Here is a 55,628-nt window from a genome sequence, read left to right on the forward strand (position 1 = left end):
GCCGGCGATGAGCGCCCAGGCGCCGGCCCCCGACACGGCGAGCCCCAGCCGCGTCGCGGCGGCGGCGAAGGTCGCGCACACGTTGACCATGGCGATGCGCTCGTACTGCAGATCGCGGTTCAGGATCGCCAGCGGGATCAACGCCGCGCCGACCAGGGGCTGCTTGATCGCGGCTGCAATGAAATAGGTCGACATGCCGGCGACGCCGTAGACTGCTTCGATCCAGGGGGCGGCCAGCAGGGTCAGGGCCGCGACCAGCGCCGCGGCGCCGACCACGAACCAGAACAGGGTGTCGAGCTGCAGCCGCGACACCGACTTGGCCTGCACCAGCGCCTCGCTGGTACCCAGGCCGTCGAACGCCTCGATGATCATGCCGATCGAGACGACGAGCGAGGCGATGCCGACCTGCTGTTTGGTCAGATACAGCAGGACGGCCAGCATCGTCGAGAAATCGATGATTTTGGCGATGATCGTGGCACCGCCCAGCCAGTTGAACCCGCGGCCCAGGTGGCGCTGATGACTATCCACGCGGCCGGGCTCGCGCTATTCGCATTCCACGGGCGGCAGGCGGATGGTGGATAGGGCGATATCGGGCGGCAGGATCCAGGACCGGTTGCGTGCCAGATGGACCAGCCAGCGTCGCGACTGGTCGATCCAGGCGCGGAACTGCGGGCGGCTCCAGGTGCCGCGCTCGTCCGGCGCCGAGTGCAGCCGGTGGGCGAGGACGGTGGCGATCTTGCGGGCGCGGGCCTCCCAGGTCAGGCCGCGGCTGTCCGCCAGCGCGGTCGCGGCGAGGCGGGCGGCGAGTTCGGCGTCGCTGGTCAACCGGCCGATGCCGGCGACCAGCGCGTCCAGACTGTCGGCCTGGCAAAGATAGGCGTTTTCGCCGTGGTTCAGGACTTCCTTCACGTCGGGCGTGTCGCCGGCCAGGATCGGGCGGCCAGACGCCATGTAGAAGAACAGCTTCAGCGGCAGTACGGTCGAACCGAACTCGGCCAGCGGCTGCCAGGATGGCGGGATCAGCAGCACATCCGCAGCGAAGACGTATTGGCCGAGCGTCTCTGGCGGCTGAAACGGCACGATCCGGACGTTCGGCACGTCCCGGGCCAGGGCCTCGATCGGGCCTTGGCCGTACGACCCGACCAGGATGAACAGGTGGTCCGGCAGCTGCTTTGCCGCCTCGATCACCAGATGCAGGCCCTTCTTGTGATTGACGCGCCCGGTGTAGACGATGGTCTTGCGACCTGGGGCGACGCCGATCGCCGCCTTGGCGACCTCGATCGGCATCGGCGTCTGCAGCCGCTCCGGCTCGAAGCCGTTGCGGATGCAGTGCAGCTTGTCCGCCGGAATGCCCAGGTCCAGGTACTTTTGCCGCGTGTAGTCGGAATGGCAGATGTTGACCAGGAAGCGCCGGTGACAGAACAGGCGGTAGATCCAGCGCTGCAACGGCGGAATCTGGTCGGGCCACGGACGGTAGTGGTCGAACGCGACCTGTTGCCCGAACATGAGCGCCAGCCAGGCGACCCACAGGTTTCGCGTATAGACCAGGTCGGCCTGGCGGAATTCGCGCTGGAACAGCATGGACAGCCCGCAGCGGAAATGCCGCAGCGCGGCCGGCTGCAGCGGCGCGCGGGCCGGCACGACGGGCATTCCGGCCAGCCGGGCGATCGCCGCGCGGTCGGCATCCTCCGACAGCGGCACGTGCAGCCACGACTGCGTCGCCAGTGGCGCCAGATGTTTTGCGGTCGTCACGAAGACTTCGGCGTCCGCCTCGGTACTCGGCAGAGGATTCTCGAAGGTGAACAGAATTCTCATCGATGACCGCAGGAAAGATGGAAGTCCCCTCGGCCCCGGGAGTGCCGGGCCGACGGTGGCGTGACCATAGGCGGATCCGGGGATCGATAGAACCGAAAAACCAGGATGGCCGTCATCTTGGCCTGGGTCTGGTATGGGCGGGACGCTTGGGTGGGGGTGCTGCAGGTCTGTTAGGGTTTTCCAGCGGGACGCTCCTCTGGAACAGCGAGACAGGTGGCGGGCATATGGCATTTCTCTCCGAACCGGTACCCGAACGCGGCGTGCCGTTGCCGGTGGCGCCCGGCATCACGCGGATCGTCGCGAACAATCCCAGCGTCATGACCTATCACGGGACCAATACCTACCTGATCGAGGCGGAAGATGGTTTCGTCGTGCTCGACCCGGGGCCCGACGACAAGGGACATCTGGACGACGTGCTGCGCGCGACCGGCGGGCGCGTGTCCGCCATCCTGCTCAGCCATACCCATGCCGACCATCTGGGCGCCACCGCCGCATTGAAGGAACGGACCGGTGCTGCCACCCACGGCTTTCGCGTGAGCGCCGATCCGGAATTCGGCGCCGACCTGCTGGTGGATGATGGCGATACGGTCGCCGGCATGACCGCGATCCACACGCCGGGTCATGCCAGCGACCATCTGTGCTTCGCGGCCTCGGACGGCATCATCTTCACCGCCGACCACGTCATGTCCTGGTCCAGCAGCATCGTGTCGCCGCCGGGCGGCAACATGATCGACTATTTCAGCAGCCTGAACCTCATGCTGGCGCGCGACGACAGGCTGCTGCTGCCGGGCCATGGCCCGCCACTGCCGGAGCCGCGGGCGCATATCCAGGCGCTGCTCGACCACCGGCTGAAGCGCGAACATGCCATCCTGGCCGCGCTCGATGCCGGTCCGCTCGGCACCTGGGACCTGGTGGACCGGCTCTATTCGAAGACGGACCCCTGGCTGCGCCGGGCGGCGGAACGGAACGTCATCGCCCATCTGCTGAAGCTGCAGACCGAGATGCGGGCCGAGCAGCACGGCGAGGCCTGGGCGGCACGCCGGTAGCGGTCAGCCTCCGGTGGGGAAGAACTGGTTCGCCGGCCGCTCAAGGCCCAGGTGGTCGCGCAGGGTCGTGCCCTCGTACTCCCGGCGATAGAGGCCGCGCCGCTGCAGCTCCGGCACGACCAGCTCGACGAAATCGTCGAGGCCGGCCGGCACGGTCGGGAACATGATGTTGAAGCCGTCGGACGCTTCGCTCTCCAGCCATTCCTGCATGGTGTCGGCGATTTCGCCCGGCGTGCCGACCATCTGCAGCCCGCCATAGCCGCCGACCAGCTGCGCCAGCTGGCGGACGGTCAGATTGTCCCGGCGGGCGAGCGCCACGAGGGTGGCGCGCCCGCTCTGGCTCTGGTTGGTCTCCGGAATGTCCGGCAGGGGCGCGTCCAGCTCGAAGCCGGACGCATCGACGCCGAGGCGGATCGACAGGTTGGGGATCCCGCTCTCGGCATGGACCAGGCTGTCGAGCAGCGCCTTTTTCTCCTGTGCCTCCTTCGTCGTCCGTCCGGCGATGACCAGCGCGCCCGGCAGGATCTTCAGTTGGCCCGGCGCGCGGCCGAGCGCCGCCATCCGCGCCTTCACGTCCTTGTGGAAGCTGCGCCCATCCTCGATCGTGCGGCTGCTGCCGAACACCACCTCGGCGGTCTCGGCGGCCAGTTGCCGTCCCGCGTCGGACGCGCCGGCCTGGACGATGACCGGCCAGCCCTGGATCGGCCGCGCGATATTGAGCGGGCCGCGCACCGACAGATGCTCGCCCTTGTGGTCGAGCACATGCATGCGGGCCGGATCGAAGAAGATGCCGCTCGCCTGGTCCTTCAGCCACGCGTCGTCGGCCCAGCTGTCCCACAGGCCGGTGACGACGCTGTGAAACTCGCGGGCGCGCCGATAGCGCTCATCATGCTCGACATGGTCGGTGAGGCCGAAATTGAGCGCCGCGTCGGGATTGGAGGTGGTGACGACGTTCCAGCCCGCCCGGCCGCCGCTGATGTGGTCGAGCGAGGCGAAGCGGCGGGCGATGTGATAGGGCTCGTCGAAGGTGGTCGAGGCAGTAGCGACGAGGCCGATGCGCTCGGTCACCATGGCCAGTGCCGACAGCAGGGTCAGCGGCTCGAACGAGGTCGCGGTGGCGCTGCGCCGCAGGGCCTCGACCGGCATGTTCAGCACCGCCAGGTGGTCCGCCATGAAGAAGGCATCGAACCGCGCGGCTTCCAGCTTCTTGATGAAGCCGACCAGGTGCTGGAGGTTGAAGTTGGCGTCCGGGTAGGCGCCCGGATAGCGCCACCAGGCGGTATGGATGCCCACCGGCCGCATGAACGCGCCCAGGTGAAGTTGCTTTGGCATGATGGATCTCCGGCGCGGGGGTCGACTGCTGGTGATATGGCGGCGACCATCCCGCGGCGCCAGGGGCGGCGCGGCCTTTCGATCGGTCAGCCGACGATCGCGCAGCCGAATTCGGCGGCGCTCATGACCAGCGCGCGCGAAAAGCTGGGTGCGAAGCTGCGTCCGACCGCCAGATGGAAGACCGGCGCAGGGCTTTCCTGCCAGAGAGTGACGCCGATCGTCGCGGCCGAGGTCGTCGCCGCATCATCGGGCCGGAAAGCGCTCGGATCCAGATCGATCGGGATGAGCTTTGCCAGCGCGGCGCGCGCGTTTTCGCCGGATACGGCGAACAGCACATAGGCGTCGCTCTGGTCGCAGACGGCGGCATCGACCTGGAACGCATCGCGCAGCCGGCCTTCCAGGTCGCCGATCGTGAAGCCCGCCGCGAGCCAGCGGCCGGGGCCCATGCCGATGAACGCCAGGCCCGAGGCAGCGACCCGTTTGGGGCCGGTCGGCAGGGCGGTGCCGAATGCCGCCGCGCAGCGGGCGTTCAGGCCTTCCGTTCGATTCCAGGCGGTCGCGATCGAGGCGAAACATACGCCTTCGACCAGCGTAACGGTCACGCCCTGGTCGTTGGCGCCGTAACGGCCGGCCGGTACGATCCGGGTCTGGGCGATGTGGCCGAGCAAGTCAGGCACGAAGGCGCACTCCTTCCGGATCGACGAAGGCGGGGGCACAGATCTCGACCTCGATATCGCCGCCGCGGATCGGGTCGTAGACGCGGACCCGTTCGCCGATCCGGGCCGGTCCCCGCGCCAGCAGCCCGAGCCCGATCCAATGGCCGAGCGCGGGCGAGAAGGCGACCGACGTCATGTAGCCCTCGTCATGGGCCAGGTCGGCCGGTTGCCCGATGCCGAGGAAATGCGCGCCGGCCCGCAGGCGCGCCGTGCCATCGACCGGCTTGAACCCGACCAGGGTCGGCCGGTCGGGATCGCGGAAGGCCGGCCGGCCGGCCATGGTGCGGCCGACATAATCCTTCTTGGTCGACGCCATGCGGCCCAGACCCAGGTCGGCCGCCGCGGTCTGGCCGTTCAGCTCGGCGCCGGAGACATGGCCCTTTTCGATCCGCATGACGCCCAGCGCCTCGATGCCGTAGGGGGTGATGGCGAAATCCTGGCCGGCCGCCATCACGGCCCGCGCCAGCGCCTCGCCCTGGCGGGCCGGCACGGCGACTTCGTAGCCCAGCTCGCCGGAGAACGAGACACGGAAGATGCGCGCCCTGACGCCGCCCATCACTGTGGCCTCGATCACGCCCATGTACGGCAGCGTCGCGTTTTCGACGTCCACGCCCGCGTCGACCACCTTCCTCAACACCTCGCGGGCGCGCGGCCCGGCGATCGCGATCTGCGCCCATTGCTCGCTGACCGAGGCAAGCTGGACGTCGAGGTCGGGCCACAGCACCTGCAGGCAGAATTCCAGGTGCTGATAGACCTTCGCGGCATTGGCCGTCGTGGTGGTCATGAGATAGCGGCGCTCGCCGAGGCGCGCGGTCGTGCCGTCGTCCATGACGATGCCGTCCTCGCGCAGCATGGCGCCATAGCGCACCTTGCCGACGGCGAGGCTCGAGAAATTGTTGATGTAGACGCGGTCGAGCAGGGCTCCGACGTCCGGACCCTGCAGGTCGATCTTGCCGAAGGTCGACACGTCGATCATGCCGACACCCGATCGCACCGCCGTCACTTCGCGCGTCACCGTTTCCAGCCAGTCGCGTTCGCCCGGCCGCGGGAAATATTGCGCACGCAGCCAGGGGCCGGTCTCGATGAAGACGGCGCCGGCCGCCTCGGCCCAGGCATGGGTCGGCGTCGGCCGGGTCGGGCGGAAGTCCTTGCCCCGGTGATGACCGGCCAGCGCGCCGATCGCGACCGGCGTGTAGGGTGGGCGAAAGATCGTCGTGCCGGTCTGGGCGATGCTCCGGCCGGTCAGCGACGCCATGATCGCCATGCCGGTGACGTTGGAGGTCTTGCCCTGGTCGGTCGCCATGCCGAGCGTGGTGTAGCGCTTCAGATGCTCGACCGAGCGGAAACCCTCGCCATGGGCGATCTTGACGTCCTTGGCTGTGACGTCGTTCTGCTGATCGACGAAGGCCGGGCCGCGCGAGGCGGCGACATACCAGAACGGCTCGACGGCGGTGTCGCCGTCGTCCGCGCGCGGGGCGGCACCGGCAGAGCCCTCGAAACCGAGATCCCGCGCCGCTTCAGTGCCTTTTGCCATGCCGTCGGCGAGGCAGGCGGCCAGGCCGTAGCGGCCGGCGGCGGCACCGGCCACGGTCAGCCCGGGCGGTACCGCACCCGGCACGAAAGCCGCGATCGCCTCGTCCCAGACCGGGCGGCCGCCATGGTGGCAGGTCAGGTGGACGTTGGGCGAGAAGCCACCGGAGATCGCGAGCCCGTCGACCGCCAGGGTTTCGATGCCGGTCGCGGTCGCCACCTCGATCCCGCTGAGCCGCTTGCCCTCGGTGGCGACGACCTGTCCGCCCAGGATGATGCGAATGCCCCAGCGCCGGGCCTCGTCGGCGAGCGCGGATGCCACTGCCGATCGAACGTCGACGATCGCCTGGACCTGGGCACCCGCCGCCGCCGCGTCGAACGCCGCGCGCCAGGACGCGTCGTTGTTGGCGAAGAAGGCGGTCCGGTCGGCCGGCACGGCGGCATAGCGGTTGACGTAGGTGCGGAATGCCTGGGCCAGCATGACCCCCGGCCGGTCGTTGCCGCCGAACACGATCGGCCGTTCCGCGGCGCCCGCCGCCAGGATCGCGCGCCGGGCGACGATCTTCCACATTCGCTGGCGCGGGCGATGGGGGGCCGGCTCGGCCAGATGGTCGCCGACACGCTCGATGAGGCCGTAGGTGCCGGTGTCGTAGACGCCGAACACCGTCGTCCGCAGCAGGATCCGGACGTTGGACAGGCTCGACAGTTCCGCCATGGTGGCATCGACGAACATCCGCGCAGGCGCGCCGTCGATCTCGGACCGTTCGGCGTTGAGCCGGCCGCCCGGCCGGAAATCCTCGTCCGCCACGATCACCCGCGCGCCGGCCCGGGCCGCGGTCAGCGCCGCCATCAGCCCGGCGGGGCCGGCGCCGACGACCAGCACGTCGCAGAAGCCATGCGCCTTTTCGTAGTGGTCGGGATCGGGCAGCGCTGCAGCCGTGCCCAGGCCGGCCGCGCGACGGATGATCGGCTCGTACAGCTTTTCCCACGCCGCCGCCGGCCACATGAAGGTCTTGTAATAGAAGCCGGCGCCCAGGATCGGCGCCAGCAGGCCATTGACCGCGAGCAGGTCGAAACCCAGCGACGGCCAGCGGTTCTGGCTGTGCGCGACCAATCCGTCATAGAGCTCGGTGACGGTCGCTCGGGTATTGGGTTCGCGCCGGGCGCCGGTCCGCAGTTCGACCAGCGCGTTGGGTTCGTCCGAGCCGGCGGCGAAGATGCCGCGAGGGCGATGATATTTGAACGAGCGCCCGACCAGCGTCTCGCCCTGGGCGAGCAGCGCCGACGCGAGCGTATCGCCGGCGAAGCCGCTCAGCGCCCGGCCATCGAAGGAAAAAGCGAGCGGCCGGCTGCGGTCGATCAGGCCGCCCTGGTCGAGCCGGCTCATCGGGCCGCCTCGCTCTTACGGACCAGGGTGGCCTCGGCGATCTGGTGGGTCCGCGTGTCGCGCGTCACCGCCAGCCATTGGCGGCAGCCGGCGGCGTGGTACCACAGCTCGCGCAGGCTGCCGGCCGGATTGTCGCGCAGATAGACGTAGTCGTGGAACAGCGCGTCCGCATCGGGCGCCGCCGGATCGGGGCGCGCGAGCGACGCATCGCCCAGATAGGCGAATTCATGGGCGTCACGCGGACCGCAGAAGGGACAGGGAATGCGCATGGTTCAGTGCAGGTTCGGCTGGGCGCCGACCCCCTTCTCGTCGATGAGGGCGCCAGTCGCGAACCGGTCGAGGCGATAGGCGGCGTTGAGCCGGTGCGGTTCGTCCTTGGCCAGGGTCCAGGCGAAGCACCAGCCGGAGGCTGGTGTCGCCTTGAAGCCGCCATAGCACCAGCCGGCATTGAGGTAGAGGCCGTCGAGCGGCGTCCGGTCGATGATCGGCGAGCCATCCATCGACATGTCGACGAGGCCGCCCCAATGGCGCAGCAGCCGCAGGCGGCCGATCGCCGGCATCAGCGCCATGCCGCCCTCGCAGACATCCTCGATGGTCGGCAGGTTGCCGCGCTGGGCGTAGGAATTGTAGCCGTCGATATCGCCGCCGAACACCAGCCCGCCCTTGTCGGACTGGCTGATGTAGAAATGGCCGGCGCCGAAGGTGATGACGCCGGGAATGAGCGGCTTCAGCCCTTCGGATACGAAGGCCTGCAGCACGTGGCTCTCGATCGGCAGGCGCAGCCCGGCGAGGCCTGCCACCCGCGAACTGCTGCCGGCGACGGCGAGGCCGACTTTGCCGGCGCGGATCGGCCCGCGGCTGGTCTCGACGCCGACGACGGCGCCGTTCTCGCGCAGGAAGCCGATGACCTCGCAATTCTGCACGATGTCGACGCCCAGCCGGTCGGCAGCGCGGGCATAGCCCCAGACGACGGCGTCATGGCGCGCGGTGCCGCCGCGCCGCTGCAGCAGGCCGCCCTGGATCGGGAAGCGGCCATTGTCGAAATCGAGGAAGGGGTAGAGCGCGCGGACCTGCCCGACATCGAGCAGTTCGGCGTCGGCACCGCTCAGGATCATCGCATTGCCGCGCCGGGCATAGGCGTCGCGCTGCGCATCGGAATGGAACAGGTTGAGCACGCCACGCTGGCTGACCATGGCGTTGTAGTTCAGGTCCTGCTCCAGCCCTTCCCACAGCTTCATCGACCATTCGTAGAACGGCTCGTTGCCGGGCAGCAGGTAGTTGGACCGGATGATCGTGGTGTTGCGCCCGGCGTTGCCGGAGCCGATCCAGCCTTTTTCCAGGACGGCCACGTTGCGGATGCCATGTTCCTTGGCGAGGTAATAGGCCGTGGCCAGGCCATGGCCGCCGCCGCCGACCACGATGACGTCGTAGGCCGGCTTGGGTGCGGCATCCCGCCAGGCCGGCGTCCAGACGCTGTGCCGGCGGCAGGCGTCGGCGAGGATCGAGAAGACGGAATAGCCCATGGCGCGGCAGCGATCCTTGCGGGAGAAGTTCTTCGCTGGCGCCATGATCGATCGGTTCGGGGCGACTATCTTGCCTGAAGGCGACGAAAGATTGACTTGAGGCGACATTCCATCGTTTCTGCCCCTTCCGATCCTTGGAGCAGGGCCGATGGCGAATCCGATCGAGCAGCAGCCCCGGCACTACGGGTTCCTGCTGACGCCGAATTTTCCGCTGATGTCCTACGCATCCGCCGTCGAGCCGCTGCGCGCCGCGAACCTGCTCACGGGCCGGACCCTCTACACGTGGCGGCACGTTGCCGCGACCGGCCGGACGATCCGGGCGTCGAACGGCGTCGATATCGTCGCGGACAGTCGGATCGGCGATGCGATCGAGCTGGATGCGCTGTTCGTCTGCGCCGGTGGCAATCCCGCCCTGTTCCGCGAGCCGCCGACGCTCGCCTGGCTGCGCTCGCTCGCCCGCGACGGCGTCATGGTCGCCGGCATGTCGGGCGGCAGCTACATCCTGGCGCGGGCCGGCCTGCTCGATGGCCATCGCTGCACCATCCATTGGGAACATATCCCGGCGCTGGAGGAGGAGTTCCCGCGCCTCGAAATCCGCCGCACCTTGTTCGAGATCGATCGCGGTCGGGTGACCTGTGCCGGCGGCATCGCCTCGCTCGACATGATGCTGGCGCTGATCGAGCGCGACCACGGTCCAGACTTGGCGGCCGAAATCAGCGAATGGTTCCTGCGCACCCAGCCGCGCCTGGGCAGCGGCTCGCAGCGCATGACCTTGCGCGAGCGCCACGGCGTCAGCAACGGGAAGCTCTTGAAGGCGTTGGCGCTGATGGAGCGGCGGCTGGAAGAGCCGATGCCCTGCGCTGCGATCGCCACCGACGCGGGCGTATCGCCCCGTCAGTTGGAGCGGCTGTTCGCGGACCATCTCCACACCACGCCCCAGGCGCACTACCTCGCCATCCGGCTGGATCGTGCGCAGAGCCTGCTGCGCCAGACCCCGATGGCCGTGGCTGAAATCGCCGTCGCCTGCGGCTTCGTCTCGACCAGCCATTTCTCCCGGGCCTATCGCCGGCGCTTCGCCCGGTCGCCGCGCGAGGACCGCCACGGCGCGCAATCCGCTGGATGAAGAGGCCGTCTAGGAAATGCCGGTCTCGATCGACAGGCGGATCAGATCGGCGGTCCGGGCGACGCCCAGCTTGGACTTGATGTGGCCGCAGGTGTTGGCGACGGTCTTGTAAGCGACGCCCAGGGTGTCGGCGATGTCGGCCAGGCTATGGCCCTCGCCCAGCAACCGCAGGATCTCCAGTTCCCGCTCGCTCAGGTCGCCCAGTGCGGATCGGCCCGGGGATGATTGCAGGGCGAGTTCCTGGGCGATTTCATTCTCGACGTAGCGTGCGCCGTCGAGCACCCGCCGGACTGCGACCAGCAGCTCGTCGGGCGAGGCACCCTTGCTGACATAGCCGAGCGCGCCGGCCTGCAGGGCGCGGGCGGCATAGAGCGGTTCGGCGTGCATGCTGAACACCAGGATGCGCGCCCGCTCGTCCGCGAGCAGCAGCCGCTTGACCAGTTCGAGGCCGCCCAGCCCGGGCAGATTGAGATCGAGCAGCGTCAGGTCGGGTCGCTCCTCGCGGTAGCGCAGCAGCGCGTCGCGGCCGGACGCCGCCTCGAGCACCGTCGCATCCGGCAGGGTCGCGAGCAGCCGCCGCAACCCGCCGCGTACGATCGCATGGTCGTCGACGATCAGGATCTTCATGACGCGATGGCCGACGGCACGGGCGTGCAGCAGGGCAGCACGGCCGTCAGGGTCACGCCTCGCCCGTCGCGCCGGTTGGCAACCTCCAGAGATCCGCCGAGCGCCGCCAGCCGTTCGGCCATGCCGATCAGGCCGAAGCCGGTTCCCTCGGCGGCATCGGCCAGGCCGTCGCCGTCGTCGACGATGGACATGCGGACGCCATCGTCGTCGCCGACCGCGATCGTGACCAGGATGCGGGTCGGGTGGCCGTGGCGGACGGCGTTGCTCAAGCCCTCCTGCACGACGCGATAGATCGTCCCGTCGATCCGATCGTCCCGGCTCACCTCGCCCATCGCCAGGTCGATGCGGATTTCGACCTCCGGGTAGCGTCGGCGCCAGAACTGGGCGAGCGTCTCGACCGCGTCCGCCAGCCCCAGTCCGAGGGGGCCGGCCGGCCGCAGCCGACCCAGGATCGCCTTGACCTGGCGCTGCATGTGGGCGACCGCCTCGCGGATCGTCGCCACCCGCTGGGCCAGTTCGATCCGGCTGCCGGTCGTCGCCAGTTGCGGAATGGCGGCGGCATCGACGCTGACCGCGAACAGGAACGGACCGATTTCATCGTGAAGGTCGCGCGCCAGATCCGCCCGTTCCTCGTCCTGCAGGGTGCGCAACCGTTCGTGCAGGCGACGGTTGTTGGCTTCGAGCCCCGCCAGGCGCTCGGCCATCTGGTTGAATCCCTCGGCTAGCCGGACCAGTTCCGGCGCGCCCCGCGGGGCAAGGCGCGCGCCATAATCGCCGGCGCCGATGCGGCGGAACGATCCGATCGCGGTTTCCAGCGGCATCAGGCCGCGCCGGACCGTCCAGGAGACCAGCAGCAGCACGAGCAGGCTGAACAACCCAAGCACGACCAGGCTGTCGCCCAACTGGCCCCAGACTTCGCCGACCTCGTTGCGCAGGTCGGCCTGCAGCATGATCGCCCCGCGCCCGCCGACGGCCGCCGGCAGCGGAAAGCGCAGGACCTTCGGCGTCACGCCCAGCAGCTGGACGAACCAGTCCGGCACGGCACGCTGCGGGGTGGCGAGCTGCGAGACCAGCGCCGGCTCGTCCTGACCGTTCAGCAGCACCGCCAGCACATGGCGGTCGCCATCGAAGGTGCCGATCAGCCGGCTCAGCTCCTGGCCCGGATTCTGCGCCCGCGGCAGCTGGGCCAGGGCGTTCTCGATGCTGTGCGCGCCGACTTCGACGGCCGCGGTCATCTCGTCGTCGACCGAGCGGGCGGCATGCCAGCAGACGAGAGCGCCGCCCAGAATCAGGCTGACGAGCAACACGAGCATGATCGAGACGACCAGGCGAAGCTGTAGTGACATGCGGTTGAGCCCCATCGGTGCCGCGCCTCCCGCATCATCCTAGCGCCGCCGATCGGCTCTTCCGCAAGATCGGGAATTTTTCCTGGCGAGATCGGGAAAACCGCCTATCGCGGGGATGGGCGCTTTCACCCGTAATGGGAGCCGTGTCGGGTGGGCGAATCCGTCCGCCAGGGGAGGGCGCGGCATGCGGCGATCGGGGATTCTTGCGGCGGCCGTCCTGGCGTCGACCACCGCTTCCGCCATCGCTTCCGCCCAGGTCGCGCCGACGCCGCCCCCGGTCGAAACCATCACGGTCGTCGGCACGACGCCGCTGCCCGGCGCCGGCATCGATCGCGACAAGGTGCCGAGCAACGTGCAGGTCCTGTCGGACCAGGATCTGCACCGCGACGGAACGATCGATCTGGCCGGGACGCTCGGCAATAGGCTCTCCAGCGTCAACCTGACGCCGGAGCAGGGCAATCCGCTTCAGCCGGACTTCCAATATCGCGGCTTCGACGCGTCGCCGATCCTGGGCGCCGAGGACGGCCAGGGGCTGGCGGTCTATCAGAACGGCGTGCGCATCAACGAGGCGTTCGGCGACCTGATGAACTGGGACCTGGTGCCGCAATTCGCGGTCAACCGCACGACGCTGTTCAGCGCCGACCCGGTCTTCGGCCTGAACGCGATCGGCGGCGCGCTGGTGCTGGAGATGAAGAACGGCTTCAACGCGCCGGGCGGCTCGCTGGAACTGTCCGGCGGCTCGTTCGGCCGCATCGTCGGCACGGCCCAATGGGGCATTCAGTCCGGCGATTTCGCCAGCTATGTCGGCGTGCGCGGCTATGCCGACAATGGGTTCCGCGACCATTCCCTGTCGGCGATCAATCAGGTCTATGCCGACGTCGGCGCGGAGACCGGGCAGGGCACCTTGCACCTGTCCTACGCCGGTTCCTCCAACAATCTCCAGGGGGTCGGGCCGACGCCGGTCGAGCTGCTGGACCAGGACCGCAGCGCCGTCTTCACCTATCCCCAGTCGATTCGCAACGACGCGAGCCTGCTGACCCTGAGCGGTTCCTACAAACCGCTCGACCAGCTGACGCTCAACGGCACGCTCTATTATCGCCGCTTCAGCCAACGCCTGGTCGATGGCAACACGACCGATGCCAGCGACGACGGCTGTGCCAATCCCACCGACAATCCGGACGGCGCATTCCTATGCCTCGGCACCGCCGGCAACACGCTCTACGACCGCACCGGCCATCCTGTGCCGGATTTCCTCGCCGCCGCGATCGCGTCCGGCGGCAATGTCACCTATGGCGAGATCGACCGGACCGAAACCGATACGGACGGGCTGGGCGGGACCTTGCAGGCGACCCTGACCCGGCCGTTCCTTGGCCATGGCAATCACCTGGCGATCGGCGGCTCGCTCGATCACGGCGACACCAGCTACCGGGCGACCAGCGAACTGGGCTCGCTCGGCGCCAACCTGCTGGTCAATGGCAGCGGCTTCATCATCGACCAGCTGGCGAATCCGGAATCGGCGGCCCAGGCGCTCGATGCCGGGCTGCTGATCGGCCCGACCTCGCTCCAGGCGACCAACGATTATTACGGCCTGTATCTGACCGACACGTTCGACGTCACGGACACGCTGTCGATCACCGTCAATGGCCGGTACAATCTGGCCCGGATCGACCTGTCCGACCGGCTCGGCACCGGCCTCAACGGCCATCACCGCTACGACCGGTTCAACCCGGGCGGCGGCATCACCTACAAGGTCGCGTCCTGGATGACGGTCTACGCCAGCTATTCCGAGGCGAACCGGGTGCCGACGCCGGGCGAGCTCGCCTGCGCCGACCCGACCCGGCCGTGCATCCTCGACGGGTTCCTGGTGGCAGACCCGGACCTGAAGCAGGTCGTCGCCCGGACCTACGAGGCCGGCGTGCGCGGCAAGTTCGGGCTGCCGGCGCTCGACGGCCGCGTCACCTGGAATCTCGGATTGTTCAGGACCAGCAGCGAGAACGACATCCTCGACGTCGCGACCGCGTCGTTCAGCACGGGCCAGGGCTATTTCACCAACGCCGGCAGCACGCGCCGCCAGGGCATCGAGGCCGGGTTCGGCTTCAAATCGGCGGATTGGAGCTTCGATGCCGACTACAGCCTGATCGATGCGACCTTCCGCACCCGGATCTCGCTGCCGTCCAACAGCCCGTTCGCCGATCCGGATACCGGCGACATCACGGTTCTGCCCGGCAATCGTCTGCCGCTCATTCCGCGCCATCGCCTGAGCCTGAGCGCCGAATATCAGGCGACCTCGAACTGGCAGGTCGGCGCCGATCTCAAGGTCCAGAGCAGCGAGTATCTGCAGGGCGACGACAGCAACCAGGGGCCCCGGATCGACGGCTCCCATGTCGTGAACCTGCATTCCTCCTGGGCGATCACCGAGAATGTCACGCTGTTCGGCGAGATCGACAATCTGTTCGGCGAGAAATATTACAGCTTCGGTGGCTTCACTCAGCTGGACGGGCTGCCGCCCAGCTTTCAGCTGAGCGACACCCGGACCTTCAATCCGGCCGCCCCGCGCGCTTTCTTCGCCGGGCTCCGGGCGACGTTCTAGGCGCGATCAGGCCGAGCGCAGGTTCAGCAGGATCTTTTCGACTTCCATTCCCAGGTCCGCGGCGCTGCGCTCCACGCCGTCGGCCGCCGTGGAAACCTGCGACGCCCGGGCACCGTTGGCGCCGATCTCCTCGGAGATGTCGGCGACGAACGACGTCACTTCGGCAGTTCCCCTGGCCGTCTCCTGGATGTTCCGAGTGATTTCCTGGGTGGCGGCACCCTGCTGCTCGATGGCGGCGGCAATGGACGAGCCGATCTGGTTCATCTCGGCGATGGTGCTGCCGATCTGTTTGATCGCGTCGACCGCGGTCTGGGTGACCATCTGGATCTCGGTGATCTGGTCCGAGATCTCGCCCGTCGCCCGGCCGGTCTGCGTGGCCAGCGCCTTCACTTCGCTCGCGACGACCGCGAAGCCCTTGCCCGCCTCGCCGGCGCGTGCCGCCTCGATCGTCGCGTTGAGCGCCAGCAGGTTGGTCTGGCTCGCGATATTGTCGATCAGCGACACGACCTCGCCGATCTTCAGCGCCGCACCGGACAGCCGCTCCATGGTCTCGTTGGTCCGTCGCGTATCCTCGTTCGCCTTTTCGGCGATCGTCAGCGAGCGGGTCATCTGCCGGCTGATCTCCACGACCGAGGTCGCGAGTTCCTCGGTTGCGGCGGCGACCGTCTGGACGTTGGCCGAGGCCTGGTTCGCCGCAGCCGCCACGCCGGTCGAGCGCCGGCTGGTCCGGGCGGCATTGGTTGACATCTCCTCCGCAGACGAGCGCATCGCGACCGCTGCATCGGTCACCGTGCCCACCACCCTGCCGACGTTGGCTTCCAACTCGTCGGCCAGCGCATGGACGACCCGCCGACTGGTCTCCTGCGCCTCGCGCCGCGTTTCGTCCTGGGCCACGCGAAGCTGGTTGCCCTCGATCATGCTGGCCCGGAAAACCTCGAGCGCCCGGGCGATGCGGCCGGTTTCGTTGGTCAGGTCGGCGTGGGGTACCACGACCTGCGCGTCGCCGGCGGCCAGCCGGTCCATGGCATTGCACAGGCGGGCGAGCGGGCCGGTGATGCCCCGGCCCAGCAATATTGCGATGCCGACCGCGACCAGCAGGACGATGGCGGCGATGCCGCCGGTCCAGGCGGCCTGACGATACATGACGGCGTCGATGTCGTCGGTATAGACGCCGGCCTGGATGGCCCATTGCCAGGGTTCGTAGGGGGCCGAGAACTCGTCCTTCGGTGCTTCCGTGCTGCCGGCGGCGCGCGGGATCATGAATTCGAGGAAGCCGCCGCCCTTCTTGGCGGAATTGATCAGATCCTCGACGGTCCGGCGGCCGTGCGAATCCGTCACGTTCATCCGGTTGACGCCTTCGTTCTTGGGGTTGGCATGGACCAGCGTCACACCGTCGAAGCGATAGACGCCATAATAGTCGCCGTCGCCCCAGCGCATGCCCCGGATCGCCTTCTTGGCGGCGTCCTGTGCGGCATCGAGAGTCATATGGCCCGCCTTCACCTCGTCGTCATAGCTCTTCACCATTCGGATGACGCTCGTGACCATGTCGCGCAACTTGTCTTCGCGCTCCCGCACGATGGTCGCGCGGATCGACCAGATCTGCCCGACCGAAATCGCGCCGAACGCGACCGACAGCGTGATGAGGATGAGGATGAGTCGCTGGAAGATGCCGAGATTTTTCATGGAAAACTCCGGAGGCGGAGGCTATGGCGCATGGAAATTTGCCGATACCGCCACAAAGAACCCTTCGAATATTAAGGATCCGTTTCGATCCTAGGATGCGTATCCGATTGATGGTCCAGATCGACGATCCAGTGCCGCCGCCGCGGCCGGAATCCGGCCGTAAGACCCTGACAAATCAGCTAACGCTACCTCAAGCCGGGCGCGTGGACAAAGCAGAATTCGTTTGCATGCCAGCAAAATTCCAGCAAGTGAAACACAATCGCCGATGGTGCTGGAATGACCGGGCCGAACGGCGTCTTTTTCAGAGCAGCTGGCGGGCATGATGGGCGATATGGTCGGCCATGAAGCTCTGGATGAACCAGTAGCTGTGATCGTAGCCCTCCTGCCGGCGCAGGATGAGATCCTGTCCCGATTTGGCCGCCGCCTGCTCCAGGCGCTCCGGCCGCAGCTGGTCGTCGAGAAACTGGTCGGCCAAACCCTGATCGACCAGGATCGGGCCGGGATAGGGGCTCGCGGCCATCAGCAGGCTTGCGTCCCAGGCCGCCCAGGCCTGGCGATCCGGCCCCAGATAGGACGAGAACGCCTTCACGCCCCAGGGCGCGTCGACCGGGTTGGCGATCGGTGCGAAGGCAGAGACCGATTGCCAAAGGTCGGGCCGTCGCAAGGCCGAGACCAGCGCACCATGGCCGCCCATGGAATGGCCGAAGATGCCTTTGCGATCGGCCCGGATCGGAAAGTTCGCCTCGACCAGCGCCGGCAGTTCCTGGTTCACGTAGCTGCCCATCCGGTAGTGCCGGGCCCAGGGCTCCGCCGTCGCATCGAGATAGAAGCCGGCGCCGGTGCCGAAATCCCACCCGTCGTCCTCACCGGGCAGGTTGGCGCCGCGCGGACTGGTATCGCAGGCGACCAATGCTAGCCCATGCTCCGCCGCCAGGCGCTGGGCACCGGCTTTGATCGCGAAAGTCTCCTCGGTGCAGGTGAGCCCGGCCAGGTAATAGAGTGCCGGCACCGGCGCGTCCGCCGCCTGGGGCGGCAGATAGACCGCGAAAGCCATGTCGGTGCCGGTCATCGCCGAGCGATGGGTATGGAAGCCCATGCGACCGCCGAAGCAACGCTGTTCGCTGCGGGTCGTGAGGGTCATGGCGCGGATCCTTGGCGGTGAGGGGATGCTACCGCGATCTTAGGCGTCGCCGTCCAGCGGCGAAAGCACGCGCGGCTTGCGACTTTGGTAGGGTTTGACGGCGCGCCGGACGGGGCACCACTGTGACTGCTTGCCCGACGAGGTGCCGATGAACGAGTTCGTCGCGATCATCCTGATCTGCATGAACGCGGTGGCCGCCGACGATTGCGACGAGCAGACCGCCGCCGACATGATGTCTACCGTGGTCGACAACGAACTCGGCTGCGCCATCGGCTGGCAGGACGTCATCGCCCGCTCGCCGCTCGGCAAGGAGGTCGGTACCTCGGCCTACGTGCGGACGATCTGTCGCCGTCAGCCGCCGCCCAAAAAGTGATCCGCCAGGGCACCCCGGAGCGAATGGGCGAGTTCGACCGCGGCATCGCCGCCCCTGCGTCGCAGCGCCGCTGGCACGGCTATCGTCTGGATGATCCGGGCGGGGCTGGCGGACAGCAGCAGGATACGGTCGGCGAGCGAGGCCGCCTCGACCAGGTCGTGGGTCACGAGCAATGCCGCCATCGGCCTTCGTTGCCAGGCGTCCAGCAAGAGCTGACGTGCCTCGCCCGCCATCGCTTCGTCCAGCGAGACGAAAGGTTCGTCGAGCAGAACCAATTCCGGCTCGACAATGAAGGCCCGAGCGATTGCCAGCCGGCGGGCCATTCCGACCGACAGGGTCGAGGCGAAGGCATCCCGCGCGGGCCAGAGGTCGAGCGCCCGCAGCAGGGTGTCGCCGGCCGCGGGCTCGCTGCCGGCAGGCAGCACCAGGTCGAGGTTCTGCCGCACCGTCCGCCAGGGCAACAGCCGGGGCGCCTGGAACACCGTGCCGAGGTGCTGCCGGCCGGCCGCACCCCAGGACAGGCTGCCCTCGTAGTCGGGATCGAGGCCGCCGACGATGCGCAGGAGCGTGCTCTTGCCGCATCCGGACGGGCCGACGATCGCCAGGATCTCGCGGTCGTCGAGCGTGAAGGCGAGCGGACCCAGCACGTCGCGGCCGGCGAAGCGCTTGCGGCGAACCTCGAGCGACAGGATCATCGGCGCCACCGGTTGGCACGGCGCTCGAGCGGCTGCATGACGCTCCATTCGAAGCCCTGCATGACCAGGATGAAGGCGAGCGTATAGGCCAGCAGCCGGGTCACGTCGAACAGCTGGAAATAGACCTGGATGCGAAAGCCGACGCCATTGCTGCGGCCGAGCAGCTCGACCACCAGCACGATCTTCCAGATCAGCGAAAGCCCGTTGCGCGCGGCCGAAAAGAGATAGGGCGTCAGTTGGGGCAGCACGACATGCCGCAGCCCGCGTCCGCGCGGCACCCGGAAACTCTCGGCCATTTCCAGCAGCTCCCGGTCGACCGCGCGCCGGCCCTCCCGGATCGTGACCGCCGTCGCCGGCAGCTTGTTGAGCGCGACCGCCGCGATGGCCGCGACCTCGTTCAGCCCGAACCAGATGTACAGCAGCACGATCAGGACGACGGCCGGAACGTTGAGCAGGATGGTCAGCCAGCTTTCGAAGAATTGATCGACCCGGCGCCATCGTCCCATGGCGAGGCCGAGCGCGCTGCCCAGCACCATCGACAGCACGAAGGCGGCAGCGACCCGGCCCAAGGTGATCGCGAGATCGAGCGGCAGGGTGCCGGCCACGATCTCCTGTCCCAACGCCCGGAACACGGCGCTGGCCGGCGGCAGCATCCGGCTGTGGAGCAGCCGCGCCGTCCCTTCCCACAGGACCAGCAGCAGCAGCGGCGACAGCGCGCGCAGCCAGCCGATCGATCTCGGGCGGTCGATCGCCGGCACGCTCAGAACGCCGTGCCTGGCCAGAAGGTGCCGGGTGCGATGGATTTGGCCGATCCGACCAGGGCCGGTCCGCCGATGTCGGCCAGGACTTGGAACAGCTGCGCCGCGGCACCCTGCTCCGCTGATCCCCAATGCACGGGAATGCCGCGGCGATACCACGCCTTCAGTCGCTGCAGTTCCGCATCGTCCGCGGCGCCGGTCAGCGGAGCCAGCGTCTGCCATTCCGCATCGTCCGTCGCCAGGATGGCACGCGCCCTGGCGAGGGCTGCCAGAAATCCCCCGAGGGCCGCCCGGTTCAGTTCGGCCCATCTGTCGGAGAAGACATAGCCGACGACCGGGACCGGATTTGCGATGCCCAGCGCGTCGACCGCCGCGTCGATGGCCAGGACCGAGCGCATGCCGGCGGCTTCGGCCTTGGCCGCGAACGGCCAGAAGGTCAACATCGCATCGAGGCGCCCGGCCTTCAGCTGCTCCGCCAGCAGCGGCGGGGCGCCGAAGGTCTTCTCGACGGCCATATCGAGGTCGATCCCGTGTCGCCGTTGGGCATAGGCGCGCAGGATGAGCCAGCTCTTGTCGAGCGGGCTGCCGGCGATGCCCAGTTTGCGCCCGGGCAGATCGGCGACGCTCCGGATCGGCGACGCCGCCGGCGCGACCAGCCCACCGACGGCGTTGGAGAAGGGCACGAAGGTCCAGTCGGCACCGTCGCTGCGCTGGCGGCTGACCCATAGCCAGTCGAGCGCCACCATGTCGACCGCGCCGGCCTGCAGCGCGACCTGGGTCGCCTGGGCCGCGGCGAACTCGACAGGCTGCAGGGCGACGCCCTGGGCCCGGTCGAGCCCGTGCCGGCGGATCACCTCCAATTCCCAGGAGACGGTACCGAAGCGCAACACGCCGATCCGGACCGGTGCGCCCGCCGCCTGGGCGACGCGGAACGCCAGGGGTGCCGAAGCCAGTGCCAGCAGCAGCGCGCGACGGTCGGGCCTCATGACGGATGGTTCCCCTTGATCATTTGCGCCGTTCCGACGATTGCGACGGCCGGGCGCGCCGAAGTCAATCGGCCTTGTCGGCCAGGATCTGGTCTTCCAGCAGAAAGCGCAGGCCGCGCGTCCAGGATTCGTCGGTGTTGCCGCGGATGTCGACGCTGCCCGCCCTGACGCGGGCGCCGGTCGTCGCATCCTCGATCTTCAGGTTGATGTTCAGGATCAGGTTGCTGACCTTCTGGACCCAGGCGACCGCCGCCTGGTGCGCGCCGACCTGCCGGGCCAGCGGCAGCTCGCACCCGTTGCAATTGCGCAGTTCCGGTGCCTTGTCGAGTGCCGCCTGCACCGGCGCCAGATCGACGATCCGATAGCGTCCGGACTGCGCCAGGGCGTCGCGCAATTGCCGGCCCAGCGCGCGGATCCGCTCCAGCTCCTCCGGCGTCGAGGGCGCCAACGAGGTATTGATCAGCTCGATGTCGAAGACCGCGAGCGGGGTCGGCGGCTCGGCCCGGGCGAGGCCGGCCGGCGCGATCGTCGCAGCAAGGCAAAGAAGCACGGCCAGGCGGGTCACGGGACGCCTCCTCGGGAGCTGACGATGTATCAGGATAAGGTCCTGGAAAAATTCACCCATTGGCCAATAGTGCTATGGCTAAGCGCCCGAGGCGGGGTGCACTATCGTGCGTCAGCGACGACGGCTGCGGCCCCGACGGGGCCAGGACCGGGCAAAAGCCCGGCGGCGGCAGGGGAGGGCGATGGATGCGGCTTCGGTTCGACACCCGGATGGCGGCCTTTGCCGTTTCCGGACTGGCTTGCCTGGCCGCGGCGCAGGCCCAGACGCCCGCGCCGGCCGAGGTCGATTTCGCGTATCTCGCCCTGGCGGTGCAGCGGACCATTCCGCTCAGCTATCTCGACCAGCCGCCGGCGGACGAGGGTATCCAGGGTGCCCGGCTGGGTCTGGCCGACGACGAGACGACCGGCCGCTTCATCCATCAGACCTACCGCCTGGCCGAGGCGATCGAGCCCGACGAGGTATCGGTGCTGGCGTCCTTCAGGAAGTTCGCGGCCGCCGGGCAGCGGCTCTTCGTCACCGATCTGCCGGCAGCCCTGCTGCTCCAGATCGCCGATCTGCCCGAGGCGAAGGACGCGATCCTGCTGGACGCGACTGCCGAGGACGACATGTTGCGGGCCGACGGATGCCGCCCGAACGTGCTGCACCTGTTGCCCAGCCGCGCGATGCTGGCGGATGCGCTGATGCAGTATCTGGCCGTCAAGAAATGGCGGAACATCCTGCTGGTCAGCGGACCGGAGGCCGGCGACAAGGCCTATGCCGATGCGCTGCGCCATGCGGCCGCGAAGTTCCAGATCCACATCGTCCAGGACAAGCCTTGGACCTACGATCCGGGCGCCCGGCGCACGGATACCGGCCATTACGCGATCGAGGCCGAAGTCGCGCGCTTTACCCAGGGCATCGGTTACGACGTGCTGGTCGTGGCCGACGAAGGCGACAATTTCGGCGATGACCTCGCCTACCGCGCGACCGATCCCCGGCCGGTCGCCGGCACCCAGGGACTGGTGCCGAGCGCCTGGGCCCGGCCTTTCGAGCAATGGGGCGGGACCCAGCTGCAGAGCCGCTTTCTGAGGCAGGCCGGGCGCTGGATGACCGACCGCGACTATGGCGCGTGGATGGCGGTGCGCGCGCTGGGCGAGGCGGCCGCCCGCGGCGCCGGCCCCGATGCCAAGCAGATCGGCACGTTCCTGCGCAGTCCGGATTTCGAGCTGGCCGCGTTCAAGGGCGCCCGCCTCACCTTCCGGGCATGGGACGGGCAATTGCGCCAGCCGGTGCTGCTGGCCGATGCCCGCTCCCTGGTCTCGGTCTCGCCGCAGCCGGGCTTCCTCCATCAATTTTCCGAGCTCGATACGCTCGGCACCGACCAGCCGGAGACGTCATGTCATCTGAACTGAATGACGGAAAATCATTGCCGCTCGCCGCCCTGCTGCTGATCGCGGGGCTCGTCGCCGCCGGTCCGGCGTGGGCCGAGCGGCTGCTGGTCTCGAACGAGAAGGACAACACCATCACGGTGATCGACGGCAAGTCGCTGGCCGTGATCAAGACCGTGAAAGTCGGTGCGCGCCCGCGCGGCATCATCCTGTCGAAGGACGGCAAGAGCCTCTACATCTGCACGAGCGATGCCGATCACATCGAGGAACTGGACCTCGCGAGCCTGACCGTGTCGCGCACCTTGCCGAGCGGCCCGGACCCGGAAACCTTCACCATCAGCCCGGATGGCAAGCAGCTCTACGTGTCGAACGAGAACGACAACATGGTCTCGGTCGTCGACGTGGCCGAGGCCCGGATCACCACTGAGATCGCGGTCGGCGTGGAGCCGGAGGGCATGGGCATCAGCCCGGACGGCAAGACCCTGGTCAATACCTCCGAGACGACCAGCATGGCCCATTTCATCGATACGCAGAGTCACGAGGTGATCGCGAACGTGCTGGTCGACAGCCGGCCGCGCGTCGCGCAATGGACCGCCGACGCGGCCCAGGTCTGGGTCTCGTCCGAGGTCGGCGGCTCCGTCTCGGTGATCGATGCCGCCACGCACAAGGTCATCAAGAAGATCCGCTTCACCATACCCGGGGTCGCGACGGAATCGATCCAGCCGGTCGGCGTGGCACTGACCAAAGACCGCAAGACGGCCTTCGTGGCGCTGGGGCCGGCCAATCGGGTCGCCGTCGTCGATGCCCAGACGTTCGAGGTCAGGAAATACCTGCTGGTGGGCCAACGGGTCTGGCAACTCGCCTTCTCGCCCGACGAACAGCGGCTCTATACGACGAACGGCGTCAGCAACGACATGTCGGTCATCGACGTCCCGGCGCTCAAGGTCACGAAATCTGTGCCGGTCGGCCGGCTGCCCTGGGGCGTGGTGGTGGCGCCGTGATCGCATGACCTTCATCCCGTCCGAGCCGGCGCTGTCGGTCGCCGATGTCAGCCACGCCTTCGGCGCCCGCCGGGCGCTCGACCAGGTGGGATTCGCGCTCCGGCCCGGCGATTTCACCGTGTTGCTCGGTCTGAACGGCGCCGGAAAGACCACGCTCTTCTCGCTGATCACCGGCCTTTATCATTGTGGGCGGGGCCGGATCTCGGTCTTCGGCCACGACATCAGCCGCGAGCCGTCGCCGGCGCTCGCCCGTATCGGCGTGGTGTTCCAGCAATCGACGCTCGACCTGGATCTGACGGTCGAGCAGAACCTGTTCTACCATGCCTCGCTGCATGGCATGGCGCGGTCGGCGGCGGCGGCGCGCATCGCGGTCGAGCTCGAACGGGTCGGTCTCGGCGCGCGCCGCCGCGACCGGGCGCGGCAATTGTCCGGCGGCCAGCGGCGGCGCGTCGAACTCGCACGCGCGCTCATCCATGACCCGACCCTGCTGCTGCTCGACGAGCCGACCGTCGGGCTCGACATGGAAAGTCGCGCGTTTCTGCTGGCCCATGTGCGCCGCCTCTGCACCGAACAGCGGCTGGCGGTGCTGTGGGCGACCCACCTGATCGACGAGGCGGGGCCCGATGCCTGCGCCATCGTGCTCCACGGCGGCCGGGTGCTGGCCGACGGCCCGGTTCCGTCGATCATCCGCGACGCGGGCGGCACGACGCTGAAGGCCGCGTTCGACCAGCTGGTCGCCGGCACGGGTGTGCGGGCATGAGCGGGGCACCCCCCTCGATCGGCGAAGCGGCCGAGGGCGACCGGGTCCGCGGACTGAGGCCGATGCAGTACGCCCGATGTCTCGGCGGCATCGTCCGGCGCGAGGCGCTGCGCTGGATCCATCAGCGCAGCCGCTTCGTCTCTGCCCTGGTCCGACCGCTGGTCTGGCTGGCGATCTTCGCCGCCGGCTTCCGCTTCGTGTTGGGCGTCTCGATCATTCCGCCCTACGAGACCTACATCCCCTACGAGGTCTATATCGCGCCCGGCCTGGTCGCGATGATCCTGCTGTTCCAGGGCATGCAGAGTTCGCTCTCCATGGTCTACGACCGCGAGATGGGCAGCATGCGGCTCCTGATGGTCAGCCCGCTGCCGCGCTGGTTCCTGCTGACCGCCAAACTGATCGCCGGCGTCATCGTGTCGATCGTGCAGGCTTATATCTTCCTGGCCATCGCCTGGTTCTGGGAGATCGAGCCGCCGCTCTGGGGTTATCTCAGCGTCCTGCCGGCCTTGGCGCTGGCCGGTCTCATGCTGGGGGCGCTGGGCCTCGTGCTGTCGTCGTTCATCCGGCAGCTGGAGAATTTCGCCGGCGTCATGAATTTTGTGATCTTTCCGATGTTCTTCGCCTCCTCGGCGCTCTATCCGCTGTGGCATGTCAAGGAAGCGAGCCTGACGCTGTATTGGATATGCGAGGCCAATCCGTTCAGCCATGCGACCGAACTGATCCGCTTCGCGCTCTATGGCCAGGTCGACTGGCTGTCGGCGGGGGTGGTGACGGCGTTCCTGCTGATGTTCATGGTGCTGGCCGTCTATGGCTACGATCCGGGCCGCGGGCTGATCGCGCGGCGGGGCGGGCCGGAATGACATTCGGAGGAAAGACGATGCGGCGTTCCGTTCCGGTGATCCTGGCGCTGCTCCTGGCCGGCGTCGGGCCGGCCGGGGCGGCGGTGCCGGGCCAGAATCCCGATTGGCCATGCCAGCAGCGCTTCGTGCCGACGCTCACGGCCGGGACGTTCTGGAACGGGGCGCTGCCGAACGGCCCGGACTGGCGCGCCAATCCGCGGCTTGCCGCACTGGTCGCCGGGACGGCACCCCGAGAGATTCCCCGCGACGAGGCCCGCGCCAAGCTCGCGGCCTTCGTCAAGCGGCTGAAGCCGGCGGAACGGCGCACCCTGCCGCCGCTGCTGTTCATCGGCATCGTCGACGAGACGAACCGGCAGCGCGGCGCGATCATCGACAGCATCGAGGATCTGACCCGGCGCCAGCGCGACCTGGGCGACCTCGTGGCGAAGATCTCGGCCGAATTGCAGGCGATTGCGCCTGACGTCCAGGGCGAGGCGGCCGGACGCCGTGCCGAGATCGTCCAGCGCCGCGATTTCGTGATCCGCAGCTTCGAGGAAACCCAGCGCACCATGCGCTATGCGTGCGAGGTTCCGGTCGAACTCGAAGCGCGGCTCGGCGATGACGCCAAGGCGCTGCAGGCGCCCTGATCGCGAGCACAAAAAAAGCCTCCGGCCAGCGTCGGCCGGAGGCGAATTGGGGTCTGGCACCGGGATGCGTGCGCCCCACGCGATGCCGGGCATGGGGAAGAGGCGCCCGGCAAGGAGAAAATCAGGCCTTCAGCGCACCGGACGCTTTCGCGATGTGGGTGGCGATGTGGTCCATCAAGGGCGGCGACAGGCAGTCGTACGGCTCGAGGCCGAGCTCCTTCAGCCGGGAACGCACGGCTCCCTGGTTGGCAGGATTGGCGCCGGCCTCGATGATCGACGATACGAAGGCAGCGAACTCGGGCGCCGACCAGCCACTCTGGCGCGACAGTTCGGTGTGGATGAAATCGAGTCCATAGAACGGATGGTTCTTGTTTTCGATGCGCCCATACATATGGACCCCGCATCCCTTGCAGGCATGCCGCTGAATGGCGGCCGCGGCATCGACGATGGCGAGCTTGTCGGCGTTTTCGGTGACGGTCACGTTGTCGCGCGGCACCACCGCGATCATCGAGAACAGGGAACCGGCCGGCTTCCAGCACTTGGTGCAGCCGCAGACGTGATTGTGGGCGCTTTGTCCCTTGACTGTCACGACGACGGGATTCTGGGCACATTTGCAGACGAGAGTCCCGCCAGCGAAGCCCTCGGTGCCCGGCTTCACGCCGTGATCGACGGACGGGTGGATCGTGGTCGCGCTCATCCCAAGTCTCCTCCAGACTGAATTCTTGTTTTTCGGTCGGCCGGGCCGGACTTCTGGATCCCGGCTGCGGCCATACTTCGGAATTTCTCGGCAATCCTGGACGACCGACCGGAAGCCGGCGGTCGGTCGACGCCGTCATCGGGCCGGGGTCCGCCGTATGCCGAGGCCATCTTCAACGGGGCAGGGATCGGCGCCAATAGTACTTAGGAACGAGGCCGGACCATCGATGACACGGATCGGCCGCGTCTTCGCCGTTGGTAATCCCCTGCAATCTCGGCTAGAGTCGGGTCCTGGGAGCAAGGCCCGAGAGGCCAGTAATGAAGAAGATCGTGATTGCCGACGACCACCCCATGATCCGGGGTGCTTTGGCGCTTTCTCTCGCCGCGACGACCGCCTTCGGCAAGATCGAGGTCCTGGAGACCTCGACCCTCGCCGAGCTGTTGGCGTATCTGAACGACAGTGGCGAGGCCGACCTCGTGCTGCTGGATCTCCGCATGCCCGGGGTCAACGGCTTCGAGGGACTGCTGACCCTGCGGGCGCGGTTTCCCAGCACGCCGGTGGTCATCATTTCCGCGCTGGAAGACCCCCAGCTCGTCGCCGAAGCGCTGGCGCTCGGTGCCGCCGGTTTCATTCCGAAATCGACGCCACGCCACGAGATCGTGCGCGCCCTCAACCTGGTCGCGGCCGGCGAGGTCTATGCGCCGCCCCATCTCGACTGCCCGCTGACGTCGGAGGCAGGCCGGGTCGATGCCGAGCTGGCACAGCGCCTGACCTCGCTCACCCCCCAGCAGCGCCGGGTGCTGCAACTGCTGGGCACCGGCAAGCTCAACAAGGAAATCGCCTACGACCTCGCCATCGCGGAAACGACGGTCAAGGCCCATGTCTCCAGCATCCTGCACAAGCTGAACGTCTATAGCCGGACCCAGGCCGTGGTGATGGCCGGACGGCTGCACCTCAGCAGCTTCGCCGACATCGCCGAGGTCTAGCGCTACTGCCTAGGCCAGCAGCTGGCTCAGCAGGGCGCGGAGCTGCGCCGGGTTCAACGGCTTGCGCAGCAGCCGCAGGCCGTGCTGCTGAACCACGGCCTGGACCGCGGGCGTGTTGTTGGCCGTGATGATGATGCCCGGCACTGAGGTGCCGAGCGTTTGTCGGATGCGAATGATCTCGGCCGCGCCCGTCGCCCCGTCGCCCAGGTGATAGTCGGCGATCACGAGATCCGGCGGGCGCGTCAGCCCGGCCAATTGCGCCAGCGCCTCTTCGCCCGAGGCGGCGACCACGGCGGTACAGCCCCAGCCCTCCAGCATTGCCTGCATGCCGGCCAGGATGCTGCGTTGATCGTCGATCACCAGCAGCAACGGATCGGCAAACCGGCCCGGCGGCCGCCGGGTCGCCGAGCGGTGGACGGTCGCCGGCTGCTTGTGGCCGATCGGGACCGTCACGGAAAAGACGGAGCCTCTGCCGACCAGAGAACGCACCTCGATGGGCAGGTCGAGCGTCTTTGCCGCGCGCTTGACGATCGCCAGTCCCAGGCCGATGCCGCGATCATGCCCGCCGGCGGTGTCGAGCTGACGGAATTCCTCGAAGATCTCGTCGAACTTGTCGGCCGGGATGCCGGCGCCGGTGTCCCAGACCTCGATCCTGAGGCCCGTGCTGCACCGCCGGCAACCGAGGACGATGCGGCCCTTGCGCGTGTAGCGGATCGCGTTCGACAGGAAGTTCTGGATGATGCTGCGCAGCAGGCGGACGTCGCTGCGCACGACCGCCCGCGAGGACACGTGGCGCAGCGCCAAGCCGCGATCCTCGGCCAGCGCACGGTGCTCCGTCGCCAGGGGGCCCAGCAGGCTCGTGATCGGAAAGTCGACGAGTTCGGGCTGGACCGCGCCGGCATCGAGCTTGGAGATGTCGAGCAGTGCCGCCAGCAGGTCCTCGACCGCGCTCAGCGAGATTTCGACATTGTTGATCAGCCCGCGATTGGGCTTGGAATGGTCGAGGTCGGCCAGCGCCGACACGAACAGCCGCGCGGCGTTGAGCGGCTGCAGCAGGTCGTGGCTCGCGGCCGCGAGGAAGCGCGTCTTGCCCAGGTTGGCCTGTTCCGCCTCGCTCTTGGCGATCTGCAGCGCCTTCTCGATCTCCCGCCGGTCGGCGATCTCGTGCTTCAGCTGGGCGTTGAGGCGCGTGAGGGCCGCGGTCCGCTCGACCACGCGCCGCTCCAGCGTCTCGTTCGCTTCCTTGACCGCCGCGTCGGCTTGGCGCCGTTCCGTGATGTCCTGCATCAGGGTGAAGAAGCCCAGGCTCTGCCGCTCGTCGCCCAGGTGGGGCACGAAGCTCACGTGGCCGTAGCGCGGCTCGCGCGTGCCGGACGGCGTCAGTTCGACCTCGAAATCGACCACTTCGCCGGCAAGCGCGCGATCGACGAAATCCTTGCGCCGGTCATACAGTTCCGCCGTCACCAGATCACCCATCTTGCGGCCCAGGATCTGATCGACCGGTCGGTCGAGCCACTGCCGGTAGGGCTCGTTGACGAACTGGTAGCGCTCTTCGGCGTCGACATAGGCGATCAGCGCCGGCATCGCATCGGTGACCAGGCGAATCCGGCGCTCTCCATCCCGCAGCGCCTCCTCGGTGCGCTTGCGGCGGGTGATGTCGGTAAAGGTCAGGACGAAGCCGCCGTCGGGCATGGGGTTGCGGTCGATGTAGAGGATCCGGCCGCTGTGCCACGCCTGCTCGAAGCTGAGCGGTACGGCACCTTCCTCGGGATTGAGGAACCTCTGCTGGCCGATGCCCAGTTTGCCCAGCGACCGGTTGAAGACGCGCAGGTCGTCGAACCGTGCGCCATCGGCCACGCAGGCCGGTGTCAGATCCAGCAGGCGGACGAATTCATTGTTCCAGGCGACCAGCGCCAAATGCCGGTCATAGACCGCGACGCCCTGGAATATGTTGTCGAGCGTCGCCTGCAGCAGGTTGGTCTTCTGGGCCAGTTCGGCCTCGCGCTGCTGGGTTTCGGCGCGCTTCAGGTTCGTGATGTCGGTGTAGATGCCGACGATGCCGCCGTCCCGGGTCCGCTTCTCGTTGACCTGCATCCAGCGCCCGTCGCCGAGCGCATGGACCGATGGGCCGTGGCTGTCGGCATGCTGCTGCATCCGCCGATCGATCCAACCTTCCGGGTCGCGGTAGGCGTCGAGCACGCATTTATGATCGATTGCCAGGTGCACGATGTCGGTGAACAGCATGCCGGTATGGATGCGGTCGGCCATGCCCGGCCAGAAGGTCAGATAGCGCTGGTTGAACAGGACCAGCCGATCTGCGGCATCGAACAGGGCGAAGCCTTCGCTGATCGATTCGATCGCGGCCAGCAGGCGCAGCCGCGCGGTCTCGGCCTGCTCCTGGGCGCGAGCGGCATGATGATAGGACTGCTCCAGATCTGCCAGAGTCCGTTCCAGCGCGAGGGTGCGCGCGCGGATCTGGGCTTCGAGCACGATCGCGGTCTGGAACAGCGAGAAGGCCGAGCCCTGGCCGTCCATGCTGCGCTCGACCCGGTCGATCAGCACCTGGTTGATGCGTTCGAGCTTGGCGACCTTTCGTTCCAACTCGGCGATCTGCCGGGCCTCGTCGCTCGGCGTCATGTCCCGTTCGAGCACGCTCAAGGCGCACCGATGATGACGCCGGTGAAGGTCTGGTTCACATGCATCGACATGTATTGCTCGCCATAGGTGCAGAACCCGACCACGTGCTGCTCGACGAACAGGTCGGAGACGGCGGATTTCAGCCGGCGCTCCTCGATCTCCAGATTGCGCAGTACGCAGTCGCAACCGATGATCAGATCCGGAGGCCCGACGTCGCGCTGCAGGCGGCGGAACAGGGACTTCAGATCCTCCAGCAGATCGACGCCCTTCGCCACCGTCAGCACGATGCCCTCGTCGATCGCGCACAGGAACGTCAGGCTGTTGTCCGGATTGACTTTTTGAATGGCGCGGACGTGGTACTGGCCGCCGACGCGGACCATGACCGGGTGGGCTGCGAAGATCTTGGGCGACAGCGGCTTGCCGGCGAGGCCGACCAGCCGGGCATATTCCATGGCCGCCGGCTCGGCGTTGATTTCATAGACGCGGCGCTGCTCCAGATCGGCGCCGGTCACAACCATCTTGCAATCGGTCGGCACGAAATGCTCGGTCTTGAACACGGAAAAGCGCCGCCGCGTCGTGATCAGCAGCAGCACGGCGGCATCGTCCACGAACCGCCCGTCGCAGAACACGTAGCTGCGGCCGAAATTCATACCATCGCCGGCCGACCCCCCGACCAGGGGTGTGCCGTTCAGCGTGTTGCCGATGGCGCTGACCAGTTGCTCCTCGCGGACCGACATGCCGTCGACCAGCAGCAGGGCGAAGCCGTCGCTCGGCCCCAGCGATCCGCTTTCGGCCGATTCGGCCCGTGCCGCCATGGCGAGCCGCGTCTGCTCGATAGTGGTCGCGATCTTGAAATCCTTGAGGTCCTGGAACAGGGTCGGGGCCACGGCGAAATCGCTGGCCGGAAAACCGATGCCGCTCAGCCCGCCGCTGATGTAGCCGAACGGGGTGATCTCGCCGGCCGTGGTGCAGCCGAAGACGCGGGTGTCACCGAAATGATGCCGGATCGCGGCGGCGACTTCCGACAGGTCGTATTGCGGCGAGCAGAAGACCAGCGCGAACGCCAGGTCGGGGCCGCCGATCTGCCGGTGAAGTTCGCCCACCGCCGACCAGGGTTCGGCGGCATCGGAGCCGCCTCTGCGCAGCTGAGTTGTCGGCATCGGTCGTTCCACCTCCGCTGACCGATCAGACGTCCTTGCCGGCCGGATGGCAAGCCGCCAGACGGCGGCAACGGCAGGAGAACGTTCCGTACGACGGCCGCGTGCATCTTTCCACGATGCCCGTGATCCAGCATTCTAAGGGCAGGCTCCGGCGACAATGCTTCTTTAGTCGTATTGCGCGGGGTGGCGAACGGCAGTCTGAATATCGTGCCCTCGTGTAGAACAGAGGGGCATCGACGCGCGCACCGTTCAAAATGTGGGTCGCGCCTCGCAAAGATCCCGAGACCTGAGCGAACGGAGGAAACGAGATGACCTGGAAGACCCCGACCATCGTCGAGATCGCCCTTGGTGCCGAGATCAACTGCTACGCCTGCGCCGAGCTGAAATAGCGCACGAAGCCGGGGTACGGCGGCGCCAAGCCGCCGGCCTTCGGAACAGCGCGATGTTCGCGATCGTCCTCGGTGCGGCGGCCGGCGGCGGCTTTCCGCAATGGAACTCCCATGCCCCGGCGTGTCGGCGTGCGCGAAGCGGCGACCGGATGGCGCGACCGCGGACCCAGGCCTCGATCGCCGTGAGCCTGGACGGACGGTCGTGGCTGTTACTCAACGCCTCGCCCGACCTGCGGCAGCAGATCGAGGCGAACCCTTGCCTGCATCCGCGCGACGGCCTGCGGTCGTCCCCGATCGTGGGCGTGGCGCTGACCGGCGGCGACGTGGATGCCATCGCCGGCCTGCTGACCCTGCGCGAGCGCCAGCCTTTCACGGTCTACGGCACGCGGCGGGTCCATGACGTGCTCGACGCCAATCCGATCTTCGAGGTGCTGGCGCGCGACCTGGTCGTGCGCAGGCCCGTGGTCCTGGACGAACCTGTGGTCGTGGCCGAGGCGGCGGGACGACGCTTGACGCTCGAATTCTTCTCGGTGCCCGGCAAGGTACCGCTCTATCTGGAACAGGCCGGCAGCGTTCCGCCGATCGTCGAAGGCGAGACCGTCGGCATCGCCGTCGCCGACGGGCGGCACCGTCTGTTCTTCATCCCGGGCTGCGCCGCCATGACCGAGGCGCTCTGCCGGCGGCTGTCGGGCGCCGATCTCGTCTTCTTCGACGGCACGCTCTGGACCGACGACGAGATGATCCGCGCCGGCCTCGGCGCCAAGACGGGCGCACGGATGGGACATATGAGCATCGATGGTCCAGCCGGCACGATCGCCGCGTTCCGCTCGCTCGACATCGGGCGCAAGATCCTGATCCATATCAATAATTCCAATCCGGTTCTGCTGGATGATTCGCCCGAGCGGGCGCTCGCCGAGGCTGCGGGATGGGACGTCGCCCATGACGGAATGGAGGTGACGCTATGACCGGTCCGCTGTCGCCCGACGCGCTCGAGGACGCCCTGAAGACGATCGGGGCGGAGCGATATCACAACCTGCATCCGTTCCATCGCCGGCTGCATGGCGGCACGCTCGACCGGGGTCAGGTCCAGGCCTGGGCGCTCAACCGCTATTATTACCAGAGCCGGATCCCGATGAAGGACGCGAGCCTGCTGGCCCGCCTGCCGACCGCCGACCTGCGCCGGACCTGGCGCAGCCGGCTCGAGGATCATGACGGCACCGAGCCCGGTACCGGCGGCATCGCGCGATGGCTGAAGCTGGCCGAGGGGGTGGGGCTCGACCCGGCCTACGTGGTCTCGACCGCGGGCCTGCTGGCCGGCACGCGTTTCGCGGTCGATGCCTATGTCAGCTTCGTGCGCGACCGCAGCATTCTCGAAGCCATTGCCTCGTCGTTGACCGAGCTGTTCTCGCCGACCATCATCGCCGAACGGGTGTCCGGCATGCTGGCGCATTATTCCTTCGTCACGCGCGACACGCTCGCCTATTTCACGCCGCGACTGACCCAGGCGCCGCGCGACTCCGATTTCGCTCTCGCCTATGTGCGCGAACATGCGGTGACCGTCGAACAGCAGCAGGCGGTGCTGGCCGCGTTGCGTTTCAAGTGCGACGTGCTGTGGTCGCAGCTGGATGCGCTGCATTTCGCCTATGTCGAGCCGGGCTTCATCCCGCCGGGCGCCTTCGTGCCGGACGATCGGCGATGAGCGGGGGCGACGACGAGACCGTGCCGGCGCTGGCGCGCGGGGTGAAATTCCGCTTCGACGAAGTGCGACAGGCCTGGGTGCTGCTGGCGCCGGAACGGCTGTTCGTGCCGGACGAGCAGGCCGTCGAGATCCTGAAGCTGGTCGATGGCATCCGCAGCCTGGGTGCCATCGTCGATGAACTGACCGGCCGGTTCAAGGCGCCGCGCGACTTGATTGCGCGCGATGTCGCCACCATGCTGGGCGACCTTGCGGACAAGGGAGCGGTCAAGCTATGAGCGCGCCAGCACCTCCGATGGGCCTGCTGGCCGAACTGACCCATCGCTGCCCGCTGCAATGCCCCTATTGCTCGAACCCGCTCGAGCTGGAGCGGGCGGCGGGCGAACTCGATACGGCGACCTGGCTGCGCGTGCTGGACGAGGCCGCCGGCCTGGGCGTGCTGCAGGTGCATTTCTCCGGCGGGGAGCCGACGGCCCGGCGCGACCTGCCGGCGCTGGTGCGGCGGGCGGCCGAACGACAGCTCTACAGCAACCTCATCACCTCGGGCGTGCTGCTCGACGAGCGCCTGCTGGCCGATCTCGTCGAAGCCGGGCTCGATCATGTCCAGCTGAGCTTCCAGGACGTGGACACGGCCAATGCCGAGCGGATCGGCGGCATGGTTGGCGCCCAGGCCAAGAAGCGGGCGGCGGCGGCCCTGATCCAGCAGGCGGCCTTGCCGCTGACGCTGAATTTCGTCATCCATCGGCAGAATGCAGACCATCTGCCGGCGATGATCGCGCTCGGTGCCGAACTGGGCGCCGAACGGATCGAGGTCGCGCACGTACAGTATTACGGCTGGGGCCTGGTCAATCGCGATGTGCTGCTGCCGAGCCGCGACCAGCTCGAGGCGGCGACGGCCGAGGTCGAGGCTGCGCGCGTGCGCTTCAAGGGCCGTATGGTCATCGACTACGTCACCCCCGACTATTATGCACAGCGCCCCAAGGCCTGCATGGGCGGCTGGGGTCGGCGCTTCATCAACGTGACCCCCGCCGGCAAGGTCCTGCCCTGCCATGCGGCGGAGACGTTGCCCGGACTGACGTTTCCCTCGGTCCATGACGAGAGCCTGGCCGCGATCTGGCAGTCGTCGCCGGCGTTCGAGCACTATCGCGGCACCGATTGGATGGCCGAGCCGTGCCGTAGTTGCGATCGGCGCGAGATCGACTGGGGCGGTTGCCGTTGCCAGGCGCTGGCGTTAACCGGCGATGCCGGCAACACCGATCCGGCCTGCGCACTCTCGCCCCATCACCAGACCATGCAAGCGGCGATCGCCGCGGCCGACCACGCCACCGACGCGGGTTTCGTCTATCGTCGGATCGGCGCGTCACGGCCGGTCGAGGCATGAGCCGGCGCCGCCTGGCCGCCGCCGTCGCCGGCGTCTGGCTGGTCGCCGGCTCCGTGGCGCTCGCCGCACCGCTGCCGTTCCCGGTCACCGAAGTGGCGTCCGGCATCTTCGTGCGCCAGGGGGTGCACCAGGACGCGACGGCGGAAAACGACGACGCCATCGCGAACATCGGTTTCATCGTCGGGCTGGATGCGGTCGCGGTCGTGGATCCCGGCGGCAGCCTCGACGACGGCGAGCGGCTGCGCGCGACGGTACAGGCCAAGACCGACCGGCCGATCCGCTATGTCGTGATGACCCACGCCCATCCCGACCATATCTTCGGCGGCATCGCCTTCATGGCCGACCACCCCGTCTTCGTCGGCCATGCCCGGCTGGCCGGCGTGCTGATCGATCGGGGCGAGTATTACCGAAAGCGGCTGGTCGATCTCCTGGGGCGCGATCGGGCCGGCGACTACGAGATGCCGACCCTGCTGGTGACCGACACGGCCGCGCTCGATCTGGGCGGGCGCGTCCTCGAATTGCAGGCCCATGGGGCGGCCCATACCGACAATGATCTGACCATCCTCGATCGCCAGACCGGGACGCTGTGGGCGGCGGACCTGCTGTTCGTCGACCGTGTCCCGGCGATCGACGGCAGCCTGGCCGGATGGCTGAAGGAATTGGCTGCGCTGAAGGCGCTGCCGGCGACCCGCGCCGTGCCGGGCCATGGGCCGCCGGTCGTGCCCTGGCCCGCCGGTGCGGCGGACGAGGAGCGCTATCTCACCGTGCTCGCCACCGAAATCCGCGCGCTCCTCGCCAAGGGCGGCGACATCGAAACCGCCGTCGAGCAGGTCGGCCTCGGCGAACGGGGCAAATGGCAGCTGTTCGACGAATACAACGGGCGGAACGTGACGGCCGCGTTCAAGGAGCTCGAATGGGACTAGGCCGGGAGGGTCCTGTGATGAGACGCATCCTGTTGATCGCCGTCCTGATGCTGGGATCGGCCGGCGCCGCGCGGGCCGAAGAAAGCGACGCGGATCGCCAGGCGCGCTGGCAGGACCTACGCCATGCGGTGTTCGGCGATCGCACGGTCGAGGACGGCCGCGGCATCATCACGCTCGAGGCACCGCCGCGTGCACTCGATGCGGCGCTGGTGCCGATCACCATCGATCTGCCCGGCCCGGCCAAGGTGACGGCGGTCTATCTGATGATCGACGAGAATCCGTCGCCGCTGGCGGGCACCTTCCATTTCGGCCCGGCAGCCGACACGCGTGAACTGCGCACCCGGGTCCGGGTCGATGCCTACACGCTGATGCATGCCGTGGCCGAGACCGAGGATGGCCGGCTGTTCGGGGCCGAGAAATTCGTCAAGGCGGCGGGCGGCTGTTCGGCCCCCTCGACCAAGGACCAGAAGCTGGCGCTGGAACGGCTCGGCCAGATGCGGCTGAAGCCGGTCGGCGAGGCGTCGGCGGCCAAGGGCGACGACGCGGTGCAGCTGTTGATCAGCCACCCCAATTTCAACGGCATGCAGATGGATCAGCTGACCCGCAACTACACGCCGGCGCGCTTCATCCAGGACGTGAAGGTCACGCGCGGCGATGCGCTGGTGTTCGACCTGGAGGCGGATATCTCGCTCAGCGAGGACCCGGCGATCACCTTCGGCGTGGCGGACAAGGCGTCGGCGCCGATCACGGTGGAGGTCCACGACAGCGCCAACGCCACCTTCAAGCAGAGCTTCGATCTGCCGAAGCGGGGAACCTGATCATTTGCAGCGCAGGTTGACCTCGGCCTGGGCGCGCCGCAGCTTTTCGGTCTCGTCCTTGGCGATCGGCGTGTCGCGGAACAGGGCGCCGCGTTCGCCCAGCCCACCCTGTTGCAGGCGCAGGATCGTGTCGGCCTTTTCATAGTCGTCGTAGGGCATCAGGTCCGCGATCGTGTCGATGCCGCAAGCACATTTGTCGAGCAACTCGCGCTTGAAGCCGTTGGCGGCGAGGCAACCGATGACATAGTCGGCCCGGGCGGCGGTCGGATAGTCGTGCTTGGGATGATGCGGCGCCTGGGCTCGTGCCGGCAGGGCGAAGGCGAGGGCGGCGGCGAGGCAGAGGTACAGGGCGGCCCGGGTCATGGCTTCTCTCCGACGAAGGTGACGCGCTCGGCCCAGGCCGGGGCGCCGGCGGCCGGATCGGTCGGCACCTCGGTGGAGAGTTCGGCCAATTGCCCCGGCACCTGGTCGGACAGGATGAAATCGTAGGTCTTGCCCTGGACGGTCGGCAACTGGTCGAAACGATGGTCTTCGGCGAAGGGCTTCAAGGTCACGCGACGGGCCGAAACGCTCCTGCCGCCGAATTGGATGGAGGTGTCCGACATCTGGGCCTGGTCGATGAAGGCGGTGCGGATGCGGTTGCGGAAATAGGCGGCGGCGACGCCGACCTGGTCCTTCATTTCCTGGACGTCGTGTTCCAGGAACACCATGACGAGGGGATTGCCGGAGAAATCGTCGACCGCCGGAAAGAAGGCATGATGGGCACCGCTCAGGAACTCGAAGCTGACGTATTTCGTCCCGTTGGGATGGATCTGGTCGATATGGAGCGCGATCTGGTCGGAATAGGCCGCGGGCCCGGTCTGTTCGAAACGATAATCTAGCGTCTCGGGGTGGGCGATGTTGCTGAGGTGCGGCGTCTCGAACAAGGCGGTCTGGGCCGGGCTCAGCGGCGGTGCCGCCTCGGGGGGGGCGGCGCCGGCCTGAGACGGAGCGAGGAGCAGCGCGCCGGCCATCAGGGCGGCCAGCGCGGGCCAGGCGGATCGATGAGGGAGGACAGGGTGATCGAATTGGTGCTGGTCTATTGCATGGTCGCCGATCCCGCCAACTGCCTGGAGCAGCGGCCGACCTTCGAGGAGCCGCTGACCGCAGCCAGCTGCCTGATGAACGCCCAGCAGATGGCCGTCGAGTACGTTCGCGAGCATCCGACGTGGCAGCTGAAAGGCTGGCGCTGCGAGAAAGACAAGCCGCCGGAACTGCCGGCCTGAAACCCGAGCCCTCATGATCCGCCGGCCGCTCAATAAAGCACGACGGATCGGATCGATTCGCCGCGCGCCATCAGATCGAAGCCCTCGTTGATCCTGTCCAGGGGCATGGTGTGGGTGATCAGGTCGTCGATGTTGATCTTCCGGTCCATGTACCAGTCGACGATCTTCGGCACGTCGGTGCGGCCGCGCGCCCCGCCGAACGCCGAGCCCATCCAGACGCGGCCGGTGACGAGCTGGAATGGCCGGGTCGAGATCTCCTGGCCCGCACCCGCGACGCCGATCACGACCGAGACGCCCCAGCCCTTGTGGCAGCATTCCAACGCCTGGCGCATCAGGGTGGTGTTGCCGACGCATTCGAAACTGTAGTCGGCACCGCCCTTGGTCAGCTCGACCAGATGGCCCACCAGATCGCCCTGGACTTCCTTCGGATTGACGAAATGGGTCATGCCGAATTTCCGCGCCAGTTCCTCGCGTGCCGGGTTGATGTCGACGCCGACGATCATGTCGGCGCCGGCGAGACGCGCGCCCTGGATGACGTTGAGCCCGATACCGCCCAGGCCGAACACGACCACGTTGGCGCCGACCTCGACCTTGGCGGTGAAGATGACCGCACCGATGCCGGTGGTCACGCCGCAGCCGATGTAGCAGACCTTGTCGAACGGCGCGTCGGGCCGGATCTTGGCCAGCGAGATCTCGGGCAGCACCGTGTAGTTCGCGAAGGTCGAGCAGCCCATGTAGTGATGGATCGGCTTGCCCTGGAACGAGAAGCGGCTGGTGCCGTCGGGCATCAGGCCGCGGCCCTGCGTCGTGCGGATCTTCTGACACAGGTTGGTCTTGCGGCTGAGGCAATAGTCGCATTCGCGGCATTCGGGCGTATAGAGCGGGATGACGTGGTCGCCCTTTTTCAGCGTGGTCACGCCAGGTCCGACGTCGACCACGATGCCGGCGCCCTCGTGGCCCAGGATGGCCGGGAACAGGCCTTCGGGATCGGCGCCCGACAGCGTGAACTTGTCGGTATGGCAGAGACCGGTCGCCTTCACTTCGACCAGCACCTCGCCGGCCCGCGGCCCTTCCAACTGCACCGTCTCGATCACGAGAGGTTTGCCGGCCTCGAAGGCCACTGCCGCGCGTACATCCATCGTCCGGAATCCTTGCCGTTGCTGTCGTTCGGATATTTGGCCGTCGATTGCCGCCGCTGCGCAAGGGAGGGCGCTCCGGCCTCCGTCGTTTTGTGCTGCTACGCACAAGACTCTGCCGCAACACGGTAACCATCTGGTTCCGAAGGGAAATGCCAGGCGTAACCGGATGCGGGAGGCGCTGCGTCGAACGCCTGCCGAAGGGGTACTGGACTAAAGTCGTATCGCCGGAGAGGGGTGGCGGCATTGACCCCCGGACCCGTCCGCGCAATCGTCACATCCGGCTAGCGAGCGCAGCATCGCAAGAAATGGCCGTGCGCTTCCGAGGCTTCTTCAGAAGAGTTGCCCGGGCGACGACAAGATTGGGAGGAAACCGTGAAACTGAGAGATTTTTCAGTGTTGGCCTGCTCTGCGCTTGTCTTCGCGGGGCCGGCTCTCGCCAACGACGAGTTGGTGAAGCTGCAGCAGGACGCCAATCAATGGGTCATGCCGACCGGCGACTACAGCAACCATCGCTATAGTACGCTGAAGCAGATCAACGCCCAGAACGTCAAGGATCTGCATCCGGTCTGGAGCTTCTCGACCGGCGTGTTGCGTGGCCACGAGGGCGGCCCGCTGATCATCGGCGACACGATGTATGTGCACACGCCGTTTCCGAACAAGGTCTTCGCGCTCGACCTCAACGACAGCGGCAAGATCATCTGGCAGTACGAGCCGAAGCAGGATCCGAACGTCATTCCGGTGATGTGCTGCGACACGGTCAATCGCGGCGTCGCCTATGGTGACGGCAAGATCATCCTCGCCCAGGCGGACGCCAGCGTCGTGGCGCTCGACGCCAAGACCGGCAAGGAACTCTGGAAGATCGCGAACGGCGACGCGAAGAAGGGCGAGACCATGACGTCGGCGCCGATGATCGTGAAGGACAAGGTCCTGGTCGGCATCAGCGGCGGCGAATTCGGCGTGCAGGGGCGGCTGACCGCGCTCAATCTCAAGGACGGCTCGGTCGCCTGGAAGGCCTATTCGGTCGGTCCGGACGATCAGATCCTGTTCGACGCCAAGACCACGGAAATGGGCAAGCCGGTCGCCAAGGATTCCTCGATCAGCACCTGGCAGGGCGACCAGTGGAAGACTGGCGGAGGCGCCACCTGGGGCTGGTATTCCTACGATCCGAAGCTGAACCTGGTCTATTACGGCTCGGGCAATCCCAGCACCTGGAACCCGTCGCAGCGCCCGGGCGACAACAAATGGTCGATGACGATCTTCGCGCGCAATCCGGATACGGGCGTCGCCAAGTGGGTCTACCAGATGACTCCCCACGACGAGTGGGACTATGACGGCGTCAACGAGATGATCCTGGCCGACATCCCGGTGAAGGGAAAGCCGACCAAGGCGCTCGTGCATTTCGACCGCAACGGCTTCGCTTATACGTTGGATCGCGAGACGGGCGAATTGCTGGTTGCCGAGAAGTACGACCCGGCGGTCAATTGGGCGACCCACGTCGACATGAAGACCGGCCGGCCCGAGGTCGTGAAGGCCTACAGCACGAACGCGCAGGGCGAGGATCACAATACCAAGGGCATCTGCCCGGCGGCCCTGGGGTCGAAGGACCAGCAACCGGCGGCCTTCTCGCCGCAGACCGGCCTGTTCTACGTGCCGACCAACCATGTCTGCATGGATTACGAGCCGTTCAAGGTCGCCTATACCGCCGGCCAGCCCTACGTCGGGGCGACCCTGTCAATGTTCCCGCCCAAGGGTGAGACCAACCTCGGCAACTTCATCGCCTTCGACGCCGGCAAGGGCAAAGTGGTCTGGACCGACAAGGAGCCGTTCTCGGTCTGGTCGGGCGCGCTCGCCACGGCCGGCGACATCGCCTTCTACGGCACGCTCGAGGGCTATCTGAAGGCGGTCGACATCAAGACCGGCAAGGAGCTGTACCGCTACAAGACCCCGTCGGGCATCATCGGCAACGTCACGACCTATACCCACAAGGGCAAGCAATATATCGCCGTGCTGTCGGGTGTGGGTGGCTGGGCCGGTATCGGCATGGCGGCGGGGCTCGCCAACGATACCGACGGCCTGGGCGCCGTCGGTGCCTACAAGAGCCTGTCGAACTATACCCAGCTGGGTGGCGTCCTGACCGTGTTCGCGGTGAACTGACGTCTTCGAAGCCGAACCGGCGCGGCCGTTCCATCCCTGCACCGAGCACGGGGATCGGAACGGCCGTTTCCGCCAGCATACCTTCGTTCATCACACGTCCGAACCGATGCAGCCTGCCCCACGATGCCGTTTGCGGTGCCAGGGCCGGCGAAGGGAGTCCGATTAATGGGTAAAGGTCTGCAGTCGGCCGCCATGGCTTTTCTGATCCTCACCATTCCTTCCGCCGTCCTGTTGACGGCAGCGCGCGCCGCAGACGAACCGAAGCCCTACAAGATCGAAAATGGCCACGTCGACCAGGCGACCTACAACGGCTATCGCCGCTACGGCGAATCCTGCATGCGCTGCCACGGCCCCGACGGTGCCGGCAGTTCCTACGCGCCGGACCTGACGGATTCCCTGAAGCACCTCGATCACGACCAGTTCGCCGAGGTCGTGATCAATGGCCGCCAGAACGTCACCACCTCGAACTCCAACGTCATGCCCTCGTTCGGCACGGCGGAAGACGTGGTGAATTATCTCGACGACATCTACGGCTACCTGAAGGCGCGTTCCGACGGGGTTCTCGGCCGCGGCCGGCCGAAACGGGCCGGCGATGATTAGCCGGGCGGCGCTGCTCGCCGGCCTGATCGGGCTCAGTGGCGTCGCCGCCCCCGCTGCGGCCCAGACCGCGATCGAACTGGTGTCGCGCACCGAACTGCGGGTCTGCGCCGATCCGAGCGACCTGCCATTCTCCAACGACAAGCGGGAAGGCTTCGAGAACAAGATCGCCGAACTCATCGGCCAGGAGCTGCAACTGCCGGTCAGCTACGTCTGGTTTCCCCAGGTCGTGGGTTTCGTACGGAACACGCTCAGGGCCCGCCAATGCGACCTGGTCATGGGTACGGTCGACGGCGACGCCCTGATGGCCAACACCAACGCCTATTACCATTCGGGCTACATGATCGTCACCCGGACCGACGACGGCATCGTGGCGACCGGCCTCGGCGATCCGGCGCTGGCCGACAAGCGGATCGGCCTCGTCGCGGCCACGCCGCCGACCGACCTGCTGCTGCGCCACGGGTTGATGCCCCATGTCACGTCCTACGCGCTCGCTGTCGACACGCGCTACGATTCGCCGGCCCGGGCCATGATCCAGGACATCCTGGACCGCAAGATCGACGTCGGCCTGCTGTGGGGGCCGATCGCCGGCTACTACATCAAGCACGAGACTTTGCCGTTGAAGGCCACGTTCCTCGACGGCGAGCCGGATTCGACGCGGCTCGACTTCCGCATCGCCATGGGCGTTCGCGCCGGCGAGCCCGAATGGCGCCGCCGGATCAACGCCGCCCTGGAAAAGCATCGGCCCGAGGTTGCCCAGCTGCTCGCCGCCTACGGCGTCCCGCTACTCGACGAGCAGGGTCATCCCGTCCCGGCGCCGGCGGGACAATGAGGTGCCTGGCGCTCGGTATGACGGCGGCGATCTTGGCAGCGCCCGGTCCGGCACCTGCCGGCGTGCCGGAGCCGCAAGGCTATCGCCTCGACGGGTATCGCGCGCCGGTTCCGGGAACGCTGACGGGCGGCCATGTCGTCCATACCAGGGAACTGCAGACGCTGCTGGCCCGCGGGGGCGCCCTGGCGATCGACGTGCTGCCGGCGCCGCGGCGGCCGGACGGCATGCGGCCGGATCAGCCCTGGATGCCGGTGCCGCGGCGCGACATTCCGGACAGCCTGTGGTTGCCGGATGTGGGCCGGGGCGCGCTGGCCCCAGCGCTCGATGCCTGGTTTCGCGACGCCCTGGCCAAGGCCACGGCTGGGGACGGCAAACGCCCGCTGGTGTTTTATTGCCTCAGCCGCTGCTGGATGAGCTGGAACGCGGCGAAGCGCGCGGTGCGTTATGGCTATCGGCGGGTCTATTGGTATCCGGACGGCAGCGACGGTTGGGCCCGGGCGGGGCTGCCGCTTGCCCAGGCGACGCCCGAGCCGCGCGACCGGGCCGGCGATGGGCAATGACCCGAATTCAGGTGGAGGCGACGCGAGGAATGACGATGCGCTGGATGGGATACGGAGCCGCGACGGTGGCTCTCTTCACGATGGGTACCGCCTGGGCCGATGGCGATGCCGCGGCCGGCAAGGAAATCTTCAAGAAATGCGCGCTGTGCCATTCGCCGGACGCCGGCGTGAACAAGGTGGGCCCCAGCCTCCACGGCATCGTCGGCCGGCATTCCGCCAGCATCGAGACCTTCAACTACTCACCCGCGATGAAGTCGTTCGACAAGGTGTGGGACGCGGCGCAGCTCGACACCTATCTGACCGACCCGCGCGGCGTCGTGCCCGGAACGAAGATGATCTTTCCGGGCCTCAAGGACGACAAGGATCGGCAGAACGTCATTGCGTATCTATCGACACTGAAATGACCGTCAAGCAGGGGGTGTAGCATGGGCACGCAATATTTCATGGTCCTGACCGACCCGGTCGAGGGCCAGGATGCGGCCTACAACGACTGGTATGACAATCAACATCTGGCGGACGTGCTGGCGGTCGACGGCTTCGTGTCCGCCCAGCGCTTCAGTCTCAGCCACCAGAAAGGGCCCGAAGGCGCCCTGGTCTCGAAATTTCTCGCGATCTACGAGATGGAGACCGACGACGTCGACGCGACCTTGGCGACGCTGCTGGCACGGCTCGGCACCTCGGTCATGCCGGTCACGCCGGCGCTCGACGACCGGAACCTGGGCATGTTCGTGGCGACCGCGCTCGCCGCGCCCAGGCGTCGGGCTTAGGAAGCCAGCCGGGTATATCTGTTGATCCAGTTGGTCTCCCAGGTTTTGCCGCCGTCATCGGAAAAGGCTTGTTCGGACCGGGCCGTGTCGGCGGTGATGCCCCAGATGGAAAACCGCACCAGGATGGCCTTGCCGCCGATCGATTCCTGGTCGTAGAAGTCGCCGCGCCCGTTCTTGAACACGCCGACGTTCGGGATGCCCAGCGAGCCGACGTTCGGCGTGGCGAAGTCCAGGTTCCATTGGCGGGTGGTCGGATTGTACCAGCGCAGGCCCAGCAGTTCGATGTGGCCGGCCGGGCCATCGGCCGCGAATTCCGCCAGATTGGCGCGCCCGCCCCAGATCTTGCCGACCTTGGTGATGCCTTCCATCTCGACCCAGGTCGTCGATCCGGTCAGCGGATGCATCAGGCGCGACGAGTGGGTCTTCCACGTCCCGAAGTCGAAATCGAAATCATGCTGCCCGTCATGCTCGGCGCTCGCCGGCTTTGCGTCCGCCGGACCGGCCGCTGCGCCCGATGCCGGCGAGATGCAGGCGAGGGCGAGCATTCCCAGGCAGAGGCACGCCCTCGTGACGCGGCACCCCCTCACGACGGCTGGCGCGTCAGGTTCGCGATGAAGGCGGGTGCCCAGGTCTTGCCGCCGTCGTCCGAATAGGATTCCTCGAAATGATGGGCATCGGGCGTGATGTCCGACCAGACGCCGCGCACCAGGATGGACCGGTCGTTGAAAGTATCCTGGGAGAACAGCTCGCCGCGTCCGTCCTTGAAGGCGCCGATCAGGGGCGACACCAGGACGCCGCTCTTGCTGCTGACGAAGTTCTGGCTCCACTGGTGCGCTGCGGGATTGTAGAGAAACAGCGTCATGCCTTCCCAATGGCCGTTGGGGCCGTCGGCTTCGATCTCCTCCAGCTGGGCCCGGCCGTCCCAGACCTTGCGGACGGTGACGGTGCCATTGAGCTCCATCGACTTGGTCGCGCCGGACAGCGGATCCAGGATGCGCTTGATGTGGGTTTTCCAGACCCCGATGTTGAAATCGAAATCGTGCGCGCCATCCCGCGCCGCGGGCGCTGCCGCCTCGCCCGCGGCGCGGGCCGGTCCGTTTCCGCCGAGCGCGATCGCGCCGGCGAGGGCGCAGAGGCCGAAAAACCGTGTGAACTTCATTGCCGTCTCCGTGGGGCTGTGCCGACCGGTCGGGTCTTGACGCTATTGGCGCGTTCAGCCCCCTTTCTCTGAAGGGCCACTTGGGGGAAAAAGAACTGGGCCACTCCTCCACCATGGCGACCGGGTGCAATGGATCCGCTGTTCGAAATCACGCTCGACCTGGCCGCCAAGGGTTCGCGCGAGGCGTCGCGGACGCTTTGCGATCAACTGCGGGCGGCCATCCTGGATGGCCGGCTGCGGCCGGGCGCCAAGCTGCCCGCGACCCGGAAATCCGAGAGCTTCTTCGGCGTGTCGCGGAACACCGCACTCGAGGTTTATGACCAGCTGCTCTACGAAGGCTACGTCGTCGCCCGCCACGGCTCCGGCACCTACGTGGCCGACACGGTTCCGACGGCGGTGCGGCCATCCTCGCCGGCCGGCGACGCCGCGCCCGACCCTCGCCTGAACGCGTTCTGGCTTCGTCCCGATGTCACGGCAGCCATGGGATTCTGGCGGGATCGGCCGGAACCGCCCGTGTCACCGCGCCAACCGCAGCCCGTCGATTTCCGGCCGGCGCTGATCGATTCCCGGCTGTTCCCGTTCGATACTTTCCGCCAGGTCAGCGCCAAACAGTTGCGGGGATTGGAGAACAAGCCGGCGCGCTACAAGAGCGCGCAAGGAAACCAGGGAAACTACCGCCTGCGCGATGCGATCACGAAGCACATCGCGCTTACGCGCGCGGTCGTCTGCCGGGCCGACGACATCGTCGTCACCTCCGGCGCGCAACAGGCGTTCGATCTGCTGGCCCGCGTGCTCGTCACCTCGAACGAGACGGTCGTCGCGGTCGAGGATCCTGGCTATCCGCCGATGCGGGTGGCCTTCGCTGCGGCAGGCGCCAAACTCGTGCCCGTCGAGGTCGATGGTGAGGGTCTGGTGGTCGAGCGGTTGCCGCCCGACGTCGGCATCATCTGCCTGTGCCCGTCCCATCAATTTCCGTTGGGCGTGACCCTGTCGCCGTGCCGCCGCCAGGCACTCATCGCCTTCGCGCGGCGCCACGGCGCCGTCATCATCGAGGACGATTACGACGGCGAGTTCCGTAACGACGGCGCGGCGCTCGAGGCGCTCCGGACCGCTGATGCCGCCGACGTCGTCTTCTATGTCGGCACTTTTTCGAAGTGCATGCTGCCGGCCTTGCGGCTGGGCTTCGTCGTCGCGCCGGACTGGGCCTTGCGCACCCTGGTCGCCGCCAAGAATTGCCTGGACTGGCACTGCTCGACGCCGGTGCAGATGGGGGTGGCCGGCTTCATCGCCGAGGGCCATCTGGCCCACCACGTCCGCAAGATGCGCCGGATCTACCGGCAGCGGCGCGAACGGCTGCTGGGCTTTCTGCGCGACCACCTGGACGAATGGCTGGAGCCGATCCCCTCGCTCTACGGCATGCATGTCGCCGCGGCGGCGCGCGCGGACCTGGACCTCGATCGGGTGACCGAGACGCTGCTGAAATCCGACGTGAAGATCCACGCGTTCAGCCGCTACTACCTCGGGCCGCCGACCATGGCCGGCCTGATCTTCGGCTATGGCGCGGTCGACCTGCCCGAGATGGAGCGCGGCTTGGCCGCCCTGCGCGAGGCCTTGAGGCGATAACCGTCAGGCCGGCATCGACAGGAAACCGTGCATGATGTGCCAGTAGCGCCTGCGGGCCAGGCCCATGCTCAGCGAATGGGCGGCGCCGGGGATCACGCTGTATTGCCGATCCGGTGTCGCCAGCTTGGCCATGAAGGCCAACAGGTCCTGTTCGGTTGCGATGCCGTCGTATTCGCCGCGGGCGACCAGGGTCGGCACCGTGATCCTGGCGGGGTCGATGATTGGCAGGTTGACCGTCATGTCCAGGTAGGTGCCGGCCGGGATCGACGTGCCGTGGGGCAGCTCCGCGGCGGCCATGGCCGGGCCGACGCGCGGATCGGCCGTGCCGGGCCGGTCGCGGGTGAAGATGCTGAGGATCGCCGCCTCGTCGCGCGGACGCGTGGTGTGGGTCTTGTAATATTCCGCCTGTTCCGCCCGCTTGGCGAGGGTCGGCGATCCGGCGCCCGTCCAGGTCATCGCTTCCAGCACCAGGCGATTGACCCGGTCCGGATGGTCCATGGCAAAGCGCCCGCATTTGAGCGCGCCGCCGGACTCGCCCATCAGATGAACCTTGGATTGGCCGGTCTGTGCCTTGATCAGGTCGACCGTGGCCAGCAGGTCCTCAGATCCCATGGCGATGTCGGAATTGCCGGTCGGCATGGTCGATTTCCCATAGCCGGAAAAATCCAGGGCCCAGACGTCGTAGCCCCAATGGGCGAAGACGTTCATCATCGAATATTCGCCGGCGCCCGGCACGGTGAGGTCGAAGGTCGGCAAGGCGGAGACCGAGGAGCCATGGGCCAGCAGCAGCGCCGGCGTGCGGCCGGCGCCTTCGGGGGTCTTGCGATAGATCGTCAGCACCGCGTCGCCGCGCGGCGTCGTGTAGGTCGCGGTCCGATAGGGCGGCTCGGCCGCCCGGGCCGCTCCGGTGGCTGCCGCGGCGGCGGCCAGCGCCAGTCCCGCACCCATCAACATGTCCCGTCTGCCGATTTCCGTCATCTGCTCGTCCTTCATCTCCAGGCCGTCACTCGCGCGCCGGGGTCCCGCAGCGGCATCGTCATCATTCCGCCTTGGTTTCCCCGACCGCGGAGGGGGCCTCGACGACGAAGGGGCAATTGTTTTCCGACCGCGGCTGCAACAGCAGCGCGATCAGTGCGGTCCAGCCGGTCTGATGGGATGCACCCAGGCCCAGGCCGGTGTCACCATGGAAATATTCGTGGAACAGCACATGGTCGCGGAAAGCGGGATCGCTCTGCTGGCGCTCGCTGTCGCCATGGAGCGCCCTGCGGCCCCGATCGTCGCGCAGGAACAGGCGTGCCAGGCGGCAGGACAGCTCACCCGCGACCTCTTTCAGGCTGAGATAGGTTTCGGATCCGACCGGGCATTCGACCTTGAAATCATCGCCATAATATTCGTGATGCTCGAGCAGCGCCTCGATGATCAGGAAATTCACCGGCATCCAGACCGGCCCGCGCCAATTCGAATTGCCGCCGAACAGGTAGGACGCGGATACGCCGGGCTGATAGCCGACGCTGAATTCCTGGCCGGCATGCTCGAAGACATAGGGATGCTGCTCGTGGATTTTGGACAGCGAGCGGATGCCGTGGTCCGACAGGAACTCGGTCTCGTCCAGCATGCGCCGCAGCAACTGCTTCAGGCGATGGCCGCGCAGCAGCGACAGCAGCTGCCGCTCGCCGCGCCCCTTGTCGGTCCAGCGCGAGACCAGTTCGGCCAGTTCCGGGCGATGCTTCAGGAACCAGTCGAGTCGGGCGGCGAAATCCGGCAGCCGGTCGAGCATCTCGCCGTCGATCACCTCGACCGCGAACAGCGGGATCAGCCCGACCATCGAGCGGACCCGCAGCGGCACGCGCTGGCCGCCCGGCAGGTTCAGCACGTCGTAGAAGAACTGGTCCGCCTCGTCCCACAGGCCCAGGTCTTCGCCGCCGATCCGGGTCATCGCGTCGGCGATATAGAGGAAATGTTCGAAGAATTTGGTGGCGATATCCTGGTAGACCGGGTTTTCCTCGGCCAGTTCCAGCGCGATGCGCATCAGGTTCAGCGTGTACATCGCCATCCAGGCGGTGCCGTCGGACTGGCGGATCTCGCCGCCGGTCGGCAGCGGCTTGCTGCGATCGAAGATGCCGATGTTGTCGAGGCCCAGGAAGCCGCCCTCGAAGATGTTGCGGCCTTCGGAATCCTTGCGGTTCACCCACCAGGTGAAATTGACCATCAGCTTGTGGAAGACCCGCTCCAGGAACGGCCGGTCGCCCACGCCGCCGTTGCGCTCGCGATCCATGCGATAGACCCGCCAGGCCGCCCAGGCATGGACCGGCGGGTTCACGTCGCCGAACGCCCATTCGTAGGCCGGCAGCTGGCCGTTCGGGTGCATGTACCATTCCCGCGTCAGCAGGATCAGCTGGTCCTTGGCGAACTCCGGATCGATCAGCGCCATGGTCACGCAGTGGAAGGCCAGGTCCCAGGAGGCGTACCAGGGATATTCCCACGTGTCGGGCATCAGGATGACGTCGGCGTTGTTGAGATGCACCCAGCGGGCATCGCGGCCGTTGAGCCGGCTGGCTGGCGGCGGCGGCTGGTCCGGGTCACCGGCCAGCCATTGCGGAACGTCGAACTGGTAGAACTGCTTGGACCAGAGCAGGCCGGCGAGCGCCTGGCGCTGGACCCGCCTTGCGTCCGGATCGTCGATGCCGCGCTGGACGACCGCGTAGAACTCGTCCGCATCGGCCCGGCGGGCGGCCATCACGGTGTCGAAATCGCCCTGTGGTGCTTCGGCCGACAGGCGCAGCCGGACCTGCGCGCTGCCGCCGGCCGGGACCATCAGGCGATGGTGGACCGCGAGCTTGGTGCCTTCGCGCGCCGGGTTGATCGCCGACGCGTCGCCGCCCACGACATAGTCGTTGATGCCGTCCTTGAAATAGCCGAGCGCGTCGGTCTGGGACAGGCGGCGGGTGTTGGTGTCGTTGTCGCAGAACAGCAGCGTGCCGTCGCCCTCGGCGACGAGCTGCATCTCCGGCAGGCTGGGGTGGGTGACGCGGACGGTACCCGGGCCGATCTCGGTGAACAGCGGCCGCCGCTTGACCGGCCGCCAGGACCAGATGTTGCGCGCCCACAGCTGCGGCAGCAGGTGCAACTCCGCCGCCTCCGCTGCGCGGTTGGTCACCGTCACCTGCATCAGGATGTCGTCGCCGTTGGCCTTGGCATATTCGATCTCGACGTCGAAATACCGGTTCTCGTCGAACAGGCCGGTGTCGAGCAGCTCGTATTCCGGTTGGCCGACGCCGCGCCGCTTGTTCTCCGCGATGAGGTCATCGTAAGGAAAGGCGCCCTGTGGATATTTATACAGCATCCGCATGTAGGAATGGGTCGGGATGCCGTCGAGGTAATAGTAGAGCTCCTTCACATCCTCGCCGTGGTTGCCCTGCGGATTGGTCAGGCCGAACAGCCGCTCCTTCAGGAACGGATCCCGGCCGTTCCACAGCGCCAGGCCCAGGCACAGCTTCGTCTTGTCGTCGCCGAAGCCGCCGATGCCGTCCTCGCCCCAACGATAGGCGCGGCTGCGCGCGTGGTCGTGGGGCAGGTACGCCCAGGCGTCGCCGTCGGCGCTGTAATCCTCGCGCACCGTGCCCCATTGGCGCTCGCTGAGATACGGCCCCCAGCGCCGCCAGTCGGGGCTGCGCCGGGCCGCCTCCAGCCGGCGGCCCTCGGCGGTGTCGGCAATCGTGGCGGGGGTCGGGCGCCGGGCGCTTCGGGGCATAGGGAGTTCCTGTGGATCAGCACGGGGATCGGCGGCAAGGTCGTTCATCCGCCTTCTCCCGAACGCTCCGGGCGTGGCGTTGGGTCCGTTCCCGCAGCAGCGACCGAAGGCCGCTGCGGGCTCTATCGGCCGGTCATTCGCCGCGCGCTCATGCTAGAACGGAACCGTCCGGCAGGCCCACCCATTAGTCAGCAGCGGTGCTGTCGAACGACGAGCGGTCATGGGGGCACCTGACCGCAGGTCGCAGAGGCTCTTACCAGGGGGATTCCGATGGCCAGACCTGTCGCCGTTGGAACGGTCGTCGCGATCGCCGTAGCCTCGGCACTCGGCGGTTGTTCCGGCGTGCTCGATCCGCAGGGGCCGATCGCGTCGGCGGAAAAGACCATCCTGTTCAACTCGCTTGGCATCATGCTGGCGATCGTGGTTCCGACCATCCTTGCGACCCTTGGCGTCGCCTGGTGGTTCCGCGCCGCGAATACCCGCGCGAAATACCTGCCCGACTGGGAATATTCCGGCCGGATCGAGATGGTGGTCTGGGCCATCCCGGCGATGACGGTGCTGCTGCTGGGCGGCATCGGGTGGGTCGGCTCGCACGACCTCGACCCGCCCAAGCCCATCAGCACGACCTTGACCCCGGTCGAGGTCGAGGTGGTCTCGCTCGACTGGAAATGGCTGTTCATCTATCCCGACCTGGGCATCGCCAGCGTCAACCGGCTCGTCGTCCCGGCGGGCACGCCGATCCGTTTCGAACTGTCGTCCGACGGCGTCATGAACAGCTTCTTCGTGCCGCAACTAGGCAGCCAGATCTACACCATGGCCGGCATGACGACGCATCTGCAGCTTCAGGCGGACAAGCCCGGGACCTATCCGGGATTCTCGGCGCAATTCAGCGGCGACGGCTTCTCCGACATGCATTTCAACGTCGATGCCATGACACCGGACAAGTTCACCGCCTGGGTCAATGCCACGCGCGGCGCCGGCGCCACGCTCGATCCCGCGAGCTTCGCCGCACTGGCCAAGCCCAGCCAGGCAGTGCCGGTCTCGACCTACGGCAGCGTCGCCCAGGACATGTTCCAGGCGATCGTGCATCCGAACGTACCGCCCGTCGCCCCGGGGCAGGCGAGCCACGCCGCCATGCACATGGAGAAATAGGATGCTGGGCAAGCTCACCTGGGATGCGCTGCCGTTCAACGAGCCGATCGACATGGCGGTGTCGGGCCTGATGATCGCGGCGGTCCTCGCCATCCTGCTGTGGCTGACCGCGAAGGGCCATTGGCCCTACCTGTGGCGGGAATGGCTGACCTCGGTCGATCACAAGCGTATCGGCGTGATGTATTGCGTGCTGGCGCTGGTCATGCTGCTGCGCGGCTTCGCCGACGCACTGATGATGCGCTCCCAGCAGGCGCTCGCCGCCGGCGGCGCTCAGGGCTACCTGCCGCCCGAGCATTACGACCAGATCTTCTCGGCCCACGGCACGATCATGATCTTCTTCATGGCCATGCCCTTCATGATCGGGCTGATGAACTTCGCCGTGCCGCTGCAGCTGGGCGTGCGCGACGTGGCGTTCCCGACCTTGAATTCGGTCAGCCTGTGGCTGACGGCATCGGGCGTGCTGCTGACCAACATCTCGCTGGTGGTGGGCGAGTTCGCGCGCACCGGCTGGTTGGCCTACCCACCGCTGAGCGAGCTCAGGTTCTCGCCCGGGGTCGGCGTCGATTATTACCTCTGGTCGCTGCAGATCTCCGGCGTCGGCACCCTGCTGTCCGGTATCAACCTGGTCACGACCATCCTCAAGATGCGGGCGCCGGGCATGAGCTACATGCGCATGCCGGTGTTCTGCTGGACCTCGCTCGCGGCCAACCTGCTGATCGTCGCCGCCTTCCCGATCCTGACCGCGACCTTCGCGATGCTGCTGCTCGACCGCTATCTGGGCTTCCATTTCTTCACGATCGACGGGGGCGGCAACCCCATGATGTACATCAACCTGATCTGGGCCTGGGGCCATCCGGAAGTGTACATCCTGATCCTGCCGGCGTTCGGCGTGTTCTCCGAAGTGATCGCGACCTTCTCGGGCAAGCCGCTGTTCGGCTATCGCTCGATGGTCGCCGCCACCATGGCGATCTGCGTCCTCTCCTTCGTCGTCTGGTTGCATCACTTCTTCACCATGGGCGCCGGCGCCGACGTCAACGGTTTCTTCGGCGTGATGACCATGATCATCGCGGTGCCGACCGGCGTGAAGGTCTACAACTGGCTGTTCACCATGTATGGCGGCCGGGTGCGCTTCACCGCGCCGATCTACTGGTCGCTGGGCTTCATGGTAACCTTCGTGCTGGGCGGCATGACCGGCGTGCTGCTGGCGGTGCCGCCGGCCGACTTCGTGCTGCACAACAGCCTGTTCCTGATCGCGCATTTCCATAACGTGATCATCGGCGGCGTGCTGTTCGGCGCCATGGCGGGATATACCTACTGGTTCCCCAAGGCTTTCGGCTTCACGCTGCACGAGGGCTGGGGCAAGGCCAGCTTCTGGTGCTGGTTCATCGGGTTCTACCTGGCCTTCATGCCGCTCTACTGGCTGGGCCTGATGGGCATGACCCGCCGCATGCAGCATTACGACGATGCCAGCTGGCAGCCGTTCCTGGTGGTCGCGGCTGGCGGCGCCCTCGTCATCCTGTGCGGCATCCTGTGTACCATCGTCCAGCTTGTGGTCTCGATCCGCGACCAGGCCGGCAGCCGCGACCGCACCGGCGATCCGTGGAACGGTCGGACGCTCGAATGGTCGACCGCCTCGCCGCCGCCCTCGTGGAATTTCGCCATGCTGCCGCAGGTCGAGGGCGAGGACGCCTATTGGCACATGAAGCGTCGGGCGCGCGAGGAACGGACCGAGCATGCCGAGGCGCTGGAATACGGGGCGATCGAGATGCCGGTCAACAGCTCGACCGGATTCATCACGGCCTTCTTCGCCGTCGTCACCGGCTTCGCGCTGATCTGGCACATCTGGTGGATGGTCTGGCTGGGCCTGTTCGGCGCCTTCGCCACCACGCTGGTGCTGGCGTGGCGCGACCATGACGAGATGGAGATCCCGGCCGACGAGGTCGCCCGCATGGACCGGGCGCACCGTGCGGAGCTCGCCCGATGAGCGGCGCCGTCGCGGCCGCGCACGGCGACCATGGCGTGCCGCGCAGCGCCAGCGAGGATGGTCCTGCCCCCAAGCGCATCATCGTCGCCTACGGGTTCTGGATCTTCCTGCTCAGCGACATCGTGATGTTCTCGGCCATCTTCGCGACCTACGCGGTGCTCGCCCAGGCGACGAATGGCGGGCCGACGGGGCGCCAGCTGTTCGACTATACCAATGTCGCGATCGAGACCGGCTGCCTGCTCGCCTCGAGCTTTACCTGCGGAATGATGTCGCTCGCGATCAACGAGGAAAGCCGGCTTTGGACCTATGTCGGTGCGGCAGTGACTTTCGGGCTCGGCGCCGTCTTCCTGATGCTCGAACTGCGCGAGTTCGCGGACATGATCGCCGAGGGCGCCACGCCCCAGCGCAGCGCTTTCCTGTCGGCATTCTTCACCCTGGTCGGCTGCCACGGGCTGCATGTCGCGATCGGCCTCTTGTGGCTGGTGGTGATGATGGTGCAGGTCTGGGCCAAGGGATTCCGGGCCTCGGTCCAGCGCCGCCTGCTGTGCTTCAGTCTGTTCTGGCACGCGCTCGACATCATCTGGGTAGCGCTGTTTTCGATCGTCTATCTGATGGGAGGCCGCTGATGGACGCGAACCGGCACGATCGCGCGCCCGGCGACGACACGACGCCAGGCGACCGGCGCGAGGAAACGCTCTCGGGCCTGCGCGTCTATCTCGTCGGCCTCGCACTCGCGGTGCTGTTCACCGCGACCTCGTTCTGGGCCGCCGGCACCAATCTGCTCTGGGCGCCCGGCATCCCGATCGGCCTCGCCGTCCTGGCCGTGGCCCAGATGGGCATCCACCTGGTGTTCTTCCTGCACATCACGACCGGTCCGGACAATACCAACAACGTGCTGGCGCTGGCCTTCGGCGTCCTGATCGTGGCGCTGGTCGTCGCCGGCTCGCTGTGGATCATGGCCAATCTCAACGCGAACATGATGCCGTCGCCGGAACTGATGAACATGCAGATCCAGCACTGATCGCTCTCGGTATCAGGGTAGCGAAAACCTTGCATGCGCCGGCGATGATCGCTTAGATGGGAGAGGCCGACAAGAACATGAAATAGCCAATCGCGGCGAGCCGGACTCGGGATGGCGCGCTCTTCCGGGAGATGCGCATCATGGCCTACACCGTCGCTCAGCTGCTGCAGATGCCCCAGTCCGATCTGGACGGCTTGTTCACCGCCGGCGCGACCGGCCCGATCCCCGACGGCGAGGGCAAGGGAACGGCGATCATCGCGCCGGGAACCGTCTTCACCAGCGACATCGCCACGCTGGTCAATTTCTTCGCCTGGCAGGGCAAGGTGTTCGACGCCAAGGCCGGCCTGCTGCGCAACCGCATCCTGCCGATCGGCCTGAACGCGATCGTCGCCCGGGTCTATAGCGCACCGAGCTGGCTCGATGGCAAGGATTGCGTCGTGCTCGATTATTCCGAGACTTCCACGGTCGCGCATTGGATCCGCGATGAGATCCGCCTGATCCAGCCGGGCCTGTATCTGGGCAAGGTCTATTGGGACAAGGCCCGGCTGATCGATTTCACGCTCGAGTTCTGACCGCGGGCGCCGTCGCCAGGACTTCGATCCCGTGACCCCGCAATCGACCTTCATGGTGGTGGCGCCGATCCTGCCGGAGCGGGAAGGCGCCCTGCGCCTGCTGTTGAACGGCATGAACCGGCTGCCGGGCACCGCCGACCCGGAAAACGCGCTGCTGCCGTTCGGCCGGTTCGACCGCCTGCATTATGCCCGGTTCGTCATCCTGCGCGACGGCACGCTGGGCGATCTGGCCGCCGTTGGCATCGCCTTCCCCGATGCGCCGGTCTATCTGGCGTTCCTCGGCGATTGCGACGGCCCGGCCGAAAGCCTGCTCGACGCTTTCGCGGCCGAGGCCGGACCGGGTCTGCGCCGGATCTTCGATCATTGCGAGGGTTTCGACGAGACAATCGATCTCGGCGGCTGGCTGCGCGCGGCGAACGTGACGCCGGCCGTCCGATATGTGAATTGGGTCGGCCGCACCGCGGTGCAGATCCGGCATGACGCGGCGCTCCATGCCGTGCTGCGCGCCTACCTGG

At 67.3% G+C, this 55,628-nt stretch carries 56 protein-coding genes (1 of these 56 running past the window's edge); 31 read left to right on the forward strand and 25 right to left on the reverse strand.

The window, feature by feature from the left end:
• Positions 1-528 (reverse strand): oligosaccharide flippase family protein (locus VGV37_RS22995; RefSeq protein ID WP_326882111.1); only part of this gene is annotated, 528 nt, incomplete at its 3' end.
• A gap of 15 nt (positions 529-543) precedes the next feature.
• Entirely contained in the window at positions 544-1,815 is a 1,272-nt protein-coding gene (locus VGV37_RS23000) for a glycosyltransferase (RefSeq protein ID WP_326882112.1), read from the reverse strand.
• 224 nt (positions 1,816-2,039) lie between these two features.
• On the opposite strand from VGV37_RS23000, the gene VGV37_RS23005 reads away from it, so the two are divergent.
• Complete coding sequence (locus VGV37_RS23005) at positions 2,040-2,861, forward strand: MBL fold metallo-hydrolase (protein WP_326882113.1); 822 nt, start codon at positions 2,040-2,042, stop codon at positions 2,859-2,861.
• A 3-nt stretch (positions 2,862-2,864) separates the two neighbouring features.
• On the opposite strand, the gene VGV37_RS23010 is transcribed toward VGV37_RS23005, so the two are convergent.
• The 5 genes from VGV37_RS23010 to VGV37_RS23030 form a co-directional block, all read right to left on the reverse strand.
• The gene (locus VGV37_RS23010) at positions 2,865-4,193 is read right to left on the reverse strand and encodes an LLM class flavin-dependent oxidoreductase (protein WP_326882114.1); all 1,329 of its coding nucleotides are present in this window, start codon (positions 4,191-4,193) and stop codon (positions 2,865-2,867) included.
• Positions 4,194-4,279: 86 nt separating this feature from the next.
• Positions 4,280-4,870, reverse strand: a complete 591-nt coding sequence (locus VGV37_RS23015; protein ID WP_326882115.1) for a sarcosine oxidase subunit gamma — start codon at positions 4,868-4,870, stop codon at positions 4,280-4,282.
• Entirely contained in the window at positions 4,863-7,826 is a 2,964-nt protein-coding gene (locus VGV37_RS23020; RefSeq protein ID WP_326882116.1) for a sarcosine oxidase subunit alpha family protein, read from the reverse strand. Before VGV37_RS23020 ends, VGV37_RS23015 begins: the two co-directional genes overlap by 8 nt.
• A complete protein-coding gene (locus tag VGV37_RS23025) occupies positions 7,823-8,095 on the reverse strand; it encodes a sarcosine oxidase subunit delta (RefSeq protein WP_326882117.1) in 273 nt (90 codons plus the stop codon). The genes VGV37_RS23020 and VGV37_RS23025 overlap by 4 nt, the downstream gene beginning before the upstream one ends.
• A 3-nt stretch (positions 8,096-8,098) precedes the next feature.
• The gene (locus tag VGV37_RS23030; protein ID WP_326882223.1) at positions 8,099-9,349 is read right to left on the reverse strand and encodes a sarcosine oxidase subunit beta family protein; all 1,251 of its coding nucleotides are present in this window, start codon (positions 9,347-9,349) and stop codon (positions 8,099-8,101) included.
• A gap of 148 nt (positions 9,350-9,497) precedes the next feature.
• On the opposite strand from VGV37_RS23030, the gene VGV37_RS23035 reads away from it, so the two are divergent.
• Complete coding sequence (locus VGV37_RS23035) at positions 9,498-10,472, forward strand: GlxA family transcriptional regulator (protein WP_326882118.1); 975 nt, start codon at positions 9,498-9,500, stop codon at positions 10,470-10,472.
• Positions 10,473-10,481: 9 nt separating this feature from the next.
• Here VGV37_RS23035 and VGV37_RS23040 read toward each other — a convergent pair whose 3' ends face one another.
• Both VGV37_RS23040 and VGV37_RS23045 read right to left on the reverse strand, forming a co-directional pair.
• Positions 10,482-11,099: a response regulator transcription factor gene (locus VGV37_RS23040; RefSeq protein ID WP_326882119.1), complete on the reverse strand. Its 618-nt coding sequence runs from the start codon at positions 11,097-11,099 to the stop codon at positions 10,482-10,484.
• Positions 11,096-12,445 (reverse strand): histidine kinase, encoded by a 1,350-nt coding sequence (locus VGV37_RS23045; RefSeq protein ID WP_326882120.1) that lies wholly within the window; start codon positions 12,443-12,445, stop codon positions 11,096-11,098. The genes VGV37_RS23040 and VGV37_RS23045 overlap by 4 nt, the downstream gene beginning before the upstream one ends.
• 184 nt (positions 12,446-12,629) lie before the next feature.
• On the opposite strand from VGV37_RS23045, the gene VGV37_RS23050 reads away from it, so the two are divergent.
• Positions 12,630-15,035 (forward strand): TonB-dependent receptor, encoded by a 2,406-nt coding sequence (locus VGV37_RS23050; protein ID WP_326882121.1) that lies wholly within the window; start codon positions 12,630-12,632, stop codon positions 15,033-15,035.
• 6 nt (positions 15,036-15,041) lie between these two features.
• Here the strand turns inward: VGV37_RS23050 and VGV37_RS23055 are convergent, their stop codons facing one another.
• Both VGV37_RS23055 and fghA read right to left on the reverse strand, forming a co-directional pair.
• The gene (locus VGV37_RS23055; RefSeq protein ID WP_326882122.1) at positions 15,042-16,718 is read right to left on the reverse strand and encodes a methyl-accepting chemotaxis protein; all 1,677 of its coding nucleotides are present in this window, start codon (positions 16,716-16,718) and stop codon (positions 15,042-15,044) included.
• A gap of 301 nt (positions 16,719-17,019) precedes the next feature.
• On the reverse strand, positions 17,020-17,859 hold the full coding sequence (gene fghA / locus VGV37_RS23060) for an S-formylglutathione hydrolase (protein ID WP_326882123.1): 840 nt from the start codon (positions 17,857-17,859) through the stop codon (positions 17,020-17,022).
• Positions 17,860-18,007: 148 nt separating this feature from the next.
• On the opposite strand from fghA, the gene VGV37_RS23065 reads away from it, so the two are divergent.
• A complete protein-coding gene (locus VGV37_RS23065; RefSeq protein ID WP_326882124.1) occupies positions 18,008-18,232 on the forward strand; it encodes a hypothetical protein in 225 nt (74 codons plus the stop codon).
• Here the strand turns inward: VGV37_RS23065 and VGV37_RS23070 are convergent.
• The 4 genes from VGV37_RS23070 to VGV37_RS23085 form a co-directional block, all read right to left on the reverse strand.
• Positions 18,211-18,927 (reverse strand): ABC transporter ATP-binding protein, encoded by a 717-nt coding sequence (locus tag VGV37_RS23070; protein ID WP_326882125.1) that lies wholly within the window; start codon positions 18,925-18,927, stop codon positions 18,211-18,213. The genes VGV37_RS23065 and VGV37_RS23070 overlap by 22 nt on opposite strands.
• Positions 18,924-19,685 (reverse strand): ABC transporter permease, encoded by a 762-nt coding sequence (locus VGV37_RS23075; RefSeq protein WP_326882126.1) that lies wholly within the window; start codon positions 19,683-19,685, stop codon positions 18,924-18,926. The genes VGV37_RS23070 and VGV37_RS23075 overlap by 4 nt, the downstream gene beginning before the upstream one ends.
• A gap of 2 nt (positions 19,686-19,687) precedes the next feature.
• Entirely contained in the window at positions 19,688-20,671 is a 984-nt protein-coding gene (locus VGV37_RS23080; RefSeq protein ID WP_326882127.1) for an ABC transporter substrate-binding protein, read from the reverse strand.
• A 64-nt stretch (positions 20,672-20,735) separates the two neighbouring features.
• Complete coding sequence (locus VGV37_RS23085) at positions 20,736-21,236, reverse strand: DUF3280 domain-containing protein (RefSeq protein WP_326882128.1); 501 nt, start codon at positions 21,234-21,236, stop codon at positions 20,736-20,738.
• Positions 21,237-21,421: 185 nt separating this feature from the next.
• Between VGV37_RS23085 and VGV37_RS23090 the strand changes: the two genes are divergently transcribed.
• The 5 genes from VGV37_RS23090 to VGV37_RS23110 are packed head-to-tail and all read left to right on the forward strand — an operon-like array spanning position 21,422 to position 25,850.
• Complete coding sequence (locus tag VGV37_RS23090) at positions 21,422-22,627, forward strand: ABC transporter substrate-binding protein (RefSeq protein WP_326882129.1); 1,206 nt, start codon at positions 21,422-21,424, stop codon at positions 22,625-22,627.
• A complete protein-coding gene (locus VGV37_RS23095; RefSeq protein ID WP_326882130.1) occupies positions 22,612-23,604 on the forward strand; it encodes a PQQ-dependent catabolism-associated beta-propeller protein in 993 nt (330 codons plus the stop codon). The genes VGV37_RS23090 and VGV37_RS23095 overlap by 16 nt, the downstream gene beginning before the upstream one ends.
• A 4-nt stretch (positions 23,605-23,608) precedes the next feature.
• On the forward strand, positions 23,609-24,364 hold the full coding sequence (locus VGV37_RS23100; protein WP_326882131.1) for an ABC transporter ATP-binding protein: 756 nt from the start codon (positions 23,609-23,611) through the stop codon (positions 24,362-24,364).
• Positions 24,361-25,224, forward strand: coding sequence for an ABC transporter permease (locus tag VGV37_RS23105; RefSeq protein ID WP_414638077.1), 864 nt, complete (start codon positions 24,361-24,363; stop codon positions 25,222-25,224). The genes VGV37_RS23100 and VGV37_RS23105 overlap by 4 nt, the downstream gene beginning before the upstream one ends.
• A gap of 17 nt (positions 25,225-25,241) precedes the next feature.
• Positions 25,242-25,850 (forward strand): hypothetical protein, encoded by a 609-nt coding sequence (locus VGV37_RS23110; protein ID WP_326882132.1) that lies wholly within the window; start codon positions 25,242-25,244, stop codon positions 25,848-25,850.
• Positions 25,851-25,971: 121 nt separating this feature from the next.
• On the opposite strand, the gene gfa is transcribed toward VGV37_RS23110, so the two are convergent.
• Positions 25,972-26,547 carry an S-(hydroxymethyl)glutathione synthase gene (gfa, locus tag VGV37_RS23115; protein WP_326882133.1) on the reverse strand — a complete coding sequence of 192 codons (576 nt, stop codon included), beginning with the start codon at positions 26,545-26,547 and terminating at the stop codon, positions 25,972-25,974.
• A gap of 317 nt (positions 26,548-26,864) precedes the next feature.
• Between gfa and VGV37_RS23120 the strand changes: the two genes are divergently transcribed.
• The gene (locus VGV37_RS23120; RefSeq protein ID WP_326882134.1) at positions 26,865-27,533 is read left to right on the forward strand and encodes a response regulator transcription factor; all 669 of its coding nucleotides are present in this window, start codon (positions 26,865-26,867) and stop codon (positions 27,531-27,533) included.
• Positions 27,534-27,542: 9 nt separating this feature from the next.
• Here the strand turns inward: VGV37_RS23120 and VGV37_RS23125 are convergent, their stop codons facing one another.
• Entirely contained in the window at positions 27,543-30,170 is a 2,628-nt protein-coding gene (locus VGV37_RS23125) for a NahK/ErcS family hybrid sensor histidine kinase/response regulator (protein ID WP_326882135.1), read from the reverse strand.
• Positions 30,171-30,187: 17 nt separating this feature from the next.
• Entirely contained in the window at positions 30,188-31,330 is a 1,143-nt protein-coding gene (nosP, locus tag VGV37_RS23130; protein WP_326882136.1) for a nitric oxide-sensing protein NosP, read from the reverse strand.
• 308 nt (positions 31,331-31,638) lie between these two features.
• On the opposite strand from nosP, the gene pqqA reads away from it, so the two are divergent.
• Genes pqqA through VGV37_RS23160 form a run of 7 tightly spaced genes read left to right on the forward strand, consistent with a single transcriptional unit; the run spans position 31,639 to position 36,537 of the window.
• Positions 31,639-31,719 carry a pyrroloquinoline quinone precursor peptide PqqA gene (pqqA, locus tag VGV37_RS30370; RefSeq protein ID WP_189042485.1) on the forward strand — a complete coding sequence of 27 codons (81 nt, stop codon included), beginning with the start codon at positions 31,639-31,641 and terminating at the stop codon, positions 31,717-31,719.
• 53 nt (positions 31,720-31,772) lie between these two features.
• Positions 31,773-32,684, forward strand: a complete 912-nt coding sequence (gene pqqB, locus VGV37_RS23135; RefSeq protein WP_326882137.1) for a pyrroloquinoline quinone biosynthesis protein PqqB — start codon at positions 31,773-31,775, stop codon at positions 32,682-32,684.
• Positions 32,681-33,418 (forward strand): pyrroloquinoline-quinone synthase PqqC, encoded by a 738-nt coding sequence (gene pqqC / locus VGV37_RS23140; protein ID WP_326882138.1) that lies wholly within the window; start codon positions 32,681-32,683, stop codon positions 33,416-33,418. The genes pqqB and pqqC overlap by 4 nt, the downstream gene beginning before the upstream one ends.
• Positions 33,415-33,693: a pyrroloquinoline quinone biosynthesis peptide chaperone PqqD gene (gene pqqD / locus VGV37_RS23145; RefSeq protein WP_326882139.1), complete on the forward strand. Its 279-nt coding sequence runs from the start codon at positions 33,415-33,417 to the stop codon at positions 33,691-33,693. Before pqqC ends, pqqD begins: the two co-directional genes overlap by 4 nt.
• Positions 33,690-34,796, forward strand: coding sequence for a pyrroloquinoline quinone biosynthesis protein PqqE (pqqE, locus tag VGV37_RS23150; RefSeq protein WP_326882140.1), 1,107 nt, complete (start codon positions 33,690-33,692; stop codon positions 34,794-34,796). Before pqqD ends, pqqE begins: the two co-directional genes overlap by 4 nt.
• Positions 34,793-35,719, forward strand: coding sequence for a quinoprotein relay system zinc metallohydrolase 2 (locus VGV37_RS23155; RefSeq protein ID WP_326882141.1), 927 nt, complete (start codon positions 34,793-34,795; stop codon positions 35,717-35,719). Before pqqE ends, VGV37_RS23155 begins: the two co-directional genes overlap by 4 nt.
• Positions 35,720-35,736: 17 nt before the next feature.
• Positions 35,737-36,537 carry a quinoprotein dehydrogenase-associated SoxYZ-like carrier gene (locus VGV37_RS23160; RefSeq protein WP_326882142.1) on the forward strand — a complete coding sequence of 267 codons (801 nt, stop codon included), beginning with the start codon at positions 35,737-35,739 and terminating at the stop codon, positions 36,535-36,537.
• On the opposite strand, the gene VGV37_RS23165 is transcribed toward VGV37_RS23160, so the two are convergent.
• Positions 36,538-36,900, reverse strand: a complete 363-nt coding sequence (locus VGV37_RS23165) for a hypothetical protein (protein WP_326882143.1) — start codon at positions 36,898-36,900, stop codon at positions 36,538-36,540.
• Positions 36,897-37,550 carry a hypothetical protein gene (locus VGV37_RS23170; protein ID WP_326882144.1) on the reverse strand — a complete coding sequence of 218 codons (654 nt, stop codon included), beginning with the start codon at positions 37,548-37,550 and terminating at the stop codon, positions 36,897-36,899. Before VGV37_RS23170 ends, VGV37_RS23165 begins: the two co-directional genes overlap by 4 nt.
• A gap of 45 nt (positions 37,551-37,595) precedes the next feature.
• On the opposite strand from VGV37_RS23170, the gene VGV37_RS23175 reads away from it, so the two are divergent.
• The gene (locus VGV37_RS23175; protein WP_326882145.1) at positions 37,596-37,802 is read left to right on the forward strand and encodes a hypothetical protein; all 207 of its coding nucleotides are present in this window, start codon (positions 37,596-37,598) and stop codon (positions 37,800-37,802) included.
• 29 nt (positions 37,803-37,831) lie between these two features.
• Here VGV37_RS23175 and VGV37_RS23180 read toward each other — a convergent pair whose 3' ends face one another.
• On the reverse strand, positions 37,832-38,941 hold the full coding sequence (locus VGV37_RS23180) for an S-(hydroxymethyl)glutathione dehydrogenase/class III alcohol dehydrogenase (protein WP_326882146.1): 1,110 nt from the start codon (positions 38,939-38,941) through the stop codon (positions 37,832-37,834).
• Positions 38,942-39,313: 372 nt separating this feature from the next.
• Between VGV37_RS23180 and VGV37_RS23185 the strand changes: the two genes are divergently transcribed.
• The 6 genes from VGV37_RS23185 (at position 39,314) to VGV37_RS23210 (ending at position 43,851) form a co-directional block, all read left to right on the forward strand.
• Positions 39,314-41,095, forward strand: coding sequence for a methanol/ethanol family PQQ-dependent dehydrogenase (locus VGV37_RS23185; RefSeq protein ID WP_326882147.1), 1,782 nt, complete (start codon positions 39,314-39,316; stop codon positions 41,093-41,095).
• Positions 41,096-41,260: 165 nt separating this feature from the next.
• A complete protein-coding gene (locus tag VGV37_RS23190) occupies positions 41,261-41,695 on the forward strand; it encodes a cytochrome c (RefSeq protein WP_326882148.1) in 435 nt (144 codons plus the stop codon).
• Complete coding sequence (locus VGV37_RS23195) at positions 41,688-42,524, forward strand: substrate-binding domain-containing protein (RefSeq protein ID WP_326882149.1); 837 nt, start codon at positions 41,688-41,690, stop codon at positions 42,522-42,524. Before VGV37_RS23190 ends, VGV37_RS23195 begins: the two co-directional genes overlap by 8 nt.
• A gap of 17 nt (positions 42,525-42,541) precedes the next feature.
• On the forward strand, positions 42,542-43,084 hold the full coding sequence (locus VGV37_RS23200) for a PQQ-dependent catabolism-associated CXXCW motif protein (protein WP_326882150.1): 543 nt from the start codon (positions 42,542-42,544) through the stop codon (positions 43,082-43,084).
• Between the two features lie 65 nt (positions 43,085-43,149).
• Entirely contained in the window at positions 43,150-43,488 is a 339-nt protein-coding gene (locus VGV37_RS23205; RefSeq protein ID WP_326882151.1) for a cytochrome c family protein, read from the forward strand.
• A 21-nt stretch (positions 43,489-43,509) separates the two neighbouring features.
• Positions 43,510-43,851, forward strand: coding sequence for a hypothetical protein (locus tag VGV37_RS23210; RefSeq protein WP_326882152.1), 342 nt, complete (start codon positions 43,510-43,512; stop codon positions 43,849-43,851).
• On the opposite strand, the gene VGV37_RS23215 is transcribed toward VGV37_RS23210, so the two are convergent.
• Together VGV37_RS23215 and VGV37_RS23220 are read right to left on the reverse strand one after the other, a co-directional pair.
• Entirely contained in the window at positions 43,848-44,396 is a 549-nt protein-coding gene (locus VGV37_RS23215) for a hypothetical protein (RefSeq protein ID WP_326882153.1), read from the reverse strand. The genes VGV37_RS23210 and VGV37_RS23215 overlap by 4 nt on opposite strands.
• A gap of 38 nt (positions 44,397-44,434) precedes the next feature.
• Positions 44,435-45,010 carry a hypothetical protein gene (locus VGV37_RS23220; RefSeq protein WP_326882154.1) on the reverse strand — a complete coding sequence of 192 codons (576 nt, stop codon included), beginning with the start codon at positions 45,008-45,010 and terminating at the stop codon, positions 44,435-44,437.
• A 129-nt stretch (positions 45,011-45,139) separates the two neighbouring features.
• Here VGV37_RS23220 and VGV37_RS23225 point away from each other — a divergent pair, with 129 nt between their 5' ends.
• A complete protein-coding gene (locus tag VGV37_RS23225; RefSeq protein ID WP_326882155.1) occupies positions 45,140-46,633 on the forward strand; it encodes a PLP-dependent aminotransferase family protein in 1,494 nt (497 codons plus the stop codon).
• A gap of 3 nt (positions 46,634-46,636) precedes the next feature.
• On the opposite strand, the gene VGV37_RS23230 is transcribed toward VGV37_RS23225, so the two are convergent.
• Both VGV37_RS23230 and VGV37_RS23235 read right to left on the reverse strand, forming a co-directional pair.
• Entirely contained in the window at positions 46,637-47,611 is a 975-nt protein-coding gene (locus tag VGV37_RS23230) for an alpha/beta hydrolase (RefSeq protein WP_326882156.1), read from the reverse strand.
• Between the two features lie 61 nt (positions 47,612-47,672).
• Positions 47,673-50,384: an MGH1-like glycoside hydrolase domain-containing protein gene (locus VGV37_RS23235; protein ID WP_326882157.1), complete on the reverse strand. Its 2,712-nt coding sequence runs from the start codon at positions 50,382-50,384 to the stop codon at positions 47,673-47,675.
• Positions 50,385-50,654: 270 nt separating this feature from the next.
• On the opposite strand from VGV37_RS23235, the gene cyoA reads away from it, so the two are divergent.
• The 6 genes from cyoA to VGV37_RS23265 all read left to right on the forward strand — a co-directional run.
• The gene (gene cyoA, locus VGV37_RS23240; RefSeq protein WP_326882158.1) at positions 50,655-51,536 is read left to right on the forward strand and encodes a ubiquinol oxidase subunit II; all 882 of its coding nucleotides are present in this window, start codon (positions 50,655-50,657) and stop codon (positions 51,534-51,536) included.
• Position 51,537: 1 nt separating this feature from the next.
• Entirely contained in the window at positions 51,538-53,520 is a 1,983-nt protein-coding gene (gene cyoB, locus VGV37_RS23245) for a cytochrome o ubiquinol oxidase subunit I (protein WP_326882159.1), read from the forward strand.
• Entirely contained in the window at positions 53,517-54,146 is a 630-nt protein-coding gene (gene cyoC, locus VGV37_RS23250) for a cytochrome o ubiquinol oxidase subunit III (protein WP_326882160.1), read from the forward strand. Before cyoB ends, cyoC begins: the two co-directional genes overlap by 4 nt.
• Positions 54,146-54,541 carry a cytochrome o ubiquinol oxidase subunit IV gene (gene cyoD / locus VGV37_RS23255; RefSeq protein ID WP_326882161.1) on the forward strand — a complete coding sequence of 132 codons (396 nt, stop codon included), beginning with the start codon at positions 54,146-54,148 and terminating at the stop codon, positions 54,539-54,541. The genes cyoC and cyoD overlap by 1 nt, the downstream gene beginning before the upstream one ends.
• Positions 54,542-54,681: 140 nt before the next feature.
• The gene (locus tag VGV37_RS23260) at positions 54,682-55,113 is read left to right on the forward strand and encodes a hypothetical protein (protein WP_326882162.1); all 432 of its coding nucleotides are present in this window, start codon (positions 54,682-54,684) and stop codon (positions 55,111-55,113) included.
• A gap of 31 nt (positions 55,114-55,144) precedes the next feature.
• Positions 55,145-55,628, forward strand: the 5' portion of a protein-coding gene (locus VGV37_RS23265) for a hypothetical protein (RefSeq protein ID WP_326882163.1). The gene runs 806 nt beyond the window's last position; 484 of the gene's 1,290 nt are visible here — the first part of the coding sequence; the start codon lies at positions 55,145-55,147; its stop codon lies off the right edge, out of view.

This window comes from Aliidongia sp., from assembly GCF_035943795.1.
In the GTDB taxonomy this organism is placed as follows: Bacteria; Pseudomonadota; Alphaproteobacteria; order ATCC43930; family CGMCC-115725; genus Aliidongia.

Coding starts and splice junctions, on each gene's coding strand:
- VGV37_RS23190 (WP_326882148.1), top strand. CDS start 41,261: ATGGGTAAAGGTCTGCAGTCGGCCGCCATGGCTTTTCTGATCCTCACC.
- VGV37_RS23225 (WP_326882155.1), top strand. CDS start 45,140: ATGGATCCGCTGTTCGAAATCACGCTCGACCTGGCCGCCAAGGGTTCG.
- VGV37_RS23120 (WP_326882134.1), top strand. CDS start 26,865: ATGAAGAAGATCGTGATTGCCGACGACCACCCCATGATCCGGGGTGCT.
- VGV37_RS23090 (WP_326882129.1), top strand. CDS start 21,422: ATGCGGCTTCGGTTCGACACCCGGATGGCGGCCTTTGCCGTTTCCGGA.
- VGV37_RS23010 (WP_326882114.1), bottom strand. CDS start 4,193: ATGCCAAAGCAACTTCACCTGGGCGCGTTCATGCGGCCGGTGGGCATC.
- cyoA (WP_326882158.1), top strand. CDS start 50,655: ATGGCCAGACCTGTCGCCGTTGGAACGGTCGTCGCGATCGCCGTAGCC.
- VGV37_RS23005 (WP_326882113.1), top strand. CDS start 2,040: ATGGCATTTCTCTCCGAACCGGTACCCGAACGCGGCGTGCCGTTGCCG.
- VGV37_RS23260 (WP_326882162.1), top strand. CDS start 54,682: ATGGCCTACACCGTCGCTCAGCTGCTGCAGATGCCCCAGTCCGATCTG.
- cyoD (WP_326882161.1), top strand. CDS start 54,146: ATGGACGCGAACCGGCACGATCGCGCGCCCGGCGACGACACGACGCCA.
- VGV37_RS23030 (WP_326882223.1), bottom strand. CDS start 9,349: ATGGGCTATTCCGTCTTCTCGATCCTCGCCGACGCCTGCCGCCGGCAC.
- fghA (WP_326882123.1), bottom strand. CDS start 17,859: ATGACCCTCACGACCCGCAGCGAACAGCGTTGCTTCGGCGGTCGCATG.
- VGV37_RS23050 (WP_326882121.1), top strand. CDS start 12,630: ATGCGGCGATCGGGGATTCTTGCGGCGGCCGTCCTGGCGTCGACCACC.
- VGV37_RS23025 (WP_326882117.1), bottom strand. CDS start 8,095: ATGCGCATTCCCTGTCCCTTCTGCGGTCCGCGTGACGCCCATGAATTC.
- VGV37_RS23095 (WP_326882130.1), top strand. CDS start 22,612: ATGTCATCTGAACTGAATGACGGAAAATCATTGCCGCTCGCCGCCCTG.
- VGV37_RS23065 (WP_326882124.1), top strand. CDS start 18,008: ATGAACGAGTTCGTCGCGATCATCCTGATCTGCATGAACGCGGTGGCC.
- VGV37_RS23045 (WP_326882120.1), bottom strand. CDS start 12,445: ATGTCACTACAGCTTCGCCTGGTCGTCTCGATCATGCTCGTGTTGCTC.
- VGV37_RS23055 (WP_326882122.1), bottom strand. CDS start 16,718: ATGAAAAATCTCGGCATCTTCCAGCGACTCATCCTCATCCTCATCACG.
- VGV37_RS23200 (WP_326882150.1), top strand. CDS start 42,542: ATGACGGCGGCGATCTTGGCAGCGCCCGGTCCGGCACCTGCCGGCGTG.
- nosP (WP_326882136.1), bottom strand. CDS start 31,330: ATGCCGACAACTCAGCTGCGCAGAGGCGGCTCCGATGCCGCCGAACCC.
- VGV37_RS23125 (WP_326882135.1), bottom strand. CDS start 30,170: ATGACGCCGAGCGACGAGGCCCGGCAGATCGCCGAGTTGGAACGAAAG.
- pqqE (WP_326882140.1), top strand. CDS start 33,690: ATGAGCGCGCCAGCACCTCCGATGGGCCTGCTGGCCGAACTGACCCAT.
- pqqD (WP_326882139.1), top strand. CDS start 33,415: ATGAGCGGGGGCGACGACGAGACCGTGCCGGCGCTGGCGCGCGGGGTG.
- cyoC (WP_326882160.1), top strand. CDS start 53,517: ATGAGCGGCGCCGTCGCGGCCGCGCACGGCGACCATGGCGTGCCGCGC.
- VGV37_RS23220 (WP_326882154.1), bottom strand. CDS start 45,010: ATGAAGTTCACACGGTTTTTCGGCCTCTGCGCCCTCGCCGGCGCGATC.
- VGV37_RS23035 (WP_326882118.1), top strand. CDS start 9,498: ATGGCGAATCCGATCGAGCAGCAGCCCCGGCACTACGGGTTCCTGCTG.
- VGV37_RS23195 (WP_326882149.1), top strand. CDS start 41,688: ATGATTAGCCGGGCGGCGCTGCTCGCCGGCCTGATCGGGCTCAGTGGC.
- VGV37_RS23215 (WP_326882153.1), bottom strand. CDS start 44,396: ATGCTCGCCCTCGCCTGCATCTCGCCGGCATCGGGCGCAGCGGCCGGT.
- VGV37_RS23235 (WP_326882157.1), bottom strand. CDS start 50,384: ATGCCCCGAAGCGCCCGGCGCCCGACCCCCGCCACGATTGCCGACACC.
- VGV37_RS23110 (WP_326882132.1), top strand. CDS start 25,242: ATGCGGCGTTCCGTTCCGGTGATCCTGGCGCTGCTCCTGGCCGGCGTC.
- VGV37_RS23070 (WP_326882125.1), bottom strand. CDS start 18,927: ATGATCCTGTCGCTCGAGGTTCGCCGCAAGCGCTTCGCCGGCCGCGAC.
- VGV37_RS23080 (WP_326882127.1), bottom strand. CDS start 20,671: ATGAGGCCCGACCGTCGCGCGCTGCTGCTGGCACTGGCTTCGGCACCC.
- VGV37_RS23100 (WP_326882131.1), top strand. CDS start 23,609: ATGACCTTCATCCCGTCCGAGCCGGCGCTGTCGGTCGCCGATGTCAGC.
- pqqB (WP_326882137.1), top strand. CDS start 31,773: ATGTTCGCGATCGTCCTCGGTGCGGCGGCCGGCGGCGGCTTTCCGCAA.
- cyoB (WP_326882159.1), top strand. CDS start 51,538: ATGCTGGGCAAGCTCACCTGGGATGCGCTGCCGTTCAACGAGCCGATC.
- VGV37_RS23170 (WP_326882144.1), bottom strand. CDS start 37,550: ATGGCCGGCGCGCTGCTCCTCGCTCCGTCTCAGGCCGGCGCCGCCCCC.
- VGV37_RS23155 (WP_326882141.1), top strand. CDS start 34,793: ATGAGCCGGCGCCGCCTGGCCGCCGCCGTCGCCGGCGTCTGGCTGGTC.
- VGV37_RS23180 (WP_326882146.1), bottom strand. CDS start 38,941: ATGGATGTACGCGCGGCAGTGGCCTTCGAGGCCGGCAAACCTCTCGTG.
- pqqA (WP_189042485.1), top strand. CDS start 31,639: ATGACCTGGAAGACCCCGACCATCGTCGAGATCGCCCTTGGTGCCGAG.
- VGV37_RS23230 (WP_326882156.1), bottom strand. CDS start 47,611: ATGACGGAAATCGGCAGACGGGACATGTTGATGGGTGCGGGACTGGCG.
- VGV37_RS23165 (WP_326882143.1), bottom strand. CDS start 36,900: ATGACCCGGGCCGCCCTGTACCTCTGCCTCGCCGCCGCCCTCGCCTTC.
- VGV37_RS23105 (WP_414638077.1), top strand. CDS start 24,361: ATGAGCGGGGCACCCCCCTCGATCGGCGAAGCGGCCGAGGGCGACCGG.
- VGV37_RS23160 (WP_326882142.1), top strand. CDS start 35,737: ATGAGACGCATCCTGTTGATCGCCGTCCTGATGCTGGGATCGGCCGGC.
- VGV37_RS23020 (WP_326882116.1), bottom strand. CDS start 7,826: ATGAGCCGGCTCGACCAGGGCGGCCTGATCGACCGCAGCCGGCCGCTC.
- VGV37_RS23000 (WP_326882112.1), bottom strand. CDS start 1,815: ATGAGAATTCTGTTCACCTTCGAGAATCCTCTGCCGAGTACCGAGGCG.
- VGV37_RS23210 (WP_326882152.1), top strand. CDS start 43,510: ATGGGCACGCAATATTTCATGGTCCTGACCGACCCGGTCGAGGGCCAG.
- pqqC (WP_326882138.1), top strand. CDS start 32,681: ATGACCGGTCCGCTGTCGCCCGACGCGCTCGAGGACGCCCTGAAGACG.
- gfa (WP_326882133.1), bottom strand. CDS start 26,547: ATGAGCGCGACCACGATCCACCCGTCCGTCGATCACGGCGTGAAGCCG.
- VGV37_RS23040 (WP_326882119.1), bottom strand. CDS start 11,099: ATGAAGATCCTGATCGTCGACGACCATGCGATCGTACGCGGCGGGTTG.